The organism is Lysobacter helvus, from assembly GCF_018406645.1.
Classification (GTDB): Bacteria; Pseudomonadota; Gammaproteobacteria; order Xanthomonadales; family Xanthomonadaceae; genus Noviluteimonas; species Noviluteimonas caseinilytica.
This window is the reverse complement of sequence record NZ_AP024546.1, coordinates 447,034-500,693: the sequence shown is the minus strand read 5'-3', so window position 1 is coordinate 500,693 and position 53,660 is coordinate 447,034. Positions and strand designations below refer to the sequence as shown.

Here is a 53,660-nt window from a genome sequence, read left to right as displayed (position 1 = left end):
CCGTCCGCGTGGTCCGCGTCGTGATCGCGAGGCGAGGGAATAATCATGCTGCAACCCAAGCGAACCAAATACCGCAAGATGCACAAGGGCCGTAACGACGGCCTGAGCTGGAGCGGCAACGCCGTCTCGTTCGGCGAGTACGGCCTGAAGTCCACAGCGTTCGGCCAGCTGACCGCGCGCCAGATCGAAGCGGCCCGCCGCTCGATCAGCCGCTACGTCAAGCGCGGCGGCAAGATGTGGATCCGCGTGTTCCCCGACAAGCCGATCACCAAGAAGCCCATCGAAGTGCGAATGGGCTCGGGCAAGGGCAACGTCGAGTACTGGGTCGCGCAGATCCAGCCGGGCCGCATGATCTATGAGATCGAGGGCGTCAGCGAAGACGTCGCACGCGAGGCGTTCCGCCTGGCCGCGGCCAAGCTCTCGGTCACCACCACCTTTGTGACCCGGACGGTGCGCTGATGGAACTCAAGCAAATGCGTCAGAAGTCCGCCGACGAACTGAAGGCCCACCTGGTGGACCTGCAGAAGGAGCAGTTCGCGCTCCGCATGCAGAAAGCCACCGGCCAGCTGGCCAAGACCCACGATGCCCGCCGTGTCCGCCGCGAAATCGCGCGCGTGAACATGCTGCTGGGTGCCGCGGGCAACAAGAAGTAAGGGACGGCGACGATGAACGAAACAACCAAGAAGCTGCACACGGTCGAAGGCCGCGTTGTCAGCAACAAGATGGACAAGACCATCACCGTGCTCGTCGAGCGCCAGGTCAAGCACGCGCTGTACGGCAAGTACATGCGCCGCTCGACCAAGCTGCACGCGCATGACGCCGACAACGCCTGCAAGGAAGGCGATGTCGTGCGCATCGCCGAATGCGCGCCGATGTCCAAGACCAAGAACTGGCGGGTGGTTGAAATCCTCGCCCGTGCGGCCGAGTAAGGAGAGACAGCCATGATCCAGATGCAGAGCTATCTCGACGCCGCCGACAATTCGGGCGCCAAGGAACTGATGTGCATCAAGGTGCTCGGTGGTTCGAAGCGCCGCTATGCCCACATCGGCGACATCATCAAGGTGACCGTCAAGGACGCGATCCCGCGCGGCAAGGTCAAGAAGGGCGACGTCTACGACGCCGTCGTGGTCCGTACCCGCAAGGGTGTGCGCCGCGCCGACGGTTCGCTGATCCGCTTCGACGGCAACGCCGCGGTGTTGCTCAACAACAAGCATGAGCCGATCGGCACGCGCATCTTCGGGCCTGTGACCCGCGAGCTGCGTTCCGAGAAGTTCATGAAGATCGTCTCGCTCGCGCCCGAAGTGCTCTGAGGCGGAAGGAACTGACATGAACCGTATCCGCAAGGGCGACCAGGTGGTCGTCATCTCCGGCAAGGACAAGGGCAAGCGTGGCGACGTCGTGCGCATGGCGGGCGACAAGCTCGTCGTGGCCAACGTCAACGTCGTCAAGCGCCACACCAAGCCGAACCCGCAGGCCGGCCAGCCCGGCGGCGTGATCGAGCGCGAAGCGCCGATCCACATTTCGAACGTGATGCTCTTCAACCCGGCGACGGGCAAGGGCGAGCGCGTCGGTTTCAAGGTCCTGGAGGATGGACGCAAATTGCGTGTGTTCCGCTCCAGTGGTGAAGCAATCGACGGCTGATGCAGTCGTCCGAGGAAAAGTCATGACGCGTCTTGAAAAGATTTACAAGGAAGAAGTGGTGCCGAAGCTGATGCAACAGTTCGGCTACACCAATCCGATGCAGGTGCCGAAGCTGGTCAAGGTCACGCTCAACATGGGCGTGGGCGAGGCCGCGGCGAACAAGAAGATCCTCGAGAACGCGGTGGCCGACATGGCCAAGATCTCCGGCCAGAAGCCGTTGGTCACCAAGTCGCGCATCTCGGTGGCGTCGTTCAAGATCCGCGACGGCTGGCCGATCGGCTGCAAGGTCACCTTGCGCCGTGCCCGCATGTTCGAATTCCTGGACCGCCTGATCAACATTTCGCTGCCGCGCGTGCGCGACTTCCGCGGCGTGTCGGGTCGTTCGTTCGACGGCCGCGGCAACTACAACATGGGCGTCAAGGAACAGATCATCTTCCCGGAGATCGATTTCGACCAGGTCGACGCCATGCGCGGCATGGACATCGCGATCACCACCACGGCGAAGACCGACGCAGAGGCCAAGGCCCTGCTCGAGGCCTTCCGCTTCCCGTTCCGCAACTGAGGCTGACACCACATGGCCAAGACCTCGATGGTCAACCGCGACATCAAGCGCGCCAAGCTGGCGAAGCAGCATGGTGCGAAGCGTGAGGCGCTGAAGAAGATCATCTCCAGCCAGTCCGCGTCGTACGAAGAAAAGATGGAAGCCGTGGTCAAGCTGCAGAAGCTGCCGCGCGACTCCTCGGAAAGCCGCCAGCGCAACCGTTGCGCGATCACCGGCCGTCCGCGTGGCGTCTACGCAAAGTTCGGCCTGGCGCGCAACAAGCTGCGCGAAGCCACGATGCGCGGCGACGTCCCGGGCCTCCGCAAGGCGTCCTGGTAAAGCAATCGCAACACCGTTCCACTTACTAGCTATTCGCAATTTCGCGGATATCGGTGCACTCAAAGGTAGTAATCAATGAGCATGACTGATCCCATCGCCGACATGCTGGTCCGCATTCGCAATGCGGCCGCGGTTGGCAAGCCGGCGGTTTCGATGCCGTCGTCGAACATCAAGGTCGCGATCGCCAAGGTCCTCGCGGACGAGGGCTACATCGCGTCGTCGCGCGTGACCAAGGACGGCGCCAAGTCGGTCCTGGAAATCGCGCTGAAGTATTACGAGGGCAAGCCGGTCATCGAACGCCTGCAGCGCGTTTCGAAGTCCAGCCTGCGCCAGTACCGCGGCAAGGACGCGCTGCCCAAGGTCCTCGGTGGCCTGGGTGTCGCGATCATCTCCACCTCGAAGGGCATCATGACCGACACGCAGGCACGCCAGCAGGGCGTCGGCGGCGAAGTCCTGTGCTTCGTGGCTTAAGGGAGTACAGATAATGTCCCGTGTCGCCAAGAAGCCGATCGCCCTCGCGAAGGGCATCGAACTGAACGTCCAGCCGGAAAGCGTGAGCGTCAAGGGCCCGAAGGGCACCTTGTCGATCGCCAAGCCGGCCGGCATCGACATCAAGGTCGAGAACGATACCGCGCAGGTTTCGGCGAACGATCCGTCGCTCGTCCCGCTGGCCGGTACGCTCCGCGCCATCGTCGCCAACATGGTCCAGGGCGTCACGTCCGGCTTCGAGCGCAAGCTCGAGCTGGTGGGCGTCGGCTACCGTGCCGCGATGCAGGGCAAGGACCTCAACCTCTCGCTGGGCTTCTCGCATCCGGTGCTGTTCACCGCCCCGGAAGGCATCACGATCGCGACGCCGACGCAGACGGAAATCGTCGTGTCGGGTGCCGACAAGCAGCGCGTCGGTGAAGTCGCGGCCAAGATCCGCGGTTTCCGCCCGCCGGAACCGTACAAGGGCAAGGGCGTGAAGTACGCCGGCGAGAACATCATCCGCAAGGAAGCCAAGAAGGCCTAATCGGCTTTCAGCTTTCGGAGAACAAAAGCATGAACAAGAATCCCGCCCGCCTGCGCCGCGCCAAGTCGACGCGCGCCCACATCCGCGAACTCGGCGTGCCGCGCCTGTCGGTGCTGCGCACCGGCCAGCACTTGTACGCGCAGGTCTTCACGTCCGACGGCTCCAAGGTCCTGGCTTCGGCCTCGACCGTGCAGTCCGACGTCAAGGAAGGCCTGAAGAACGGCAAGAACAGCGACGCCGCCGCCAAGGTCGGTCGCCTGATCGCCGAGAAGGCGAAGGCTGCCGGCGTCGAGAAGGTCGCGTTCGACCGCTCGGGCTACCGCTACCACGGTCGCATCAAGGCGCTCGCCGATGCGGCCCGCGAAGGCGGCCTGCAGTTCTGATGCATTGAAAGTGCGGGGCGCAAGCCCCACACGTGTTCGTCCCGCCTGCATGGGTCGATGCAGGACGCGGCGAGGAGTTCTCCTCGCCACGCAGCACCCGCTCCACACCACAACCATAAGCGGCCAAGCCGCAAATCCTTTCCAAACTACGAGATACGAACATGGCAGAACAGCAACGGGAATCGCGCGGCCGCGATCGTCGCGACCGCGAAGAAGTCGATGACGGCATGATCGAGAAGCTGATCGCGGTCAACCGCGTCAGCAAGACGGTCAAGGGCGGTCGCCAGTTCACCTTCACCGCTTTGACGGTGGTGGGCGACGGCAACGGCAAGGTCGGTTTCGGTTACGGCAAGGCGCGCGAAGTGCCGGTCGCGATCCAGAAGTCGATGGAATACGCGCGCAAGAGCTTCATGCAGGTCGACCTCAACAACGGCACCTTGTGGCACGCCGTGAAGTCGGGCCACGGCGCCGCGCGCGTCTTCATGCAGCCCGCCTCCGAAGGTACCGGCGTGATCGCCGGCGGCGCGATGCGCGCCGTGCTCGAAGCGGCCGGCGTCAAGAACGTGCTTGCGAAGGCCGTCGGCTCGCGCAACCCGATCAACCTGGTGCGCGCCACGCTGCGCGGCCTGAGCGAAACGAGCTCGCCCGCCAAGATCGCGGCGAAGCGCGGCAAGAAGGTGGAGGAGTTGAACCATGGCTAAGACCCCGGCGAACACCGGCGGCACCGTCAAGGTGCGCCTCGTCAAGGGCCTGCGTGGCTGCCAGGCGCGTCATCGCCTGTCGGTCAAGGCGCTCGGCCTCAACAAGCTCAACAGCGTGCGCGAGCTGAAGGACAGCCCGCAGGTGCGTGGCCTGATCACGCAGCTGCACTACCTCGTCCGCGTGGAGGACTGATCCAATGCGTATGAATACCCTCAAGCCCGCAGACGGCGCCCGCCAGGAACGCACCCGCGTCGGTCGCGGCATCGGTTCGGGCCTCGGCAAGACCGCGGGTCGCGGCCACAAGGGCTCCTTCGCACGTAGCGGCAAGGGCAAGATCAAGGCCGGCTTCGAAGGCGGCCAGATGCCCATGCAGCGTCGCCTGCCGAAGATCGGCTTCCGTTCGAAGCTGCTCAAGGACACGGCCGAAGTGCTGCTGTACCAGCTGGACAAGCTGGACGCCGGCACGATCGACATCGCCGCGCTGCGCGCCGCCAAGCTCATCCCGAACGCGGCCAAGCAGGTCAAGATCGTGAAGAAGGGCGAAGTCACCAAGAAGTTCGTCCTGCAGGGCGTGCTCGCCACGGCCGGCGCCAAGGCCGCGATCGAAGCGGCCGGCGGCAAGGTCGGGGAGTAACTGACGCATGGCGCGAGGCGCAGCGGCCAACGTGGGAAGCGGGCTCGGTAAATTCACCGAGCTCCGCCAGCGACTGCTTTTCGTCGTCGGCGCCCTGATCGTCTACCGCATCGGTTGCTACATCCCGGTGCCGGGTGTGAACCCGCAGGCGATGCTCCAGCTGATGGAGTCGCAGAAGGGCACCATCGTGGACATGTTCAACATGTTCTCCGGTGGCGCGCTGCAGCGCTTCAGCCTGTTCGCGCTCAACGTCGTGCCGTACATCTCGGCATCGATCGTCGTCCAGCTCATGACGCAGATCCTGCCGAGCTGGAAGGCGATGTCGAAGGAAGGCGAGTCCGGCCGCCGCAAGATCACCCAGTACTCGCGCATGGGCGCGGTGGGACTGGCGGTCTTCCAGGCCGCCGGCATCGCGCTGGGCCTGCAGCACATGAGTTCGCCCGACGGTTCGCCCGTCGTGTACGCGCCGGGCCCGGGCTTCGTCATGACCGCGGTCGTCGCGCTCACGGCAGGCACGATGTTCCTGATGTGGCTGGGCGAGCAGGTCACCGAGCGCGGCATCGGCAACGGCGTGTCGCTGATCATCTTCGCGGGCATCGTGGCCGGCTTGCCGGGCGCCGTGCTCAACACGCTGGAACAGGCGCGCAACGGCGACATGAGCGTGCCCCAGGTGGCGCTGATCGTGCTGGTGGTGCTGTCCTTCACGTTCTTCGTGGTGTTCGTCGAGCGTGGGCAGCGACGGGTCACGGTCAATTACGCGCGCCGCCAGGGCGGTCGCAACGCGTACATGAACCAGACTTCGTTCCTGCCGCTGAAGCTCAACATGTCGGGCGTGATCCCGCCGATCTTCGCGTCCAGCCTGATCATGTTCCCGGCCACCGCCTCGCAGTGGTTCGGCCAGTCGGGCCAGGCCACGTGGCTCCAGCGCATCGCGCAGGCGCTGTCGCCGGGCGAGCCGCTGCACATGATCCTGTTCGCCACGCTGATCATCGGCTTCGCGTTCTTCTACACGGCGCTGGTGTTCAACTCGCAGGAAACGGCCGACAACCTGAAGAAGTCGGGCGCGCTGATCCCGGGCATCCGTCCCGGCAAGGCGACGGCGGACTACATCGACGGCGTGCTGACCCGCCTGACGGGCGCCGGCGCGATCTACCTGGTCCTGGTCTGCCTGTTGCCGGAGATCATGCGCACGAAGATCGGGGCATCGTTCTATTTCGGCGGCACGTCGCTGCTGATCGTGGTGGTGGTGGTGATGGACTTCATGGCGCAGATCCAGGCGCACCTCACGTCCCACCAGTACGAGAGCTTGTTGAAGAAGGCGAACCTGAAGGGTTCGCGGGCCGGTCTGACCGGCCGTTGAGGATGACCGCGGGGTCGGCCCGTCCGGGAACGGACAGCCGCCCTCGCACCCGGTCCCGGGTTTCGCCCGGGACCGAACAGGGCGACTCGCGCGGCGGTCTCGTGCGCGGGTGGGTCCGGACCAGTCCGTGCGCCTGAGGAGCGCGCGGGGCCGGGGCAGGGCGGGGTTCGCCGCGCTTTCCTGGCAGTCCGGATTCCGTCGCCGGAGCATGGGCACACTCCCCATGCCGGAGCCAACGGGCGCCTTTCGGGGTCCGGGGCTTCCCTATGCCACGAGACCCAGCTAAAATTTCGTGTTCCCTTCGCCGGATCGACACCTTCCGGCCAGCCACCAAGTTTGGAGATCGCGTCATGGCGCGTATTGCGGGCGTCAACCTGCCTGCCCAGAAGCATGTCTGGGTCGGGTTGCAAAGCATCTACGGCATCGGCCGTACTCGTTCGAAGAAGGTCTGCGACGCTGCTGGCGTCCAGTCCAACACCAAGATCCGCGACCTGTCCGAGCCTGACGTCGAGCGCCTGCGCGCCGAAGTCGGCAAGTACGTGGTCGAGGGCGACCTCCGTCGCGAAATCGGCATGGCCATCAAGCGCCTCATGGACCTGGCCTGCTACCGCGGCCTGCGTCACCGCCGCGGTCTTCCGCTGCGCGGCCAGCGCACCCGGACCAATGCACGCACCCGCAAGGGTCCGCGCAAGGCCATCAAGAAGTAAGGAACCCACACCATGGCCAAGCCGGCAGCTGCCGCGAAAACGAAGAAGAAGATCAAGCGCGTCGTCACCGACGGCGTCGCCCACGTCCACGCTTCCTTCAACAACACGATCGTCACGATCACCGACCGCCAGGGCAACGCGCTGTCGTGGGCAACTTCGGGTGGCGCGGGTTTCCGCGGCTCGCGCAAGTCGACCCCGTTCGCTGCGCAGGTCGCCGCCGAAAAAGCCGGGCGCGCTGCGCTCGACTACGGCGTCAAGTCGCTCGAAGTCCGCATCAAGGGCCCGGGTCCCGGTCGCGAATCCGCCGTTCGTTCGTTGAACAACGTCGGTTACAAGATCACCAACATCATCGACGTGACGCCCATCCCGCACAACGGGTGCCGTCCGCCGAAAAAGCGTCGCGTCTGAGGAGCTGAAGAAAAATGGCTCGTTATATCGGTCCCACCTGCAAGCTCGCCCGTCGCGAAGGCGCCGACCTCGGCCTCAAGTCGCCGGCCCGCGCGCTCGATTCGAAGTGCAAGCTGGAGCAGAAGCCCGGCCAGCACGGCGCAACCGCCCGCAAGGGCAAGCTGTCCGACTACGCCACCCAGCTTCGCGAGAAGCAGAAGGTCAAGCGCATCTACGGCTTGCTCGAGCGCCAGTTCCGCAACTACTACAAGAAGGCGTCCACCAAGAAGGGCAACACGGGTGAAAACCTGCTGCAGCTCCTCGAGACGCGCCTGGACAACGTCGTGTACCGCATGGGCTTCGCCGTCACCCGCCCGGCCGCGCGCCAGCTGGTGTCGCATCGCGGCGTCACGGTGAACGGCAAGCCGGTCAACCTGCCGTCGTACGCCGTCAAGGCGGGCGATGCCATCGCGCTCTCCGAGCGCGCGCAGAAGCAGCTCCGCGTGCAGGAGTCGGTCACCGTCTCGCAGCAGATGGATCTGTCGCCGGCGTGGGTCGAAGTCGACGCGAAGAAGTTCGCCGGCGTGTTCAAGGCCGTGCCGGATCGCGCCGAGCTGCCGGCCGACATCAACGAAGCGTTGATCGTCGAGCTCTACTCGAAGTAACCGACTGCCGTATGCAACAACCATCGCCCGACGGGGCGATGGTCACTGGAGACACCGAAACATGACGGTTACCGCCAACCAAGTCCTGCGCCCCCGTGGTCCGCAGATCGAGCGCATCGCCGAAAACCGCGCGAAAGTCGTGATCGAACCGCTGGAGCGCGGTTACGGCCACACGCTCGGCAACGCGCTGCGTCGCGTGCTGCTGTCTTCGATCCCCGGCTTCGCCATCACGGAAGTCGAGATCGACGGCGTGCTGCACGAGTACACGACGGTCGAAGGCCTGCAGGAAGACGTGCTCGAGGTGTTGCTCAACCTCAAGGACGTCGCGATCCGCATGCACACCGGCGACTCGGCGACGCTGAGCCTGGCCAAGCAGGGCCCGGGCGTCGTCACCGCCGGCGACATCAAGGTCGACCACAACGTCGAGATCCTCAACACGGCGCACGTGATCGCTCACCTCACCAAGGACACGGCGCTCAACATGCGCCTGAAGATCGAGCGTGGGTTCGGCTACCAGCCGGCCGCCGCCCGTCGTCGTCCGGATGAAGAGACCCGCGCGATCGGTCGCCTGATGCTCGACGCTTCGTTCTCGCCGGTGCGCCGCGTGGCGTATGCGGTGGAAGCGGCGCGCGTCGAACAGCGCACCGACCTCGACAAGCTCGTCCTCGACATCGAAACCAACGGCACGATCGACGCCGAAGAAGCCGTCCGCACCGCGGCCGACATCCTCAGCGACCAGCTGTCGGTGTTCGGCGACTTCACGCACCGCGATCGCGGCGCGGCGAAGCCGCAGGCCAGCGGCGTGGATCCGGTGCTGCTGCGCCCGATCGACGACCTCGAGCTCACCGTGCGTTCGGCCAACTGCCTCAAGGCCGAGAGCATCTACTACATCGGCGATCTCATCCAGAAGACCGAAGTGGAACTGCTCAAGACGCCGAACCTCGGCAAGAAGTCCCTCACCGAGATCAAGGAAGTCCTCGCGCAGCGCGGCCTTTCGCTCGGCATGAAGCTCGAGAACTGGCCGCCGGCCGGCATCGCTTCGCACGGGATGATGGGTTAAACACCGCCGGGCCCTTCGGGGCCCGTCGTTGATGCAACACAACGCCGACGCGGCAGAAGCCGCGCGGCACCGCCGCCCACGGAGGGTCGGTCCGGACCAGCGCAGTCCAAGCAACAACGCCAGGATGGCGACAGCGAACTCCAACGATCCAAGATTCCCAAAGGAAACCAACCCATGCGCCACCAGAAATCCGGACGCAAGTTCAGCCGCACCAGTGCCCATCGCGATGCGATGTTCAGCAACATGGCGGCCTCGCTGTTCAAGCACGAATTGATCCGCACCACGCTCCCGAAGGCCAAGGAACTGCGCCGCGTCGCAGAACCGCTGATCACGCTGGCGAAGGTCGACGGCGTGGCCAATCGCCGCCTCGCCTTCTCGCGCCTGCGCGACAAGGAAGCCGTGGGCAACCTGTTCACCATCCTCGGTCCGCGTTACGTCTCCCGTCCTGGCGGCTACCTGCGGATCCTCAAGTGCGGCTTCCGCGCCGGCGACAACGCCCCGATGGCGTACGTCGAGCTCGTCGACCGCCCCGAGGCTGCCACCGACGCCGAGTAATCGGTTTCGCTGCAGCGATGCGAACAACCCCGGCCACGTGCCGGGGTTTTTCGTTCCAGGACCCGACGCACTTCACAAGCGCCGCCGCTTCCCGCACGCTTGCGCGATGCATACCAGCACGCACGTCCTCGTCTCCGCCTTCCGCAAGCGCTGGCTCCTGGGCTTCGTCGCCTGCGCCGCGCTCTTCGGATTCGCCCTGTATTCGCAGTCGGCCTGGGGGCTCAAGCCCTGTCCGCTGTGCATCTTCCAGCGCATTGCCTTCATCGCGCTTGGCCTGGTGTTCCTGCTCGGCGGGTTGTTTGCGCCGCGCAGTGCAGGCGGGCGTCGCGCGTGGGGCATCGTGGCCCTCATCCCCGCGCTGGCGGGCATCGGCATCGCGAGCCGCCACGTGTGGCTCACGCACCTGCCGCCGGACCAGGTGCCCTCGTGCGGTCCGCCGCTCGAGTTCATGATGGAATCCAACCCGCTCACCGACGTGATCAAGATGGTGCTCACCGGCTCGGGCGAATGCGCGAAGGTCGACTGGCATTTCCTCGGCCTGTCGATGCCGGAGTGGAGCCTGGCCTGGTTCCTCGTGCTCACGGGCTGGGCGTTGCACGCCGCGTTCCGTCGCCGCTGAGGTCGCACCGGCGCTTGGCTTGCGAGCGCCCGGCGACGGGACCATGATGCGGTGACGCACCGCAACAACGTCAACGCCGCCATGCCCCAGTCCGACCGCACCCTGCATCCCGTGTCCCTGCCCGAAGGCTGGGCGCCCGACAGCTGGCGCGCGCGCCCCGCGCTGCAGATGCCCGTGTATCCGGACGCCGCCGCGTTGCAGGACACCCTCGAGGAACTGCGCGGCCTGCCGCCGCTGGTGACGTCGTGGGAAATCATCGCGCTCAAGCAACACCTGGCCGATGCGCAGGAAGGCAAGCGCTTCCTGCTGCAGGGCGGCGACTGCGCGGAAAGCTTCGCCGAGTGCAACTCCAACCTGATTTCGAATCGCCTCAAGGTGCTGCTGCAGATGAGCCTCGTGCTCGTGCACGGCCTGCGCCTGCCGGTGGTGCGCGTCGGTCGGTTCGCGGGCCAGTACGCGAAGCCGCGTTCCACCGATGACGAAACGCGCAACGGCGTGACGTTGCCGAGTTATCGCGGCGACATCGTCAACGCCCCGGGCTTCACCGCCGCCGAGCGCGTGCCGGATCCGCGCCGCATGATCAAGGCGCACGCGCGTTCGGCGATGACGATGAACTTCGTGCGCGCGCTGATCGATGGCGGCTTCGCCGACCTGCACCATCCCGAATACTGGGACCTCGGCTGGGTCGGCCATTCACCGCTCGCCGACGAATACCACCACATGGTCGCGAGCATCGGCGACGCTGTGCGCTTCATGGAAACGCTGTCCGGCAGCCAGGTGCACAACCTCAACCGCGTGGACTTCTACACCTCGCACGAAGCGCTGCTGCTGCCGTACGAGGAAGCGCAGACGCGCCAGGTGCCGCGCCAGTGGGGCTGGTTCAACCTCAGCACGCACTTCCCGTGGATCGGCATGCGCACGGCCGCGCTCGACGGCGCGCACGTCGAATACTTCCGCGGCATCCGCAATCCGATCGCGGTGAAGGTGGGCCCGTCGGTGGCGCCGGACCAGTTGCTGCGCATGATCGACGTGCTGAATCCCGAAGACGAACCCGGCCGCCTCACCTTCATCCATCGCATGGGCGCGGCGCACATCGGATCCAAACTCTCGCCGCTGCTCGATGCCGTGCGTCGCGAAGGCCGCCGCGTGCTGTGGGTGTGCGACCCGATGCATGGCAACACCGAGAGCACCGCGAACGGCTTCAAGACGCGTCGCTTCTCCAACATCCGCAGCGAAGTGGAGCAGTCGTTCGAACTGCACGCCGCCGCGGGCACGCGCCTCGGCGGCGTGCACCTGGAGCTCACCGGTGAAGACGTCACCGAATGCCTCGGCGGCGCCCGCGAACTCACCGAAACGGATCTCGAGCGCGCGTATCGCTCCACGGTCGATCCGCGCCTCAACTACGAACAAGCCCTGGAGATCGCGATGCTGATCGTGCGCAAGCAGGTGCAGTTGATGGCGCCGGTGCAGGCGTGAGGCGCGCAACGGTTGGACTCGCGCTGTCGTTGGTGATGGCCGCGGCGTCGGCGTCGAACCCGCCGGTGCGTGTCGAAGCGCAGGACAGCGGGGTCACCGTGCGCCTGCGCGGCATCTCCGCGGTCGACGCGAACATCGCGTGGGCCAGCGGTCGCGAAGGCACGGTGCTGCGCACGCTCGATGGCGGCAAGCACTGGACGAAGGTTTCCGTACCCGACGCGAAGGACCTCGACTTCCGCGACATCGAAGCCTTCGATGCGAAGACGGCGGTCGTGTTGTCGATCGGTCCGGGTGCGGCCTCGCGCGTGTATCGCACCGAAGATGGTGGCAAGCACTGGACGCTGGCGCTGAAGAATGACGACGAGCGCGCGTTCTTCGATTGCATGGCGTTCGATGGCAAGCAGGGCTGGATGTGGGGCGACCCGGTGGACGGCGCCTTCCAGGTGCGCACGACGCTCGATGGCGGCCGCACGTGGACGTTCGACAAGAAGCTTGGCTCGGGCATGTGGAAGGATGAAGCCGCATTCGCCGCGAGCGGCACGTGCATCGCACATACCAGGCACGGTGCGGTGGCCGTCTCCGGCGGGGGTGCGTCGCGATTGCACGACCTGGGAAGCGGCATCGTTGCGTTCGTCGACATGCCGCACCGCGTGCCAGGCGGCGGCATCTTTTCCGTGGCGCCGCGCGGCGACGGGCTGCTGCTGGTGGGCGGCGATTTCGAACACGATGCGCAAGGCAGCGCGGCGTTGGCCACGTTCGACACCCTGCACGGGTGGAGCACCGATCCGCTTCCGGATCCGCGGGGTTATCGCTCCGGCGCCGCGTGTTTCGGCGAGGCGCTGTGCCTCGCCGTCGGGCCGACGGGCGTCGACGCGCTCCGCGGCAAGCAATGGACCGCCGTCAGCGACACCGGTTACGACGCGGTCGATATCGCCGGCAAGGTCGGCTGGATGAGCGGCGACAAAGGCCGCATCGCCCGCATCACTTTGTCGTTGCTGCCGCCGCAGGCGTCGTCGTCGAAGTCTCCGCAGGCATCGCCGCCGTCGAAGCCGTAGCGAGATCCGCCGACGTCCACACCGGCTTGGTGTTGGCGCCCGCTTCCGGCAACGCCGTCTTCCCCAGCTTCACCGTCGGCAGGAATTGCGGCGCGCGCCGCGCCTTGCTGCGCTGTTCGTACGCGTAGCCGATCGAGAGCAGCTTCGCTTCGCTCCACGCCGGCCCGACGAACACGATCCCGATCGGCAACCCATGGCTTTCGCCCATCGGCACCGTCAGGCTCGGATAGCCCGCCACCGCGGCCGCGCCGTAACCGGCGCCGACGAAGTGATCGCCCAGCACCTGGTCGGTCGGCCACGCCGGCGACATCGCGGGCGCGATCAGCACGTCGACATGTTGCGAGGCCAGCGCGACATCGATGCCTTCCGGCCCCGCGAGGCGCTTCGCGTTCGCGCGCGCGTCCAGGTACGCGGCATCGCCGAGCGACCCCTTCGCATTCGCCTTCTCGAAGATCTCCTGCGCGAAGTAGGGCATCTCTTCGGCGACGTGCGCGTTGTTGAACGCGATCAGCTGCGGCAGCGTCTTGACCTGCGCATCGTGCGTCTGCAGGTAGTGCTCCACGCCCGCCTTGAACTCGTACAGCAGCACGTCGAATTCCGCATCGTCCCACTTGCCCTTCGTCGGGATCTCGACGTCCACGACTTCCGCGCCCGCCGACTTCAGCGTCGCGATCGCGTTCTCCATCGCCGCGTCCACGTCGGGATGGAAGCCCATGTCCTTGCGCAGCACGCCGATGCGCGCGCCCTTCAGCGAATTCGCATCCAGCCGCGACGCGTAATCGAACACCGCCTTGCCCACGCTGTTGGCGGTGGCGACATCGTTGTCGTCGCGCCCCACCATCGCCGACAACATCGTCGCCGCATCCATCACGGTGCGCGTCATCGGGCCGGCCGTGTCCTGCGAGCTGGAGATCGGAATGATGCCGTCGCGGCTCACCAGGCCCACGGTGGGCTTCAAACCGACGAGGCCCGCGACCGAGGCGGGACAGATCACGCTGCCATCGGTTTCCGTGCCCACGCCCACCGCGGCGAGGCTCGCCGCGATCGCGGTGCCCGTGCCGGAACTCGAACCGCACGGATTGCGATCGAGCGCGTAAGGATTCTTCGTCTGCCCGCCGCGTCCGCTCCAGCCCGATGTCGAACGCGTCGAACGGAAGTTCGCCCACTCGCTGAGGTTGGTCTTGCCGAGGATCACCGCGCCCGCCGCGCGCAGGCGCTGCACGAGGAACGCATCGCGCTTGGGCCGGTTGTCGGCGAGCGCGAGCGAACCACCGGAGTTCACCATCGGTGTTGCGTCGATGTTGTCCTTCAGCAGCACCGGGATGCCGTGCATCGGGCCGCGCACCTTGCCGGCCTTGCGTTCGGCGTCGAGCGCGTCGGCTTCCTTGATCGCATCGGGATTGAGTTCGATCACCGAGTTGAGCGCGGGGCCCGCCTTGTCGATCGCGGCGATGCGATCGAGGTACGCCTGCGTCAGGCGATGGCTGTCGAGTTCGCCCTTCGCCATGCGCGCTTGCAGCGTGGCGACATCCACTTCGTCGTACGCGAACGCAGGCACGTTCGCGGTCGGTGCGTTGGCGGTGGAAGCAGGCGCTGCGGTGGATGCGGGCTGCGCGCCTTCGCGCGGCTGGCAGGCAACGGTGGCGAGCACGGCGAGCGAAAGCAGGGCAAGGCGCATGGCAGGGTCCCCGGGGCGATGTGCCGGCGGAGCATGGGGCGCAGCGGCCGGACCTGCAACAGGGTGGGGCGGGTCAGGTGCGCCGCTTGAGCAGGTCGCGTGCGAGAACCCAGACGATCAGCACATTGATGGCCAGCACGGCCACCGAGACCCAGCCGGGGTGCCGGAAGAGGGCGTAGAGATCGAAGGGCAGGTAGATGGCCGCGGCGATGCAGCCGAGCAGCGAGGCCCAGGCCTTGTCGCGCCACAGGCCCCAGGCTTCGATCAGGTGCAGCACGGCATACGCGCCCACGGCCGCGGCGGCGAAATGCACCGAGCCGGGATTGATGGCGTTGGCCAGCCACGCCATCGCACCGTGCTGCGTATCGAGCTGGAAATAATCGATGAGCGCGTGCGCCCATCGCTTGAGCGGGACGGGCCCGATGATCTCGAGCCCGCTGGCGGCCGACAACGCAAGCAATCCCTTGAGCGCTTCGATCAGCGCGATGGCCCGCAGGCCGGGGTGGGCCCGCGGGTTGGGGTTGTAGTGCGGGGCCGGCCCCTGGGTCACGCCGCGCGGGAGGCGCGCTTGCGATCGGTTTCGCTGCGGTGCTTCTTCCGCAGACGGATCGCCTTCGGCGTGATCTCGACGAGTTCGTCGTCGTCGATGAATTCCAGCGCCTGTTCGAGCGAGAACTTGATCGGCGGGATCAGGCCTTCATCGTCGTCCTTGCCGGACGCGCGGAAGTTGGTGAGCTGCTTGCCGCGCAGGGCATTGACCGTGAGGTCGTTGTCCTTGCTGTTGATGCCGACGATCTGGCCTTCGTAGATTTCTTCGCCCGGCTCGATGAAGAGGCGGCCGCGTTCCTGCATCGCGATCTGCGCGTACGCCGGCGAGGGGCCCGTGCCGTTGGAGATCAGCACGCCGTTCTGGCGCTGGCCGATCTGGCCTTCCGCCTTCGGACCGTAGTGGTCGAACACGTGGAAGAGCAGGCCGGTGCCGGCCGTGAGCGTGCGGAACTCGGTCTGGAAACCGATGAGGCCACGCGCGGGGATCATGTAATCCAGGCGCACGCGTCCCTTGCCGTCCGGTTCCATGTTCTGCAGCAGCGCCTTGCGCTCGCCGAGGCGGCCCATCACGCCGCCCTGGAACTGTTCTTCCATGTCGCACACCAGCGATTCCACCGGTTCGTGCGTCACGCCGTCGACCTGCTTGAGGATCACTTCCGGACGCGACACCGCGAGCTCGTAGCCTTCGCGACGCATGTTCTCGATGAGGATCGACAGGTGCAGTTCGCCGCGGCCGCTGACCTTGAACTTGTCGGCGTCGGCCGTGTCCTCGACCTTCAGCGCGACGTTGTGCTGCGTCTCGCGCATCAGGCGGTCGCGCAGCTGGCGCGAGGTGAGGAACTTGCCGCCGCTGCGATCCTTGACGCCGGCGAACGGCGAGTCGTTGACCTGGAAGGTCATCGAGATCGTGGGTTCGTCGACGGTGAGCACGGGGAGCTGTTCGACCGCGCCCGGTTCGCACAGCGTGTCGGAAATGCCGAGGCCTTCAACGCCGGAGACGGCGATGATGTCGCCGGCCATCGCTTCGGGCACTTCCACGCGCTCCAGGCCCATGAAGCCGAGCACCTGCAGCACCTTGCCGTTGCGTGTCTTGCCTTCGCGGTCGATGACCGTGATCTGCTGGTTGGTCTTGATCTTGCCGCGCTGGATGCGGCCCACGCCGATGATGCCGACGTAGTTGTTGTAGTCGAGCGAGGTCACGCGCATCTGGAACGGGCCGTCCGGGTCGACCGGCGGCGCGGGCACGTGGTTGCAGATCGCTTCGAACAACGGCGTCATGTCGCCGTCGCGCACGCTCTCGTCCATGCCGGCGTAGCCCTGCAGGCCCGAGGCGTAGACGGTGGTGAAGTCGAGCTGGTCGTCGGTGGCGCCGAGGCGGTCGAACAGGTCGAACGTCTGGTCGAGCACCCAGCTGGCGCGCGCGCCGGGGCGGTCGACCTTGTTGACGACGACGATCGGCTTGAAGCCCATCGCGAACGCCTTCTGCGTCACGAAGCGCGTCTGCGGCATCGGGCCGTCCATCGCGTCGACGAGGATGAGCACCGAGTCGACCATCGACAGCACGCGTTCCACTTCGCCGCCGAAGTCGGCGTGCCCGGGCGTGTCGACGATGTTGATGCGCCACACCTCGCCCGTCTTCGGGTTGGTCCAGCGGATCGCGGTGTTCTTGGAAAGGATCGTGATGCCGCGTTCCTTTTCCAGGTCGTTGCTGTCCATCACCCGGTCGGGGACGACGGCGCGTTCGTTCAACGTGCCGGACTGCTTGAGCAGCTGGTCGACGAGGGTGGTCTTGCCATGGTCGACGTGCGCGACGATGGCGATATTGCGGAGGCGTTCGACGGAAGCGGTTGCGGACATACTGAATGCGCGCCGGCGACGGCGCGTAGGGCCTGGAAAGAGAGCCGGCGAGTATACCCGTGCTCGGGCCCCCAACACTGACTGGAGTATCCTCGGGCGCTTTCCCCACGGAGGTGCATCCATGAGCTTGTTCGCCGTATTCGATACCGCCCGCGGCCCGGTCCGCATCGAACTGGCCCCGGACAAGGCCCCGCTCACGGTGGCCAACTTCGTGAACCTGGCCCAGCGCGGTTTCTACGATGGCCTCAATTTCCACCGCGTCATCGACGATTTCATGGTCCAGGGTGGCTGTCCGGAAGGCTCCGGCCGCGGCGGCCCGGGCTACCGCTTCGAGGACGAGACCAACAACGGCCTGCGCCACGAGCGCGGCGTGCTGTCGATGGCCAATGCCGGCCCGAACACCAACGGCAGCCAGTTCTTCATCACCCACGTGCCCACCGGCTGGCTGGACGGCAAGCACACCGTCTTCGGCAAGGTGGTCGAGGGCATGGACGTGGTCGACGCCGTGAAGCAGGGCGACAAGATCAACAGCGTGAAGATCGAAGGCGACGCCGCCGCCGTGCTGGCCGCCAAGGCCGACCGCGTGAAGGAATGGAACCAGATCCTCGCGGCGTGATCCCCGGACGGCGGCGGTGTCAGCCGCCGCTGTTCCAGCGCAGGGTGTCGAGCATCCTCGACACCTTCGCTGCATCCCGCGGGAAGTAGTACTCGCTCGGCGCGATCCAGATCGCCAGCGCCAGGCCCTTCTCGTGTTCGAAGGCCGCCACGTAGCCCTGGTAGGCCAGGCCTTCGCTGTTCACCATGGTCAGGTCGAAGCGCAGGCCCTCGTGCGAACCGAAGTTCACCGGTCGCAGGTTGCTGGCCTCGATGCCGACCAGCCCGGCCTGCAGCAGGCCGTCGGAGATGAGGTCGCGCAGCTCGTCCTGCCGCATGCCGCGGTGGTAGTAGGGGCCGTCGGGGCGTCGCTTCCCCTGGCGCTGGCCCAGGAAGATGTATTCGCCTTCCTTCACGTACGGGATCAGATAGAGCAGGTTCAGCAGCTCGCCGTCGATCGTCCAGACCTGGTAGCGGCTGTCCGCGCCGCGCGTCCATTCCATCTCGCTGTTGATCGTGAGCTTCTGGCCCGCCGGGTTGGGGCCGGGCTCGACGAGCCGGCTGCCCGTCGTCGCGCACGCCGACAGCAGCATCGCGGCCGCCAACCCCAGCCACCAGCCGCGCATCGATCGCATCAGGGCGTTCCTCCGAGCTTGTCGAGTTCGCGTTGCACGAAGGCGCGATCGTCTGCCTGCGGCGCACGCGCCAGGTATTGCTGGAACGCATCGCGTGCCTGCGCACGCTGGCCGGCCTGCGCGAGGGCGAAGCCGTGTTCGCGCCACGCACCCGCGGGCGCGCCCGGCATCGCGATCGCCTGCGCGTACAGCGCCGCCGCTTTTTCGCGATCGCCGGGGCCATCCTCGCGCCGATGCGCTTCGGCGAGATAGAACGTGAGCACGCCGCGGTCTTCGCCGGGCGATTCGTCCAGCAGTTCCTGGATGACGAGCAGCGAGCTCTGGTAACGACGTTGCGAGAGTTCGCCGTCGAGCCAGTTTTCGAGGAAGGGCCGGGTCGCCGCGCGGTAGGGCGCGACGCCGAGCTCGTGCGGTGGATCGGAAATCGCGGCCGCTGCCGCGCGCACGTCGGCGAGGCGTTCTTCCGTCGCGGGATGCGAGGCGAAGACGCGGCTGCGCGGAAGGTATTTCAGCGTGTTTTCTTCGCGCAGCATGCGGCTCCACAGGTCCGCGCCGGCCTTCGGGTCGTACCCGTTCTTCACCACTTCGGCGAAACCGAGGTGATCGGCTTCGCGCTCCATGTCGCGGCTGAACTTGAAGACCGTGGCGTACGCGGCGAGCGAACCGAGCATCGCGGTGTTCGGTGCGCCGAAGCCGTAGGCGAGCACGGAGAACGCACTCAGCAACGCGCTGGTGTCCTTCATGCGCCGCCATTGCCGGATCGAATGCTGCGCGCGGTAGTGGCCGGCTTCGTGGCCGAGCACGAACGCGAGTTCGGCTTCGTCGCGCATGCGCAGCAACGCGCCCGTCCACACCAGCAGCATTCCGTTGGGCGCCATGCTCGCGTTGAACTGCGGCACGTTCATGACGTAGACGCGCATGTCCTGGCAATGGCCCGCGCTCACCTTGCACGCCACTTGCTTCACGTACGCATTGAGCGCGGGATCGCGCACGCGCATCGGCGAACGTTGCAGTTCTTCTTCCGCGCGCTGCATTGCGTACCAGAGTTCGCCTTCGTCGGTGCCGGAGGCCGGCCGCGTGCCGGGTGCGTTGTCGCGCAAGGGTTGCTGCGACGCGCACGCACCGAGCGCCACGAACGCCGCGATGGACAGCGAGAGCAGGCGCGGGCTCATCGCCGGATGCCCCGGAGCAGGTCGCCGGCGGTTTCGTGCGCGCCCTTCGGGTCCCGCAGGTCGCCGGTCTGGTCCAGCAGCAGGTTGTGCCAGACCACCTGGCCGGTGCGCAGGTCCACCAGCGAGGCCAGCCCGATCTGCATGCCGCCGCCCACGTCGCCGCCGAGCAGCAGGAAGCCGATGATCCGCATCGCCGCGCGCCCGCCGGAGGTGTAGCTGTCGCGGATGTAGGTGAACAGCGCGTAGTCCGCGCCGGTGGCCTCGCGCAGGGCCGCGACCCCGGGGCCGAGCGTCCAGTCGAACTTGCCGTGCTTGTTGCGCAGGGCGTCGCCGCGCGCGTAGCTCAGGATGCTGATCGACACCGCCTGGTTCAGCAGCGTGAGCTGGCGCAGCTTGTTTTCCGGGCCGGCGTCCTTGGGCAGCATGAAGTCGCCCTTCAGCGGCACGCCCTGGGCCTGGAGGATGTCGCGGGCGGCGATCGGGAATTCGCGCCGGGCCGTCAGCGTCCACGCTTCCCGCGGCTCCTGCATGCCGCCGGCACCGACCGCATACAGCTCGATGTCCGGTTCCACCAGCACCACGGTGCCCACGATGTGCTCGGGCTTGCCGCTCGCATCGGTGGCGGTGCGGACCTGGGTGGACGTGCACCCGGACAAGGCCAGGCCGGCCAGCAACGACAGGGCCAGCCAGGCGCCCCGGAAAGCCGTGCGCGGCAAGGGATTCGGCCCGATGGCACACGTCCGCTGTGATAGCATTCCGCGCTTCCTTCCGGCCCGTTCGCGGCCGTCCCCGAAGAGGTTTTCTGCGATGCCTGAGCTCGCCCGGCGCATTGGTCGCGCCAAGCCTAGCGCAATCATGCTGGTCGCCGAAAAGGCCAAGCGACTCAAGTCCGAAGGCCGCGACATCATCAGCTTCTCGATCGGCGTGCCCAACTTTTTGCCGGGCGACCACGTCTATGCCGCCGCCCGTGAAGCGTTGGCGAAGGACAGCGGCCAGTACGGCAGCAACCGCGGCGCCGACGCATTGCTCGATGCGTTCATCGCGCACATGGAACAGGTCGGCATGACCGGCTACACCCGCGCCAACGTGGCGACGGGCATCGGCGCCAAGCACGTCATCTACAACCTGGCCGAGGCGCTGCTGGACGAAGGCGACGCCATCTGCTTCGCCGTGCCGTACTGGACCAGCTACGTCGACATCGCCGAGATCGTGAACGCGAAGATCGACCTGCTGCCGTGCCCGGCCACGCAGGACTACAAGATGACGCCCGCGCAGCTCGACGCCGCGCTGGCGAAGAAGCCCAAGGTGTTCCTGTTCAACAACCCGTCCAACCCGACGGGCATGGTGTACACGAAGGCCGAGATCTCGGCGCTCGCCGACGTGCTGGTGAAGTACCCGGACACGTGGGTCATCACCGACGACATCTACAACCGCATGGTGTTCGACGGCATCGGCTACCACAACTTCGTGCAGGCGCGTCCCGAACTGCGCGAGCGCGTGATCTTCATCGACTCGCTGTCCAAGACCTACGGCATGCCGGGGTGGCGCGTGGGCTTCATGGCGGGCCCGGCGTCGGTGGCGCAGGCCGTGGCCACGATGAACTCGAACCACATCACCAACATCCCGGAAATCATCACCGCCGCCGCGGTCGCCGCACTGTCGGGTCCGCAGGATGTCCCCACGGCGAAGAACGCCGAGTTCCAGGCCAAGCGCGACCAGGTGCTGGCCGCGCTCGCCGCGATCCCGGGCATCGTGTGCCCGCGTCCGCAGGGTGCGTTCTACGTCTTCCCGGACATCAGCTGCGCGTTCGGCAAGACGCATGGCCCCACCGGCACGAAGATCACCAACGACGTCGATCTGTGCAGCGCGCTGCTCGAATCGCACGGCGTCGCGTGCGTCCCCGGTTCGGCGTTCGGCGAACCGCGCGCGATGCGCATCAGCTACACGTGCCCCACGCCGCAGCTCGCGCCCGGCCTGTCGCGCATCCAGCAGTTCTTCTCGGAACTGCAGTAACCCCCCTCCCGCCCCCGCATACGTTCTTCGGAGTTCGAAATGAAGCAACCCGTCCGAGTCGCCGTCACCGGCGCTGCCGGCCAGATCGGCTACGCCCTGCTGTTCCGCATCGCTTCGGGCGAAATGCTCGGCAAGGACCAGCCGGTGATCCTGCAGATGCTGGAGCTGCCGCTCGAGAAGGCGCAGGCCGCGCTCAAGGGCGTGATGATGGAGCTCGAGGACTGCGCGTTCCCGCTGCTCGCCGGCATGGTCGGCACGGATGATCCGCGCGTGGCGTTCAAGGACGCCGACATCGCCCTGCTGGTCGGCGCGCGTCCGCGCGGCCCGGGCATGGAGCGCAAGGACCTGCTGCTCGAAAACGCGAAGATCTTCACCGAGCAGGGCAAGGCGCTCAACGACGTCGCTTCGCGCAACGTCAAGGTGCTCGTGGTCGGCAACCCGGCCAACACCAATGCGTACATCGCGATGAAGTCGGCGCCCTCCCTGCCGGCGAAGAACTTCACCGCCATGCTGCGCCTGGACCACAACCGCGCGCTGTCGCAACTGGCCACCAGGGCCGGCGTGGCCGTGGCCGACATCGACAAGCTCGTCGTGTGGGGCAACCACTCGCCGACGATGTATCCCGACTACCGCTTCGCCACCGCGGGCGGCGCGTCGCTGAAGGACAAGATCAACGACGCCGACTGGAACGCCAACGACTTCATCCCGAAGGTCGGCAAGCGCGGCGCTGCGATCATCGAAGCGCGCGGCCTGTCGTCGGCCGCGTCGGCCGCCAATGCGGCGATCGACCACGTGCGTGACTGGGTGCTCGGCTCGAACGGCAAGTGGGTGACGATGGGCGTGCCGTCCGACGGCAGCTACGGCATCCCCGAAGGCGTGATCTACGGCGTGCCGGTGACCACCGCCAACGGCGAATACACGCGCATCGAAAACCTGCCGGTCGACGATTTCAGCCGCGAGCGCATGGACAAGACGCTGGCCGAGCTCGAAGAAGAGCGCGCCGGCGTGGCGCACTTGCTCTGATGCAACCCACGAAGGCGGCCACGGCCGCCTTCGTCGTTACGAGGTGACCATGTCCAACAACACCGCAGGCGCACGCTTCCGCGCCGCGCTTTCCGAAGAAACCCCGCTGCAGGTCATGGGCGCGATCACCGCGTACGCCGGCCTGATGGCCAAGCGCACCGGCTACCGCGCGCTGTACCTGTCCGGCGGCGGCGTCGCCGCCAATTCGCTCGGCATGCCCGACCTCGGCATCAGCACGATGGAAGACGTGCTGGTCGATGCACGGCGCATCGTGGACGCGACGCAAATGCCGCTGCTCGTCGACATCGATACCGGCTGGGGCGGCGCGTTCAACATCGCGCGCACCATCCGCAACTTCATCAACGTCGGCGTCGCCGCCGTGCACATGGAAGACCAGGTCGGGCAGAAGCGCTGCGGCCATCGCCCGGGCAAGGAAGTCGTGCCGAAGGACGAGATGGTCGATCGCGTGAAAGCCGCCGTGGATGCGCGCACCGATGCCTCGTTCGTGATCATGGCGCGCACCGACGCGGCCGCGGTCGAAGGCCTCGATGCCGCGATCGACCGCGCGTGCGCGTACGTCGAAGCCGGCGCCGACATGATCTTCCCGGAAGCGATGCAGACGCTCGACGACTACCGGCGCTTCAAGGCCGCGGTGAAGGTGCCGATCCTGGCCAACCTCACCGAGTTCGGTTCGACGCCGTTCTTCACCACCGATGAGCTGCGCGGGGCCAACGTCGACATCGCGCTGTACTGCTGCGGTGCGTATCGCGCGATGAACAAGGCGGCGCTGGGCTTCTACGAGACGGTACGCCGCGAAGGCACGCAGAAGAACACGATCCCGACGCTGCAGACACGCGCCGAGTTGTACGACTACCTCGGCTACCACGCGTACGAGGACAAGCTCGACGCATTGTTCGCCAAGCCGGCCAGGTGAGCGACGCCGCGTCGCCGCCGCGCACCGACTGGGATCGCGTCACCGCGATCGCGGCGGTCCTGATCGGCCTGGTCGCGGTGGGCGTGGCGGCGTACACCGCCACGCTGCAGCGCCAGCAGATCCGCGCGCAGGTGTGGCCGCGCGTGTTGTTCTACAACGCGGGCATGGCGGGCGAGTTCCACATCGCGAACAAGGGCGTCGGCCCGGCGGTGGTGCGCTCGGTGCGCGTGACGGTGGACGGCAAGCCCGTGCGCAACTGGGGCCAGGCGCTGACGCGGCTGGGCCTGTCGGATCCCGCGCAGAAGTACAGCTCGCTCTCGGGCATGGTGCTGTCGCCGGGCGACGACATCGGCTACCTGCTGCCGGGCGACCATGCGCAGTTCGTGGCGCTGCGCCACCACGTCGGCGACCGACTGAAGCTGGACCTTTGCTACTGCTCGGCGCTGGACGAATGCTGGTCCACGCAGAATTACAGCGAGACGCTGGACGATGTCCAGCGACCGGTCGACCGGTGCCCCGCGGCGGGCCCTGGCGATTTCGAAAACTGATGCACGCACGTAAGGAGCACCCATGAGCGACAACACCGCTGCGTCCGGCCCTGGCACGCCAGGCTTCAAGCCCAAGAAATCCGTCGCGCTGAGCGGCACGGCCGCGGGCAACACCGCGCTGTGCACCGTGGGCCGCAGCGGCAACGACCTGCACTACCGCGGTTACGACATCCACGACCTGGCCACCAAGTCCACGTTCGAGGAAGTCGCGCACCTGCTCGTGCATGGCGTGCTGCCAAGCGCCTCGCAGCTGCGTGCGTACAAGACGAAGCTCAGCCGCCTGCGCGGCCTGCCGGCGATCGTGCAGGAAGCGCTGGAACTGGTGCCCGCCAACGCGCACCCGATGGACGTGATGCGCACGGGCTGTTCGGTGCTGGGCACCGTGCTGCCGGAACGCGAAGGCCATCCGGCGTCCGAAGCACGCGACCTGGCCGACCGCCTGATCGCCAGCTTCGGTTCGATGTTGCTGTACTGGTGGCACTTCACGCGCAACGGCCGCCGCATCGATTGCGAGACCGACGACGACAGCGTCGCGGCGCATTTCCTGCATTTGCTGCATGGCGAAGAGCCGAGCGACCTGCATGCCAACGCGCTGGACAAGTCGCTGATCCTGTACGCCGAGCATGAGTTCAATGCGTCCACCTTCACCGCGCGCGTGATCGCCGGCACCGGGTCGGACATGCATTCGTGCATCACCGGCGCGATCGGCGCGCTGCGCGGCCCGAAGCACGGCGGCGCGAACGAAGTGGCAATGGACATCATCAGCCGCTACGCGTCGGCCGACGAAGCGGAAGCCGACATCCGTGCGCGCGTGGAGCGGAAGGAAATCGTGATCGGCTTCGGTCACCCGGTCTACACCGTGAGCGACCCGCGCAATCCGATCATCAAGGAGATCTCGCGCACGCTGTGCGCCGACGGCGGCAACCAGGTGCTGTTCGACGTGAGCGAGCGCATCGAGACGCTGATGTGGGACACCAAGAAGATGTTCCCCAACCTGGATTGGTACAGCGCGTCGGCCTACCACATGATGGGCATCCCGACGCCGATGTTCACGCCGCTGTTCGTCATCGCGCGCACCACCGGCTGGGCCGCGCACGTGATCGAACAGCGCGAGGACGGCAAGATCATCCGTCCGAGCGCGAACTACATCGGGCCGGAAGATCGCGCGTACGTGCCGATCGACAAGCGCTGATACTTTCGAGGCACAAAAAAAGGCCGCGCATTGCGCGGCCTTTTTCGTTGGGGGCGACGCTTACGCCAGCCCTTCTTCCTCGAGCGCCTTCTGCACGCCCGGATCCTTGCGCATGTGTTCGAAGAACGCGTGCAGGTGGTCCAGGCCCGACAGGTCCACCTTCACCGCGCGCGCCCAGCGCAGCACGACGAACAGGTAGGGATCGGCGATCGAACGCGTGCCCGCGATCCACTGCTTGCCGGCCAGTTGCTTGTCGGCGCGCTCGAACAGCGTGCGCAGCGACTGGCGCGCGTTGTCCTGCGCCTTCTCGATGAGCTTCGGGTCTTCCAGGAAATTGGCGCTGCCGAAGAACACCTTGAAGAGCGGGTGCACGTCGGAGTTGGCGAACGACAGCCAGCGATTCACTTCGGCGCGTCCCTTCGGCGTGCCGTCGCCGCCGAGCTGCGCGTCGGGATGGGTGTCGGCGAGGTAATTGAGGATCGCCACGTTCTGCGTGAGGATCCAGCCGTCCACGTCGAGCGCGGGGACGGCGCCGGCGGGATTGATGGCGAGGTATTCCGGCGTCTGCCGGTCTTCCTTCGACAGGCGCGTGGCCTGGAACGGCTTGCCGATCCATTCCAGCGCGATGTGGTCGGCGAGGGCGCACGTGCCCGGCGAGTAGTACAACTTCATCGGCGACTCCGTTTCGATGCGAGGCGCGCATCATGCGCAGTCGCGCGTGCAGCGTCGATCACGCGCGGCGCAACGCTGCATGCCGCAGGGCGCGCCTTGTGCCGATATTTCAACCGCGCGGCGGCAGCGACTGGACGCGATAGAAGGTGTGGTCGCCGATCGTCGCCACCTGGTGGGCGTTGCGCCACGCGGGGCTCGCGATCGCGGTGGCGGCGAAGTGGCTCGCGCCCGGCACGAGTTCCTTGCGCTCGCCGTCGGGCAGGGCCCAGTTGCGTTCGGCTTCCAGCGCCACCGTGACGGCGCGGGCCCAGGCCTCGCCGCCGCGCAGCTGCGTGCTGGCCGGGACGATCGTGGGCGCGAACTGGTGGCGCGCGGTGACCACCGAACACAGGTTGTCTCCCCACAGGCCGCTGTCGCGGCGCCGCAGGGCGACTTCGGCCACGGCCTGCTGGCCCTGCGCGGACTGGTCGCGCGCTTCCAGGTAGACGGTGGTGCTGAGGCAAAGCGAATCGGCGGCCGGCTGTGGCAGGACCTGCGACAGCCAGAGGATCCAGGCGAGCTTCATTGCGTCGTGCTCCTTGCTCCGTTGCGCCGGCGGTCGCGTGGCGCGACCGGGACGGCATGGCGTACTGGGGAGGGCGGCGGCTCTGTGGCTGCCTTTGCCCGGGCGCGGTCCTTCGACGTGGACCGTGCGGGTGCCGGCCTGCGGAAGGCGGCCGGCGAGAAAGTGGGCGCACGGTAGCGGCGGTAGGCTCAACGCCGCGTGAACGCCTTCGCTAAGTATCGGATTTGCTTGTGTTTTCCAAATGAATGCGGTAGGGCAATCCCGCCTGCGTTCACATCTGGACGATGGGTTTGAAGCCGCCGAAGAACATCCGCTTGCCGTCGAAGGGCAGCGACTTGGGATCCATGAACTGCGCCAGCCGCGGATCCGCCATGACCTTCGCGTTGATGCGATCGCGCGCCGCGCGGGACTTGTAGAGGATCCAGGAGAAGACCACGACCTCGCCCGGCTTGAGCTTCACCGCCTGCGGGAACGAGGTGAGCTTGCCCGGCTTGACGTCGTCGGCGACGCATTCCATGTATTCGAGGGCGCCGTGTTCGCGCCAGATCTTGCCGCCCAGGCGGGCCATCTTGCGGTAGGCGGCCAGGTTCGCTTCGGGGACGGCCAGGACGAATCCATCGACGTACATGGGCAACCTCCTGCGACGGGTGGTCGCCGGAGGCTACGCCCGCGGGCGTTACAAATTCGCAGCGACGCGGGTGCCCTGGGCGATGGCGCGCTTGGCGTCCAGCTCTGCCGCCACGTCGGCGCCGCCGATGACGTGGACTTCGCGGTCGGGGAGGGCGTCGAGCAGGTCGCGGCGCGGCTCCTGGCCGGCGCACACCACCACCTGGTCGACGGGCAACACCTGTTCGGCGCCTTCGATGCGGATGTGCAGGCCGTGGTCGTCGATGCCGAGGTATTCGACGCCGCCCAGCATGCGCACGCCCTTCGCTTTCAACGTGGCGCGATGGATCCATCCGGTGGTCTTGCCCAGGCGCGCGCCGGGTTTGCCGGGCGTGCGTTGCAGCAGCCACAGCTTCCGCGCCGGTGGTTCGGGCCAGGCGGGCGCGAGGCCGCCGCGCGTTTCGAACGCAGGATCGATGCCCCATTCGTGCATCCAGCGCGTTGCGTCGAGCGCGGGCGAAGGGCCGTCGTGCACGAGGAATTCGGCGACGTCGAAACCGATGCCGCCCGCGCCGATGATGGCCACGCGTTCGCCGCAGGTGACGCGGCCTTCGAGCACGTCGAGATAGCCGACCACTTTGGGATGCGTGATGCCGGGGATGTCCACCGCGCGCGGCAACACGCCGGTGGCGAGCACGATCGCGTCGAAGCCGGCGAGCATTTCTGCATCTGCGCGTGCACCCAGGCGCACGTCGACGCCCGTCTCTTCGAGCCGATGCCGGAAGTACCGCAACGTCTCGTGGAATTCTTCCTTGCCCGGGATGCGCTTGGCGAGGTTGAACTGCCCGCCGATTTCCGCCGCGGCATCGAACAGCACGACGCGGTGCCCGCGCGCCGCGGCTTCCGTCGCGCACGCAAGGCCCGCGGGGCCCGCGCCCACGACGGCGATGCGGCGCGGCGTGCTGGCGGGCGTGATGACGAGTTCGGTTTCGGCGCAGGCACGCGGATTCACCAGGCAGCTCGCGCGCTTGTTCTCGAACACGTGGTCGAGGCACGCCTGGTTGCAGGCAATGCAGGTGTTGATCGCGTGCGCGCGGCCGGCGCGGGCCTTGTTCGGCCATTGCGGATCGGCGAGCAGCGGGCGCGCCATCGACACGAGGTCCGCGCCGCCGTCGGCGAGCACGCGTTCGGCGACGTCGGGCATGTTGATGCGGTTGGTGGCGACCAGCGGCACGCGCACGTGCGGGCGCAGTTTCGCGGTGACGCCGGCGAACGCGGCGCGCGGCACCGACGTCGCGATCGTGGGGATGCGCGCTTCGTGCCAGCCGATGCCGGTGTTGATGATCGTCGCGCCTGCGGCCTCGACCGCCTGCGCCTGCAGCACGATGTCGTTCCAGTCCGAGCCGCCTTCGACCAGGTCCAGCATCGACAGGCGATACACGACGATGAAGTCCGGCCCGCAGGCTTCGCGCACGCGGCGCACGATCTCCACGGCGAAGCGCATGCGTTGCGCGACGTCGCCGCCCCACGCGTCGGTGCGCTTGTTCGTGCGCGCGACGGTGAACTGGTTGATGAGATAGCCCTCGGAGCCCATCAGCTCCACGCCGTCGTAGCCGGCTTCGCGCGCGAACGTGGCGGCCCGCGCATACGCGTCGATCTGGCGATCGACCCCGCGCGCCGACAACGCGCGCGGCGTGAACGGATTGATCGGCGCCTTGAGCTTCGACGGTGCAACCGACAACGGGTGGTAGGCGTAGCGCCCCGCGTGCAGCAGTTGCAGGCACACGTGCGCGCCGTGCGCGTGGACGGCCTGCGTGACCTTGCGGTGCGGACGCGTCTCGTGGCGCCACGACAACTTGCCGGCGAAGGGCTTCAGCCAGCCGACGATGTTGGGCGCGAAGCCGCCGGTGACGATCAGGCCCGCGCCGCCTTCGGCGCGTTCGGCGAAATACGCGGCGAGCTTGTCGAAATCGCGCGCCCGGTCTTCCAGGCCCGTGTGCATCGAGCCCATCAGGATGCGGTTGCGCAGCGTCGCGAAGCCCAGGTCCAGCGGGCGGAACAGGTGCGGGTAGGGCATTCGCATACGCCGGCGTACGGGAGCGCGCACGATGCCCGCCCGCGCCGCCGCACGCAAGGGTTCGGTCGAACGCGGCCTCAGTCGAACGCGAACGCGTCCAGCGCGAGGGTGCCCAGTTCGTGCGAACGATGCAGGGTGCGCACCGCGGGCGTGGCACCGCCGGCACCGAGTGCGACGAACAACGGCATCAGGTGCTCGACGGTGGGATGGGCGCGGTTCGCGTGCGGGGCCTGCGCCTGCCAGTCGAGGAGGGCGGGCAGGTCGTGGGCCTGGAGGCGTTCGCGCATCCAGTCGGCGAAACCGGCGGCCCAGGGCGCGAGGGCGGCGTCCTGGGTTTTCCAGTCGAGGTCGCCGAGGTTGTGCACGAAGCCGCCGGATCCGATGACCAGGACGTTTTCTTCGCGCAGCCCGGCGAGGGCGCGGCCGAGGGCGACGTGCGCCGCGGCATCGCCGCGCGGGTCCACGGACACGGGCACCACCGGGATGTCGGCGTCCGGATACATGCGGCGCAGCGGCACCCACACGCCGTGGTCGAGGCCGTGTTCCGGGGCTGCGGTCGCGGTCGCGCCCGCCGCTTCGAGGCGATGCAGGATCGCCCTGGCGAGCTCGGGATCGCCGGGCGCCGGGTAGCGCAGGTCGTACAGCTGCGGCGGGAAGCCACCGAAGTCGTGGACCGTGCGCGGTTGCGCCGCCGTGCCGACATGCGTCGGCGCGGCCGTGAAATGCGCGGAGGCCACGACGATGGCGCGCGGCCTGGGCATCGACGCGCCGAGGCCATCGAGGAACCGGCCGGCGGGCGAATCCTGCACGGCGAGCATGGGCGAGCCGTGCGAGAGGAAGAGGGCGGGGAGTGTCTGCATGCGGTGCAACATGCGCGCTCATCGGGCCGCATCCAAGCTCGACAGGTGCGTAGGTGCGTTGCGCGCACGCAACGCCGCGCAGCGCAAAACCGATGGTCGGGGACGTCGCGGGCGGCGACGTCTGGCAAAATGCGCGGCTCCCCTCCGCCACCGATGCCCGCATGAGCCATTCCGACGTCCGCTCCGCCGTCCGCCCGAACCCCGACCAGCCGATGGTCGACATCGCCGATTACGTCCTCGACTACAAGATCGAGTCGCAGGAAGCCTTCGACACCGCGCGCCACATGCTGCTCGACTCGCTGGCCTGCGCGATGCTGGCGATGAAGTTCGAGGGCTGCGTGAAGCACCTCGGTCCGATCGTGCCGGGCGCCACGCTGCCGGGCGGCGCGCTGGTGCCGGGCACCTCGTTCGAACTGGATCCGGTGCAGGCCGCCTTCAACATCGGCACGCTGGTGCGCTGGCTCGACTTCAACGACACCTGGCTCGCCGCCGAGTGGGGCCATCCGTCCGACAACCTCGGCGCGATCCTCGCCGTGGCCGACTGGATGAACCGCGAAGCGCTGCGCGGCGACGGCAACAAGATCACCGTGCGCGACGTGCTGGGCTGGGCGATCAAGGCGCACGAGATCCAGGGCGTGTACGCGCTGCAGAACTCGTTCAACCGGGTCGGCCTGGACCACGTGATCCTGGTCCGCCTGGCGTCCACCGCCGTGGCCACCGCCATGCTGGGCGGCACGAAGGACGAAATCATCACCGCCGTCTCGCACTCCTGGATCGACAACGGCGTGCTGCGCACCTACCGCCACGCGCCCAACACGGGCCCGCGCAAGAGCTGGGCCGCGGGCGACGCCTGCCGCCGCGCCGTCACGCACGCGCTCAACGCCGTGCAGAAGAAGGTGGTGGGCTATCCGAGCGCGCTGAGCGCGAAGACCTGGGGGTTCTACGACGTTGCGTTCAAGGGCAAGGAATTCCAGTTCGAGCGCCCGTTCGGCAGCTACGTGATGGAAAACGTCCTGTTCAAGATCAGCTTCCCCGCCGAATTCCATGCGCAGACGGCCGTGGAGTGCGCGATGCAGCTGCATCCGCAGGTGAAGGCGCGCATCGCCGACATCGAACGCATCGAGCTGCAGACCCAGGAAGCCGGCGTCCGCATCATCGACAAGACCGGCCCGCTGGCCAACTACGCCGACCGCGACCACTGCCTGCAGTACATGGTGGCCGTGCCGCTGATCTTCGGCCGCCTCACCGCCGACGACTACAACGACGACATCGCCGCCGACCCGCGCATCGACGCCCTGCGTGAAAAGATGGTCGTGAAGGAGAACCCGCAGTTCACGAAGGACTACTTCGACCCCGACAAGCGCTACATCGGCAACTCGGTGCAGGTGTTCTTCAAGGACGGCACCAGCACGGACCTGGTGTCCATCGACTATCCGATCGGCCACCGCAAGCGCCGGGCCGAAGGCATCCCGGTGCTGATGGCGAAGTTCCAGGCCGCCAACCGGGCCCACCTGCCGGCCGCCCAGGCCGACCGCCTGATGGCCCTCGCCGCCAAGCCGGCCGAGCTCGAAGCCATGTCCATCTCGGATTTCCTGAATCTTTACCGGGTATAGAATTCCGCATGCAGCAGGGGTTGGCACCCGGTCAACTGTTATGCTAGCGTTAACAAGGCCTTCATGCGGCCCGTCATAAGTTTGAATCCAAGCCGTGCGGACATGCGGCCGTCTGAACGAAAAAACGATGTTTCTTTACCCTGATCAAGGAGCTGAACATGAACAAGAAACTCCTCTGCGCCGCGCTGCTGGGTGGTCTTGGCGTCGCCCAGGCCGCTTCTGCGCAGGACTTCGACGACCGCTGGTATGTCTCCGGTTCGACCGGCGTCAATTTCCAGGACACGGACCGTGATACCGAAGATTCCATTTTCGCCACCCTCGGCTTCGGCAAGTTCCTGAACCCGAACTGGTCGGTCGAAGCAGAACTGAACTACCAGAACCCGGACAAGTCCTCCAACCCGAACCTGTGGTGGAGCCAGTACGGCGTGTCGGCCGATGCCCGTTACCACTTCCGCAGCGTCGACTCCAAGTGGTGGCCGTACATCCGCATGGGCCTGGGCTGGCAGCGTCACGAAGAAGAGTTCGTGCGCGACCCGGCGTTCGGCACCCCGAGCGATGGGTTCCCGGCGCAGCATGAAGACAACAACGTCGCCGTCAACCTCGGCGCCGGTCTCCAGTTCGACTTCGGCCGCGTTGACCTCCGTACGGAAGTCGGCACGCGCATCGATTTCGACGACGTCCAGGCCCGTTCGGCCCAGACGCAGGAAGACTACTTCACGGACCTGCTGGCTTCGGTCGGCCTGACCGTGGCCCTCGGACCGGAGCCGTCGGCCCCGGTTGCCCCGGCCCCGGCCGCCCCGTCGTGCGCCGATGCGGACGATGACGGCGACGGCGTCAACAACTGCGACGACAAGTGCCCCGGTTCGCAGGCTGGCCAGACCATCGGTCCGGACGGCTGCCCGGTGCCGGTCTCCATCGACCTGAAGGGTGTGAACTTCGACTTCGACAAGTCGACGCTCCGTCCGGACGCGGTGGCGATCCTCGGCGAAGCCGTCGAAATCCTGAAGCGCTACCCCGACCTGAAGGTTGAAGTCGCCGGTCACACCGACTCCGTCGGCACCGATGCCTACAACCAGTCGCTGTCGGAGCGTCGCGCCAAGGCCGTGTACGACTACCTGACCAGCAACGGCGTCGACGCCGCGCGCCTGGTGGGCCCGAACGGTTACGGCGAGAGCCGCCCGATCGCGCCGAACACGAACGAAGACGGTTCGGACAATCCGGAAGGCCGTGCGCGCAACCGCCGCACCGAGCTGAACGTCCAGAACTAAGCGTTCGAAGCTCCAAGCAACAAAAGGAAGCCCGGCCTCGTGCCGGGCTTCTTCTTTTTGCGGTTCTTTTTTCGCGAACGTCGCGTGCAAGCGCGCAAGCTGTGATCGCTGCGGTTGTTCGATGCGATCCCCGCACCTACACTCGCGTCGCCTTCGAGGAGAAACATCATGTCGCGTGCATTGATCGCGGTTGCCCTGTTCAGTCTCGCGGGCCTTGCCCACGCACAGTCCGACAATTGCGCGATCACCGCGCGCGCACTGCCGGTGCAGCCCACCGTGCTGCCCGCCGTCGCGCCCGAATTCACCGCGCCCAGCCACCAGCTCGGCGCGCCCACCGGCGTTCTCGCGCAGGCCTTCGACGAAGCGCAGTCGGTCGACAACGTCCTGCTGCGCCTGCGCCTGGAAGGCTGCCGCAACGTCGCCAACGCCATGCCCGCCGCATCGCCCGGCACGCCGGCGGCGAACGGCGTGATCGATCCGGCCACGTACAAGCCGAAGACGCAGTTCGACAACACGCCGTGGCGGTTCGACATGAACCAGAACGGCAAGCGCATGACGGCCGAAGAGTTCGACCAGTGGATGAAGGCACGTGGCGTGCGCGTGGCGAAGGGCGGGGGTGCTGCAACCGCACCCGCGGCGCCGACGCCCACGGACGCCGCACCGGGCACGACGCCCACGGCCGCGCCGTCGACCACGACGACGCCCGCCACGCCGAAGCCGCCCACCAAGCCGGACGGCGCGAAGTAACCCACTCTGCATCCGCCGTGCCCGGCGCCACGCCCCGCCACGGCCTTGCACGCGCGCTGTCCAAGCGCGGCGTGTGTTCGCGCACGCAGGCCGCCGAATGGATCCGCGCGGGCCGTGTGCGCGTCGACGGGCGCATCGTGCGTGATCCCGAATTCCCAACGATCGCCGGCCGCCACCGGATCACGGTGGACGAGCAACCGCTCGACGCCGCCGCGCCGCTCTACCTCGTGCTCAACAAGCCGCGCGGCCTGGTGACCACCGCGCGCGACGAGCACGACCGCGACACCGTCTATACCTGTTTCGAATCCGCCGGCCTGCCTTGGATCGCCCCCGTGGGCCGCCTCGACAAGGCCAGCGAAGGCCTGCTGCTGTTCTCCAACGATCCCGCGTGGGCCGCGCGCATCACCGATCCCGCGACCGGTCCCGACAAGCGCTACCACGTGCAGGTCGATCGCCGCCCGGACGACGACACGCTCGACGCGCTCGCCGACGGCATCCTCGCCGACGGCGAACCGTTGCACGCCAAGTCCATCGCGCTGCTGCGCGCAGGCGATCGCACCGCGTGGCTCGACATCGTTTTGGACGAAGGCCGCAACCGGCAGATCCGACGTCTATTGGCCGCGTTCGATTTCGACGTGTTGCGCCTGGTGCGCGTCGCGATCGGCCCGCTGGAACTCGGCGATCTCGCGAAGGGCGCATGGCGCCCGCTGACCGAAACGGAAGTCGCCGCATTGCGCGGCGACTGAAACCCGTCAGGCCTTGATGACGCCCAGTTCGCGTCCGATGCGCACGAACGCATCGATCGCGCGGTCCAGGTGTTCGCGCGTGTGCGCTGCGCTGATCTGCGTGCGGATGCGCGCCTGGCCCTTGGGCACGACCGGAAAGAAGAACCCGATCGCGTAGATCCCTTCCTCCAGCAACCGCTGCGCGAACTTCTGCGCCAGCGGCGCGTCGTACAGCATCACCGGCGAAATCGGATGCACGCCCGGCTTGATGTCGAAGCCCGCCGCCGTCATGCGCTCGCGGAAGTATTTCGTGTTTTCCGCCAGCGTGTCGCGCAATTCACCGGCGGATGCCAGCATCTCGAACGCCTTGATCCCCGCGGCCACCACGTGCGGCGGCAGCGAGTTGGAGAACAGGTACGGCCGCGACCGCTGCCGCAGCAGCTCGATCACTTCGCGCTTGGCCGTCGTGAACCCGCCGAGCGCACCGCCCATCGCCTTGCCGAGCGTGCCGGTGAAGATGTCGATCTTCTCCATCACGCCTTTCACTTCCGCCGAGCCGCGGCCCGTCTTCCCGAGGAAGCCGGTGGCGTGGCATTCGTCGATGTGCACCAGCGCGCCGTACTGCTGCGCCAGCCTCGTGATCTCGTCGAGCGGCGCGATGAACCCGTCCATCGAGAACACGCCATCGGACGTGATCATGATCGTGCGCGCGCCGTCGGCCTTCGCCTGCTTGAGCTGCGCCTCGAGGTCGGCCATGTCGCAGTTGGCGTAGCGGTAGCGCTTCGCCTTGCACAGCCGCACGCCGTCGATGATCGAGGCGTGGTTGAGCGCGTCGGAGATGATCGCGTCGTTCTCGTCCAGCAACGGCTCGAACAAACCGCCGTTCGCATCGAAGCACGCCGCGTACAGGATCGTGTCTTCGGTGCCGAAGAACGCCGAGATCGTGCGTTCCAGTGCCTTGTGCAGGTCCTGCGTGCCGCAGATGAAGCGCACGCTCGCCATGCCGAAGCCGTGCGTGTCCAGCGCTTCCTTCGCCGCGTGGATCACGTCCGGATGGTCGGCGAGGCCCAGGTAGTTGTTGGCGCAGAAGTTCAGCACCGTGCGCCCGTCTTCCAGCGTGATCTCCGCCGACTGCGGGCTGGTGATGATGCGTTCGGACTTGAACAGCCCGGCCTCGCGGATTTCGTCGAGCGTGGCGGCGTAGCGGGAGGTCAGCGTCATGGTCGTCAGTTCCAGCTCAGCACGACCTTGCCGGCCTTGCCCGATTCCATCAGGTCGAAGCCCTTCTGGAATTCGTCGATCGGCAACTGGTGCGTGAGCACCTTGCCGAGCGGGAAGCCCCCGAGCACCAGCTGCGTCATCTTGTACCAGGTCTCGTACATGCGCCGGCCGTAGATGCCCTGCAGCGTGAGGCCCTTGAAGATCACCTTGTCCCAGTCGGCGCCCGCGCCCTTCGGCATGATGCCGAGCATCGCGATCTTGCCGCCGTGGTACATGCAATCGAGCATGTCGTTGAACGCGCGCGGATTGCCGCTCATCTCCAGGCCCACGTCGAAGCCTTCCATGTGCAGGTCGGCCATCACGTCCTTCAGCGACGTGTTGGTGACGTTGACCACGCGCGTGGCGCCCATGTCGGCGGCGAGCTTGAGGCGGAAGTCGTTGACGTCGGTGACCACCACGTTGCGCGCACCGATGTGCTTGCAGATACCCGCGGCGATGATGCCGATCGGGCCGGCGCCGGTGATCAGCACGTCTTCGCCGACCACGTCGAATTCCAGCGCGCAATGCGCCGCGTTGCCATAGGGATCGAAGAACGCGGCCAGCTCGCTCGGGATCTGGTCCGGGATGGGCCACAGGTTGCTGGCCGGCATCACGATGTATTCGGCGAACGCGCCGTTGCGGTTCACGCCGATGCCCACGGTGTTGGGGCACAGGTGCTGGCGACCGGCGCGGCAGTTGCGGCAATGGCCGCAGACGATGTGGCCTTCGGCCGACACGCGCTGGCCCACCGAATAGCCCGACACGCCCGGCCCGAGGTCGACGATTCGGCCCACGAACTCGTGCCCGATCACCAGGCCCGGCTTGATCGTGCGCTGGCTCCACTCGTCCCACAGGTAGATGTGCAGGTCGGTGCCGCAGATCGCGGTCTTTTCCAGCTTGATCAGGACTTCGTTCGGGCCCGGCGCCGGCACGGGCACGTCTTCCATCCAGATGCCCTTGCCGGCTTCGCGCTTGACCAGCGCTTTCATCATCGTCATCGGTGCGGCCGCGGAGTGCGAAAGAGGGGCGGGATTATACGGCGCGGGCCCGGGCCGGCCGGTGACGCGCGGACCGTGACCGACGTCCTTTGCAACGGCCGCCACGGAGCCCGTATCGTCCCGGGTTCACGCGCGAACCCCGCTCCCATCTTCATTCCTCCAACCGGACCCGCCATGCGCCGACCGCTCCTTGCGTCCCTGCTGCTCCTTTCCGCCTCGGCCCAGGCCGACGAAGGCATGTGGATGCCCTCGCAACTGCCCGACATCGCGGCGCAACTGCGCGCCGCCGGGTTCAAGGGCAACCCGGCGGACCTCGCCGACCTGACGAAGCCGCCGATGAGCGCCGTCGTGAAGGTGGGCGGCGCGACCGGCGCGTTCGTCTCGCAGGACGGCCTGGTGCTGACCAACCACCACGTCGCGTTCGGCGTCATCCAGTACAACAGCAAGCCCGACCGCGACCTCATCGCGAACGGCTTCATCGCCGCCGACCGCGCCGGCGAACTCCCGGCCAGCCCGGACTACCGCGTGCTCGTCACCACGGGCTTCGACCGCATCACCGACACCATCCTCGCCAACGCGCGCGGGAAGCAGGGCCGGGCGTACTACGACGCCATCGACGCCGCCACCAAGCAGGCCGTCGCCAAGTGCGAAAGCGACGCGGGCTACCGCTGCAGCGTTGCGAACATGGATTACGGCACCGACTTCTACCTCATCCGCCAGCTCGAACTGCGCGACATCCGCCTGGTGTACGCACCGCCGCAGGCGATAGGCAACTACGGCGACGAAATCGACAACTTCGTGTGGCCGCGCCACACCGGCGACTTCACGCTGCTGCGCGCCTACGTCGGCAAGGACGGCAAGCCCGCCGACTATTCGCCCGACAACGTGCCGTACGCACCGCCCGCCCACCTGCAGGTGTCCACGCGCAATGTGAAGGACGGCGACTTCGCGATGCTCGCCGGCTATCCGGGCGTGACGTTCCGCCACCGCATGGCGTCGGAATTCGCGAACCAGATCGAATGGCAGCTGCCCTCGCGCGTCGCGCTGTACGACGGCCTCATCGGCACCATCGACGCCGCCGCCAAGCCCGACGCGAACGCGAAGGTCGCCTACGCCTCGCAGGTGCAGAGCCTGAAGAACAACCTCAAGCGCGCGCAGGGCGAACTCGACGGCCTGCGCCGCAGCGACGCGATCCACGTGCGCCAGCAGGACGAATCCGCGATGCTCGCCTGGCTCGGCAAGCAACCCGACGCCGCCGCCACGCGCCGCGACATCGACGCCGCGCAAGCGCAGCTGAAAAATGCGATGGCGATGCGCGACCGCGACCAGCTGGTCGGCGCCATCCGCGCGATGACGCAAGTGCTGCGTGCCGCACTCACCGTGCAGCGCCTGGCGATCGAACGCACCAAGCCCGACGCCGAACGCGAATCCGGCTACCAGCTGCGCGACGAAACGCTGATCGCCGGCACGCTCAAGCAGGTGCAGCGTCGTTACAGCCCGACCGTGGAGAAGGCGATCCTCGCCGACCTGCTGCGCCAGTACCTCGCCTTGCCGGCCGCGCAGCACCTGCCGGAATTCGACCAGGTGTTCGGCACCACGCAGGCGCAGGTGACCGCGAAGCTCGACGCGCTCTACGCCGGCACGAAGCTCGGCGACGAAGCCGTGCGCACCTCGCTGATGCAGCGCGAATCCAATGTCGCCACCGACCCGGATCCGATGCTCGTCGCCGCGAAGGCGCTGCTGCCCGCGTACATGCGCATCGAAGAAGAGAGCAAGCAGCGCGAAGGCGAACTGCTGCGCCTGCGCCCGGCGTACATGCGCGCGCTCATCGCGTACCGCAAGTCGCAGGGCCGCGCCGTGTACCCCGATGCCAACTCCACGCTGCGCGTGAGCTACGGCCGCATCAGCCCGATGTCGCCGCGCGACGGCATCGACTACCGCCCGCTCACCACCGTGCAGGGCATCGTCGAGAAGCACACCGGCAAGGCGCCGTTCGACGCACCGAAGCCCTTGCTCGACGCGATCGCGAAGGGCGACTTCGGCACCACCGCCGATCCTGTCCTCAAGACACAGACCGTCGACCTGATGACCAACCTCGACACCACCGGCGGCAATTCCGGTTCGCCCGTGCTCGACGCCGACGGCAAGCTGATCGGCCTGAACTTCGACAGCAACTGGGAAGCGGTGAGCGCCAGCTGGATGTTCGATCCGCGCTACAAGCGCGCGATCCACGTCGACATGCGCTACCTGCGCTGGCTGCTCGCGAAGGTCTATCCCGCGCCGCACCTGCTGAAGGAAATGAACCTGCCGTCCGAATGACGGAGCGATCGCGTTCGCGCCGGGACGCGTGCTGCATGACGCACGCGCAGTCCCGGCGCTAGCCTCGCGCACCGGCCTGCAACGGGCCATGCGAGGGGTCGTCGATGTTGATCACCGTGATGCGCGCCGGCGTCGTTGTCGTCGCGCTTGTTTTGCTGCCAGGCTGCACCAGGCCCGCTTCGCAGCCGCAGGCCGCCAACACCTGCGCCCCCATCGACGACGCCGGCGTGGCCGCATTGTTCGATCGCTGGGAAGAAGCGCTGGAACACAAGCCGGCCACGGAGGTCGTCGCGCTGTACGCCGACGACTCGGTGCTGCTGCCCACGCTCTCCGACGTGCCACGCTACACGCGCGAGCAGAAGCTCGATTACTTCAAGCATTTCCAGGCCAAGCATCCGTCGGGCCACATCGACGAACGCCGCGTCTTCCTCGGCTGCAATTCGGCGGTCGACGCCGGCCTGTACACCTTCACCTTCGGCGACGGCTCGCAGACGCACGCGCGCTACACCTACACGTACGCCTTCGAAGACGGCGCGTGGCGCATCACCAGCCACCATTCCTCGGCCATGCCCGAAGCGAGCAACGCTCAGGCGTCGCGGAAGCCGTAATCGAACGTGTAGAAGTGCTGGCCGTCGGTGATGTCGATGGCCATCGTGCCGTGCAATCCCGCCAGTGCGTCGGTGCCGGAATCCGGCACCACGCTCAACGCCAGCGTTGCCTTGCCGCGGTCCATCACGCCGCTGTGCTGGAAGAAGAACGTGCCGCTGCGTCCGTCCAGCGTCCCCTTCACGCGTTCCACCGCCACGTAACCGGCCGATCCCGCCTGCGGCGACCCCACCGCCAGCATGTGCACCACGCTGGTCGCCTCCAGTGGCCCGGCGAACGTCTTGTCGAAGCGGAAATGCCCGGCTTCCACGCCGTCGCCCAGGTCGCAGCCCGGTTCCATACTGCGCTTCACTTCGAACGTGCCCTTCGCCTGCTGGTCCATGGAGATGCTCCTTTGCGGGGATGCCATGTTAGGCTCCGGGCGTCGCGGATTCCCATGCCAGCCGGCCCCGTTTTCTCGACACGCCGTTGGTTCCACCGTTCCATCGCGTCGCGCCCGCGACGCCCCGTTCCGATCCGGCTGGCCATGCGTTTCCGCGCGCCCCCTCATCCAAGGAGCGTGCGAATGAAAGTGCTGGCCTGCGATGGCATCCATGAAGACGGTCTCCAGTTGTTCCGCCTCGCGGGCTGGGACGTCGCCGTCTCCGATCCGATCAAGGACCCCGCCGAACTCGCCGTCGCGCTCGCCGACGTCGATGCCGTGCTCGTGCGTTCCGCCACCGCCGTGCCCGCGTCCGCGCTGGAACAGGCGAAGCACCTGCGCGTGATCGGCCGCGCCGGCGCCGGCGTGGACACCATCGATGTCGAAGCCGCCACCGCGCGCGGCATCGCGGTGATGAACGCGCCCGACGGCAACACGCTCGCCGCCGCCGAACATGCGCTGTCGCTGCTGTTCGCGCTCGCGCGCCACGTGCCGCGCGCCGACGCCGGCATGAAGGCCGGGCAATGGCCGAAGGCCGGCCTCACCGGTTTCGAACTGGAAGGCAAGAAACTCGGCGTCATCGGCCTGGGCCGCATCGGCGGCACCGTCGCGCGCAAGGCGCAGGGCATCGGCATGGACGTGGCCGCGTACGACCCGTTCCTGCCGCCGTCGGCGGCCGGGAAGGGCAGCGTGCCGCTGAAGACGCTGGACGACCTGCTGGCGTGGGCCGACGTCGTGACGCTGCACATCCCGCGCACGAAGGAAACGACCAACCTGCTGTCCGAAGCGCGCCTGCGCGCGATGCGTCCGGGCGCCTACCTCATCAACGCCGCGCGCGGCGGGCTCGTCGACGAAGCCGCGTTGCTCAAGCTGCTGGAAGAAGGCCACCTCGCCGGCGCTGCGCTCGATACCTTCGTGACCGAACCGCTGCCCGCCGATTCGCCGCTGCGCGCGCAATCCAAGCTCATCCTCACGCCGCACCTCGGCGCCTCGACGAGCGAAGCGCAACAGGCCGTCAGCACGATCCTCGCGCGCCAGGTCATCGACTTCGTCACCACCGGCGCGGTCGCCGGCTGCGTCAACCTGCCGCCGCTCACCGCCGAAGCCGCGCGCGAAGTGGGGCCGTGGATGCCGCTGATGTCGTCGCTCGGCCGGCTCGCCGCGCGCCTCGTGCACGCGCCGACGAAGCTCACCGTCACCTACGCCGGCCGCACGGACCAACTGGACACGCGCCCGCTCACGCGCCTGCTCGTCGCCGCCTTGCTCGGCGCGCATTCGGGTCGCGTCACGCCGGTGAACGCGTTGCAGGAAGCCGCGCTGCGCGGCCTGGTCGTGGCCGAAACGATCGGCGGCGATGGCGACGGCTTCGATCGCCTCCTGCGCATCCGCGTCGAAAGCGAAGGCCGCACGCGCGAAATCGAAGCCACCCTGCATCGCGGCCCGCGCGTCGTGCGCCTGGATGGCGTGGAGATCGAATTCGACCCGCAGGCCCACGTGCTCCTGCTGCGCAACGAAGACCGGCCGGGCATGATCGGCACCGTCGGCTCGCAACTCGGCGCGGCCGGCATCAACATCGTGAACTTCGCGCTCGGCGCGGCCGGCGACGGCCAGGCGCGCGCCGCCATCACCGTCGACCAGCCGCTCGACGACTCGCAACTCGCCGCCCTGCGCACCACGCCGGGCGTCCTCTCGATCCAGCAGGTGTGACCGCATGAAGATCTTGCTCGCCCGCCACGGCGAAACCGCGTGGAATGCCGAAGGCCGCTACCAGGGCCAGGAAGACATTCCCTTGTCGCCCGTCGGCGAAGCGCAGGCGCGTGCCCTCGGTGAACGCCTGCAACACGTGCACATCGATCGCGCGGTCGCCTCGCCGTTGAAGCGCGCGCTGCGCACGGCGGAACTTGCGCTGGGCGACGACCGCCTCGCGCGCCTCACGACGGACGCCGGCCTGATGGAAATCGCGCACGGCACGTGGGAGGGCTTGCTTGCCGCCGAGATTCGCGAACGCGATCCCGATCGCCTGCACGCGTGGCGCCACGCGCCGCACGAAGTGCTGATGCCCGAAGGCGAATCGCTGCAGCACGTGTTCGATCGCGCGTGGCCCGCGTTGGCGCGTGCCGCCGACGGCCTCGGCGAACACGACACGCTGCTCGTCGTTGCGCACGACGCGGTGAATCGCGTGCTGCTGTGCCACGTGCTGGGGATTCCGCTGTCGAAGCTGTGGACCTTCCGCCAGGCACCGACCACGCTCAACCTGCTGGAAGGCCCAGACGTCGAGCACCTCGACGTCGTGCGCATGAACGACGCCACGCACCACACGGCGTTGTTCGGCGAAGCGGTGCATCGGGCACTGTGATGGCACGTTCGCTCGACGACTGGCTGGCGTACATCGAGCGCCAGCATCCGCAGTCCATCGCGATGGGGCTGGAACGCGTGGCCGACGTAGCCGAGCGCATGGGCCTCACGCGCCCCGCGCGCCACGTGATCACCGTGGCCGGCACGAACGGCAAGGGCTCGACGGTCGCGTTCATCGAAGCGATCGCGCGCGCCGCCGGCTGGCGCACGGGCGCCTACACCTCGCCGCATTTGCTGCGCTACAACGAACGCGTGCGCATCGACGGCCACGACGCGGACGATCTCGCGCTCGTGCACGCCTTCGACGCGGTGGAAGCTGCACGCGGCGACACCCAACTGACGTACTTCGAATACGGCACGCTCGCCGCATTGTGGTTGTTCGCGCAGGACGAACTGGACCTGGCGATCCTAGAAGTCGGCCTCGGCGGCCGGCTCGACGCGGTGAACCTCGTCGATCCCGACGTGGCCGTGATCACCACCGTCGACCTCGACCACCAGGATTGGCTCGGCAACGATCGCGAAGTGATCGGCGCGGAGAAGGCCGGCATCGCGCGCGCGTGGAAACCGCTGGTGCTGGGCGACGACGATCCGCCGTCGAGCGTGCTCGGCCGCGCGTATCGCATCGGCGCCTCGGCGATCCGCGCGAACTGCGATTTCTTCTTCGAACCGATCGATGCCGAAACGTGGCGCTGGCGCGAAGTGAATTTCGCGCTGGACCTGCCGACGCCCGCGCTGGCCGCGCCCGTGCAGATGCGCAACGCCGCCACCGCGATCGCCGCGTTGCGCGCGCTCGACGTCGCGATCCCGCGCGAAGCCTTCGCGCACGGCATCGCCGAAGCGGCGGTGGCGGGGCGCCTGCAGCGCATCGAACGCGATGGCATCGAGGTCGTCCTCGACGTCGGCCACAACCCGCAGGCCGCGCGCGCGCTGGCCGAATGGTTGGCGGCGACGCCGGCCCGCGGACGCACCTTCGCCGTGTACGCCGCGCTCGGGGACAAGGACGCCCGGGGCGTCGTCGAAGCCCTCGCGCCACGCATCGATCGCTGGTTCCTCGCCGGCCTCGAAGGCGCAGGCCCGCGCGGCCAGCCCGTCGACGCCTTCGCCGAACGCCTGCAGGGCACGCCCGCCGCCGCGGGCGCGCGCCATGCCGAGGTCGCCACCGCGCTCGCCGCGGCGCGCAAGGACGCCGTCGCGGGCGATCGCCTGCTCGTCTTCGGCTCCTTCCATACCGTCGGCGAAGCAATTGCGGCCCTGGGTTCAGAAGCGAAGGAGGGGCGGGGTCTATAATTCCGCCCCGGCAACGTCGCCCGGTCCCCCGAGCACCGATGGAACCTGCACTGAAACAGCGCCTCGTCGGCGCAGCCGTGCTGATCGCGCTGGCCGTGATCTTCCTTCCCATGCTGATCCAGGGCCCGGCGCCGGAGAGTGGCGTCGCCGACGTCCCGCTCGATGCACCGCGCGCACCGGTCGGCGACCTGGAAACCCGCGACCTGCCGCTCGTGGCGCCCGATGCCACGCCCGCCGATGGCGCGCTTGGCATGGATGCAACGCCGCCCGCGCCGTCCGCGAGCACCGCGACCGTCGCCGCGCTCCCCGACACGCCGCCTGCGTCTGCCGCGACGATCGCCGCCGCGCCGCTGCGCGACGCCTCGGCCGCCCAGGTCCAGGCGCTGCCCGACGCCTCGGCCGCCGCCACCGCGCCGGCGCCGACCACGCCGCCGCCGTCCGCGCCCGGCGTGATGTACCCCGCGCCCACCGCGGGCGGGAACTACGCCGTCAACTACGGCAGCTTCTCCACCGCGGCTGCCGCCGATTCGGTCACCGCCTCGCTGCGCGCCGCGCACCTGCCGGGCTATCGCGAATCCGCGACGGTCTCCGGCAAGACGCTCCAGCGCGTGCGCATCGGTCCGTTCGCCACCCGCGCGCAGGCCGAGGACGCGCGCCTGAAGGCCGCCGGCGTGCGCAGCGACGTCAGCGCAAAGGTCGTGGCCCTGGACGCCGAGCGCGAAGCGCCGAAGGCCGCCACGCCGCCGAAGCCCACCACCACCGTTGCCGCAGCGACGACCCCGGCCACCAAGCCCGCAGCGACCGCGCCCGCCACGCCCGCCGCGTCCGGCACCGGCTTCGCCGTCCAGCTGGCCGCCTTCAGCAAGGCCGCCGACGCCAACGCCCTGCGCGACAAGCTGCGCAACGCCGGCTTCAGCGCGTTCACCGAAAGCATCACCACCGACAAGGGCACCCTCACCCGCGTCCGCGTGGGCCCGGTGTTGAATCGCGCCGAAGCGGACCAACTCAAGGCGCAGGTCAAGTCGAAACTCGGGATGGACGGCATCGTCCGCCCGCATCCCTGATCCAACCAGCCAGAACACGCAGGAATCCCCCATCCCATGTGCGGCATCGTCGGTATCGTCGGAACCTCGGAAGTCGCAGCGCAGCTCTACGACGGCCTAACCGTGCTCCAGCACCGCGGCCAGGACGCGGCGGGCATCGCCACCGCCGACCGCGGCAAGCTGCGCGTGCACAAGGGCAACGGCCTCGTGCGCGACGTGTTCGACGAAGCCTCGATGCTGTTGCTCGAAGGGCGCGTGGGCATCGCGCACTGCCGCTATCCCACGGCCGGTTCGGAAGGCTCGGACGAAGCGCAGCCCTTCTACGTCAACTCGCCCTACGGCATCGCGCTGGCGCACAACGGCAACCTCATCAACACCGACGCGCTGCGGCGCGAGGTGTTCGAACAGGACCGCCGCAACGTCAACACCGAATCGGATTCGGAAGTGCTGCTCAACGTGTTCGCGCACGAACTGGACACGCAGAAGGCGCTCACGCCCGACGCCGTGTTCCGCGCCGTGGAAGGCGTGAACCGCCGCGCGAAGGGCGGCTACGCCGTCGTCCTCGCGCTGCTCGGCCTCGGCCTGGTGGCGTTCCGCGATCCGCACGGCATCCGTCCGCTGGTGCTCGGCAAGCGCACCACGCCGGGCGGCGACGAATGGATGGTTGCGTCCGAATCCGTCGCGCTCGACGTGCTCGGCTTCGAACGCGTGCGCGACGTCGCGCCGGGCGAAGCGCTGGTGATCACCGCGCGCGGCGAACTGTTCGCCAGGCAATGCGCCGCACCGGAAGGCGCGACGCCCTGCATCTTCGAATACGTGTACTTCGCGCGCCCGGACTCGATGATCGACGACATCTCCGTGCACAAGGCGCGCATGCGCATGGGCGTGACGCTGGGCGAGAAGATCCTGCGCCTGCGCCCGGACCACGACATCGACGTCGTCATCCCGATCCCCGACACCTCGCGCGATTCCGCGCTGGAAATCGCCAGCACGCTCGGCGTGAAGTACCGCGAAGGCTTCATCAAGAACCGCTACGTCGGCCGCACCTTCATCATGCCGGGGCAGGGCGAGCGCGTGAAATCGGTGAAGCGCAAGCTCAACCCGATCCCGCTGGAATTCCGCGGCCGCAACGTGCTGCTGGTGGACGACTCCATCGTGCGCGGCACCACCTCGCGCCAGATCGTGCAGATGGCGCGCGACGCCGGCGCCAAGAAGGTGTACCTGGCGTCCGCCGCGCCGCCGGTGCGCTTCCCGAACATCTACGGCATCGACATGCCGTCGCCCGACGAACTCATCGCGCACAACCGCACCGAAGCGGAAATCGAACAGCTGCTCGGCTGCGACTGGCTGATCTACCAGGACCTGGCGGATCTCGAAACCGCCGTTGCCGGCCCGAAGCATCCGGGCAAGCGCTTCGACAGCTCGTGCTTCAGCGGCGAATACGTGACGGGCATCGATCCGGATTACTTCGAGCGCATCAGCAAGCTGCGTTCCGACGACGCCAAAAAGAAACGCCGCGTCGCGTCCTGACGCCATGGCTTCGCTGTTCGATGCGGCGAAGGCGTGCCTGGATGCGGCGACGCCGGAAGACAAGCTCGCGCGCACCGCGCAGGCCGCCGCCGATTTCGCCGACGGCAAGTTCGCCACGCTCGAAGACGAGCGCGAACCCGATCCGATCCGCATGCCGGGCCGTCCCGAACGCCCGCGCCTGGTGCCGCCGCGCGACCTGCCGCGCCGCGGCTTCGGCAGCGACGAAGGCCGCGCCGCCTTCATCCACGCGGTGGCGCACATCGAGTTCAACGCGATCGACCTGGCGTGGGACGCGGTGTATCGCTTCCGCACGTTTCCCGCGGCGTATTACGCCGACTGGATCGGCGTGGCGGCGGACGAAGCGCGGCACTTCGCGATGCTGCGCGCGCGCCTGCGCGAGTTCGGCCACGACTACGGCGACTTCGACGCGCACAACGGCTTGTGGGAAATGGCGGAAAAAACCGCGCACGACGCGCTCGCGCGCATGGCGCTGGTGCCGCGCGTGCTGGAAGCGCGCGGCCTGGATGTCACACCCGGCATGATCGTGAAGCTGCGTTCGCTCGGCGACGATGCGACCGCCGACATCCTCGAGGTCATCCTGCGCGAGGAAGTGGGGCACGTGGCCGCGGGCTCGCGCTGGTTCCGCTGGTGCTGCGAACTGCACGGCCGCGAGCCGCGCGCGACGTTCGCGCACCTGCTCGCGCAATACGCGCGTCCCGTGCTCTATGGCCCGTTCAACCTGGAAGCGCGGGCCGAAGCGGGTTTCGATCCGGAAGAACTGGCAGCACTGCTCGCGCTGGACGCCGAAGCGCGCGAACGCAAACCCTAGGCGGCGAGCGACGACAACTGCGCGCCGTCGCGATCCACGCGCAACACCGAGCCTTGTTCGTACCAGTCGCCCAGCACGATGCGCGTGCCATTGGGCTCGTCGTGCACCGCGGGACGATGCGTGTGCCCGTGGATGAGCTTGCCGATGCCGAAGCGCGCGAGCGTGGCGTCGACGGTGGCCGGCGCAACATCGGTGATCGCTTCCATCAAGCCTTGCTGCTGCAACCCGCCCTGGTGCGCCTTGCTCGCCGCGCGCGCCTGTTGCGCGAACGCGAGCCGCGCCGCCAGCGGCTGCGCGAGGAACTGCGCCTGCCAGTGCGGATCGCGCGTCTGCGCGCGGAAGGCCTGGTACTTCACGTCGTCGGTGCACAGCAGGTCGCCGTGCATCAGCAGCGTGGGCGTGCCCTCGAGCAGCACGACCGCCGGATCCGGGAGGATGTGCATGCGCGCGCGGCGCGCGAAGCGGTCGCCGACGAGGAAATCGCGGTTGCCGCGCAGGAAGAACACGGGCGTCCCCGCGCGCGTCAGCGTGGCCAGGCGGTCGGCGACGAACGCGCCGACGTCGGAGGGATCGTCGTCCCCCACCCAGGCTTCGAACAGGTCGCCGAGGATGTACAGCGCATCGGCGCCACGCGCCTCATCGGCCAGGAAGCGGCCGAACAGGTCGGTGATGGCGGGACGCTCCGCATCGAGGTGGAGGTCGGAAATGAACAACGCAGGCATACGGCCATTCTAGTGGGGCGCCCGGCGGAGGTGGGCGCGCTCGCGTAAAATCGCCGGCCATTCCCGTTCGAACTCGCGCGCCCATGGCCGTCCGCACCCGTTTCGCCCCCAGTCCCACCGGTTACCTGCACATCGGCGGCGCGCGCACCGCGCTGTACTGCTGGCTGGAAGCGCGGCGCCACGGCGGCGATTTCATCCTGCGCGTCGAAGACACCGACCGCGAGCGCAGCACGCAGGCCGCCATCGACGCGATCCTGGAAGCGATGGACTGGCTGGGTCTGGATTACAACGAAGGCCCGGTCTACCAGACCGCGCGCCTGGACCGCTATCGCGAAGTCGCCGAGCAGATGGTCGCCGACGGGACCGCGTACTACGCGTACGAGACGAAGGCGGAACTGGAAGCCATGCGCGAAGCCGCGATGGCCGCCAACGACAAGCCGCGCTACAACGGCGCGTATCGCGAACAGAACGTGGGCTTTCGCGACGATCCCAACCGCGTCATCCGTTTCAAGAATCCGCTCGACGGCGTCGTGGCGTGGGACGACAAGGTCAAGGGCCGCATCGAATTCGCCAACGGCGAACTCGACGACCTGGTGATCTTCCGCTCCGACGGCTATCCGACGTACAACTTCGCCGTCGTCGTCGACGACATCGACATGGACATCAGCGACGTCGTGCGCGGCGACGACCACGTCAACAACACGCCGCGACAGATAAACATCTATCGCGCGCTGGGCAAGCCCGTGCCGCATTTCGCGCACCTGCCGATGATCCTGGACGAGCAGGGCGCCAAGCTGTCCAAGCGCACGGGCGCGGCGGATGTCATGCAGTACCGCGATGCCGGGTATCTGCCGCACGCGCTGCTCAATTACCTCGTGCGGCTGGGGTGGTCGCACGGCGACCAGGAGATCTTCTCGATCCCGGAAATGACGCAGCTGTTCGACCTGCGCGACGTCAACGCGAAGGCCTCGCGCCTGGATGCCGCCAAGCTCGGCTGGCTCAACCAGCAGTACCTGAAGTCGGACGATCCGGTCGAAGTGGGCAAGCACCTGGAATGGCACCTGCGCGCGCAGGGCTACGACCTCGCCGCGGGTCCGTCGCCGGCCGACCTCGTCGTGGCGTTGCGCGATCGCGTGCAGACGCTGAAGGACATGGCGGAACGCGCGGCGGTGTGGTTCGGTCCGCTCACGCAATACGACGATGCGGCGGTCGCCAAGCATCTCAACGCCGCCGCGCGCGCACCGCTGGCGGAAGCGCGCACGCGCCTGGAAGCGCTGGACACGTGGTCCGCGGAAAACGTGGGCGTTGCGCTGCATGCCGCCGCCGATGCGCTCGGCATCGGCATGGGGAAGGTTGCGCAGCCGCTGCGCGTGGCCATCACCGGCACGCAGGTGAGCCCCGATATCTCGCACACCGTGTACCTCGCAGGCCGCGACGAGGCCCTGCGCCGCATCGATGCCGCCCTTGCAAAAGTGCCGGCCGGGGACTAGATCGAACCCATGGGCCACCACGCTCCCTGCACCGATCCGCACCACCACGTCCACGACGCCGATGCGTTCGTGCACGAGGTGGAGCGCGCGTGCGAAGCGCGTGGCCTGCGCCTGACGCCGATCCGCGCCAACGCGCTGCGCCTGATCGCCGATGCGGGCCGCCCGGTGAAGGCCTACGAACTGCTCGACCGGATGAAGGCCACGCACGACGCGACCGCGCCGCCCACGGTGTATCGCGCCCTCGACTTCCTCCTCGAGCACGGCTTCATCCACAAACTCTCGTCGATCAACGCCTACGTGGGCTGCCACCATCCCGGCGGCGAAGCGCACGCCGTGCCGTTCCTGATCTGCGATGCGTGCCATTCGGCGACGGAGCTGGAGGACGACAGCATCGTGTCCGCGCTGGACGCCTCCGCCCGGGCGCTGGGCTTCGCCCCCCAGGCGCAGACCCTGGAAGTCCATGGGGTCTGCCAGGCCTGCCGGGCCCTCGAATCCAGCTGAACGGGGTCGTGACGGGATTTCGACGCGGAATGTTATAAAGTTCCACTTCCGCCGCCGCCCGCCCCCCGATGTCCCCTGCCGCCCGCTCCCATCGCCTGCTCGATCGCTTCGGCGCCGCCGGTTCGCTGGCGTGCGCGGTGCATTGCGCGTTGCTGCCGCTGGCCATCGCGCTGCTGCCGGCGTTGGGCATCGGCAACTGGCTGGGCGAAGGGTTCGAGCGCGGCTTCGTGGCATTCGCTACGTTGCTGGGCTTTGCGAGCGTCTACTGGGGCTATCGCAAGCACGGCGCCGTGCGCGCACTCGGCCTGCTGGCTGCGGGCCTCACGATCCTGTGGAGCGCCATCCTCTACCCGCCGCTGCACGAGCACCTGGTCGCGCATGCGCTGGTGATGACCTGCGGCGGCACGCTCGTGGGGCTGGCGCACCTGGCCAACCTGCGGCTGGTGCACATCCACGACGCCAGCTGCGCGCACTGATCCGCCTGCGCACCGCGTCGATCTGCTAGGCTTTGCGCCCTCGCGCGCGGCCAGCGCGCAGATATCCATCACGAATACAGCACCAGGAGCAACGCACATGGGCAAGGGCGACCGCAAGACCGCCAAGGGCAAGCGCTACAACGCCAGCTACGGCAACGCGCGTTCGCACGTCGCGGCCAAGGCTGCCGGCACGACGACGGCGCCGGTGGTGAAGAAGACCGCCACCAAGACCACCGTGGCCAAGGCCCCGGCGAAGAAGGTCGTGGCGAAGAAGGCCGGCGCGAAGGAGTAATCCCTTCCGCGACGTTCGAAAAAAAAGCCCCGCATCGCGGGGCTTTTTTGTTGCACCGGGGAAATCAGGGCTTGCCGGCCGCCTCCACCGCGGCCCACACACGCAGCAGGTTCCCGCCGAGGATCTTGCGGATGTCCGCGTCCTTGTAGCCGCGCTTCTGCAGCCCGGCGACGATCACGGGATAGTCCGCCACCGACTTCAGTTCTTCCGGCAGCTCGCCATCCACGCCGTCGAAATCCGACCCGATGCCCACGTGGTCGATGCCGACCAGCTTCACCGCGTAATCGATGATGTCGAGCACGCGGTCCACGTGCACCACGGGCGTGGGGTTCTCGACGCCCCATTGCTTGGCGTACGCATCGATCTCCGCCTGCGATTTGCCGGCCAGCTTCATCTGCGACACGTGGCGGCGGCGTTCCATGGTGGCCGCGCCCAGCTTGGCGTCGAGGAACACCGTACCGAACGTCAGCTGCACCACGCCGCCTTCCTTCGCGATGGCCTTTGCGAGGTCGTCGGACAAATTGCGCTCGAACGCCGGCGTGAAGTGGCGCAGGCCCGAATGCGACGCGATCACCGGCACGTCGGTCAGCGCGAGCACGTCGCGCACCGTATCGTCGGAGACGTGCGAGACGTCGACCATGATGCCGAGGCGGTTCATTTCCTTGACCACCTGTTCGCCGAAGGGGCTCAGGCCGTGCCACTTCGCCGTGTCGACGTACGAGGAGTCGGCGATGCGGTTGTCCTCGCCGTGCGCGAGCGTGATGTAGCGGACGCCGCGCGCCTGGAATTCCGCCAGCTTCTTCAGGTCGTCGCCGATCGGCGCGCCGTTCTCCATGCCCAGCGCGAGCAGCACGTGGCCGCCCTGGCGCAGGCGTTCGACGTCCTTGGGCGACGTCACGATCGCGAACTTGTCCGGATGCCGCTGCACCATCGCCTCGACGTGGTCGATCTGCGTGTTCGCGACCTGCCACGCCGTGCCCGCGACGTCTTCCTCCGGCGAGGTGTAGATCGACATGAAGGCGACATCCAGGCCGCCGGCCCGCGCGCGCGGATAGTCGAACTCCTTCGTCGGCGCCGACAGGCCCAGGTCGTCCCAGTGCGAGACGAGGCGTTCGGGGGCGTCGATGTGCGTGTCGACGATGATCGCGTCGTCCGCGAGCTTGTGCGCGGCGTCCTGCGCGTGCACGACGCCGGCGACGAGCAGCGGGAGGAGGGCGAGGGCGGAACGACGCATGCTTGGGCTCCTTGGGATCAGGGAATCCGGCGGCCGGCGACATGCACGGCCTCCGCGAGGTGTCCGCCGAGCCAATAGCACAGCTCGGCGGGATGTTGGACGCGCCAGCGCACGAAGTCGGCGCGCGCACCGACGCGCAGCACGCCGCGATCGGGCAGGCCGAGCGCACGTGCCGCATGCACGGTGGCGCCGCGCAGGGCTTCTTCCGGCGTGAGGCGGAAATGCGTGCAGGCCAGCTGCATCGCCTGGCGCAGCGACAACAACGGCGAGGTGCCGGGATTGCAATCGGTCGCCACGGCCATCGGCACGCCGTGCGCGCGGAAGGCCTCGATCGGCGGCAGCCTGGTATCGCGCAGCACGTGGAAGGCGCCCGGCAGCAACACCGCGACCGTGCCGTGCGCGGCCATCGCGCGCACGCCGGCGTCGTTCGTGTGTTCGACGTGGTCCGCGGACAGGCCGCCGAATTCCGCCGCGAGCGCCGCGCCGCCCAGGTCGCTCAGCTGATCGGCGTGCAGTTTCACCGGCACGCCGAGCGCGCGCGCCGCCTCGAACACGCGCCGCACCTGCGCGGGCGAAAACCCGATGCCTTCGCAGAACGCATCGACCGCGTCGACCAGGGCTTCCGCATGCAGTCGTGGCATCCATTCGACCAACGCATCGACGTAACCGTCCGCGTCGTCCTTGAATTCCGGCGGCAACGCATGCGCGGCGAGATACGTGGTGCGCACCGTGATGCCGAGCGTTTCACCGATGCGTCGCGCCACGCGCAACATCCGGCGCTCGGTCTCGAAGTCGAGCCCGTAGCCCGACTTGATTTCCACCGTCGCCACGCCATCGCGCAGCAAGGCCTGCGCGCGCGGCAGCGAGGCCGCGAACAACGCATCGTCATCCGCCGCCCGCGTCGCACGCACCGTGGACAGGATGCCGCCACCAGCCCGCGCGATCTCCTCGTACGTGGCGCCCTGCAACCGCAGTTCGAACTCGCGCGCACGATCGCCCGCGAACACCAGGTGCGTATGGCAATCGACGAGCGCCGGCGTGACCCACCCATCGGCTTCGATCACCTCGCGCGCGCTGCCCACGGCATCCGCCGGCAACGCACTGCGCGGACCGACGAACGCAATGCGCCCATCACGCCAGGCCAGCGCACCGTCTTCCACCGCGCCATACGCCTGCGCGCCGTCCAGCGTCGCCAGGTGCGCGCCGAGCAGCAGGCCATCGAAGGGAGCGTCGCGGAGGTCGGTCATCGTTCGCGATTGTAGGGCCCCAGCCGTCGTTCGCATTGCCCGTCGCGGCGGGGCAGAATGCCGGGCATGCAGACCCTCGACGCGGAACGCCTCTGGACCCCCGGCGGCTGGCGCACCGACGCCGGTTTCACCCATGCCGACGGCCGCATCGTCGAACGCATGGCGGCCCAGCCCAGCGAAAGCGCGGGGATCGTCCTGCCCGGCATCGCCAACCTGCACTCGCACGCCTTCCAGCGCGCGATGGCCGGCATGGCCGAGCGCCGCACCAACCCGGAAGACTCGTTCTGGACCTGGCGCGACACGATGTACCGCTTCGCCGCGCGCTTCGACCCCGACACGCTGCATGCCGTGGCCTCGCAGCTCTACGTCGAGATGCTCGAGTCCGGCTACACCACCGTCTGCGAATTCCACTACCTGCACCACGCGCCTGACGGCCGCCCGTACGCCGATCCCGCCGCGATGTCGCGCGCGCTGGTCCGCGCCGCGCGCGACACCGGCATCCGGCTCACGCTGCTGCCCGTGCTCTACATGACCGGCGGTTTCGACGGCCGGGCGCTCGCCGAGCGCCAGCGGCGCTTCGGGCACG

62 protein-coding genes and 1 pseudogene (2 of these 63 only partly in view) are annotated in these 53,660 nt (G+C 67.8%); 46 read left to right on the top strand and 17 right to left on the bottom strand.

Annotated features, from left to right (window positions below; genetic code table 11):
* The 23 genes from rpsC to LYSHEL_RS02430 form a co-directional block, all read left to right on the top strand.
* On the top strand, nt 1–43 hold the 3' portion of the coding sequence (gene rpsC / locus LYSHEL_RS02540) for a 30S ribosomal protein S3 (RefSeq protein ID WP_213435469.1). The gene continues 701 nt to the left of window position 1, outside the view; 43 of the gene's 744 nt are visible here — the last part of the coding sequence; its start codon lies beyond the left edge, outside the window; the stop codon is at nt 41–43.
* A gap of 2 nt (nt 44–45) precedes the next feature.
* Nucleotides 46–459 carry a 50S ribosomal protein L16 gene (gene rplP / locus LYSHEL_RS02535; RefSeq protein WP_213435468.1) on the top strand — a complete coding sequence of 138 codons (414 nt, stop codon included), beginning with the start codon at nt 46–48 and terminating at the stop codon, nt 457–459.
* Nucleotides 459–653, top strand: coding sequence for a 50S ribosomal protein L29 (rpmC, locus tag LYSHEL_RS02530; protein WP_213435467.1), 195 nt, complete (start codon nt 459–461; stop codon nt 651–653). Before rplP ends, rpmC begins: the two co-directional genes overlap by 1 nt.
* A gap of 12 nt (nt 654–665) precedes the next feature.
* Entirely contained in the window at nt 666–929 is a 264-nt protein-coding gene (gene rpsQ, locus LYSHEL_RS02525; RefSeq protein ID WP_213435466.1) for a 30S ribosomal protein S17, read from the top strand.
* A 12-nt stretch (nt 930–941) separates the two neighbouring features.
* Nucleotides 942–1,310: a 50S ribosomal protein L14 gene (rplN, locus tag LYSHEL_RS02520; RefSeq protein WP_036167737.1), complete on the top strand. Its 369-nt coding sequence runs from the start codon at nt 942–944 to the stop codon at nt 1,308–1,310.
* Nucleotides 1,311–1,326: 16 nt separating this feature from the next.
* A complete protein-coding gene (rplX, locus tag LYSHEL_RS02515; RefSeq protein WP_213435465.1) occupies nt 1,327–1,641 on the top strand; it encodes a 50S ribosomal protein L24 in 315 nt (104 codons plus the stop codon).
* Nucleotides 1,642–1,663: 22 nt separating this feature from the next.
* Nucleotides 1,664–2,203, top strand: coding sequence for a 50S ribosomal protein L5 (gene rplE / locus LYSHEL_RS02510; protein ID WP_213435464.1), 540 nt, complete (start codon nt 1,664–1,666; stop codon nt 2,201–2,203).
* A 12-nt stretch (nt 2,204–2,215) separates the two neighbouring features.
* Nucleotides 2,216–2,521, top strand: coding sequence for a 30S ribosomal protein S14 (rpsN, locus tag LYSHEL_RS02505; protein ID WP_213435463.1), 306 nt, complete (start codon nt 2,216–2,218; stop codon nt 2,519–2,521).
* Nucleotides 2,522–2,596: 75 nt separating this feature from the next.
* Nucleotides 2,597–2,992, top strand: coding sequence for a 30S ribosomal protein S8 (gene rpsH / locus LYSHEL_RS02500; protein ID WP_213435462.1), 396 nt, complete (start codon nt 2,597–2,599; stop codon nt 2,990–2,992).
* 13 nt (nt 2,993–3,005) lie between these two features.
* Nucleotides 3,006–3,533, top strand: a complete 528-nt coding sequence (gene rplF / locus LYSHEL_RS02495) for a 50S ribosomal protein L6 (protein ID WP_213435461.1) — start codon at nt 3,006–3,008, stop codon at nt 3,531–3,533.
* A gap of 29 nt (nt 3,534–3,562) precedes the next feature.
* Nucleotides 3,563–3,916 carry a 50S ribosomal protein L18 gene (rplR, locus tag LYSHEL_RS02490; RefSeq protein ID WP_213435460.1) on the top strand — a complete coding sequence of 118 codons (354 nt, stop codon included), beginning with the start codon at nt 3,563–3,565 and terminating at the stop codon, nt 3,914–3,916.
* 161 nt (nt 3,917–4,077) lie between these two features.
* Entirely contained in the window at nt 4,078–4,617 is a 540-nt protein-coding gene (gene rpsE, locus LYSHEL_RS02485) for a 30S ribosomal protein S5 (RefSeq protein ID WP_213435459.1), read from the top strand.
* Nucleotides 4,610–4,810 (top strand): 50S ribosomal protein L30, encoded by a 201-nt coding sequence (gene rpmD / locus LYSHEL_RS02480; protein ID WP_213435458.1) that lies wholly within the window; start codon nt 4,610–4,612, stop codon nt 4,808–4,810. The genes rpsE and rpmD overlap by 8 nt, the downstream gene beginning before the upstream one ends.
* A gap of 4 nt (nt 4,811–4,814) precedes the next feature.
* Nucleotides 4,815–5,252 carry a 50S ribosomal protein L15 gene (rplO, locus tag LYSHEL_RS02475; RefSeq protein ID WP_213435457.1) on the top strand — a complete coding sequence of 146 codons (438 nt, stop codon included), beginning with the start codon at nt 4,815–4,817 and terminating at the stop codon, nt 5,250–5,252.
* Nucleotides 5,253–5,259: 7 nt separating this feature from the next.
* A complete protein-coding gene (gene secY, locus LYSHEL_RS02470; protein WP_213435456.1) occupies nt 5,260–6,612 on the top strand; it encodes a preprotein translocase subunit SecY in 1,353 nt (450 codons plus the stop codon).
* Nucleotides 6,613–6,962: 350 nt separating this feature from the next.
* Nucleotides 6,963–7,319 carry a 30S ribosomal protein S13 gene (gene rpsM, locus LYSHEL_RS02465; RefSeq protein ID WP_213435455.1) on the top strand — a complete coding sequence of 119 codons (357 nt, stop codon included), beginning with the start codon at nt 6,963–6,965 and terminating at the stop codon, nt 7,317–7,319.
* Nucleotides 7,320–7,331: 12 nt separating this feature from the next.
* On the top strand, nt 7,332–7,727 hold the full coding sequence (gene rpsK / locus LYSHEL_RS02460; protein WP_036167714.1) for a 30S ribosomal protein S11: 396 nt from the start codon (nt 7,332–7,334) through the stop codon (nt 7,725–7,727).
* 14 nt (nt 7,728–7,741) lie between these two features.
* Nucleotides 7,742–8,371: a 30S ribosomal protein S4 gene (gene rpsD / locus LYSHEL_RS02455; protein WP_213435454.1), complete on the top strand. Its 630-nt coding sequence runs from the start codon at nt 7,742–7,744 to the stop codon at nt 8,369–8,371.
* A 61-nt stretch (nt 8,372–8,432) separates the two neighbouring features.
* The gene (locus LYSHEL_RS02450) at nt 8,433–9,431 is read left to right on the top strand and encodes a DNA-directed RNA polymerase subunit alpha (RefSeq protein WP_213435453.1); all 999 of its coding nucleotides are present in this window, start codon (nt 8,433–8,435) and stop codon (nt 9,429–9,431) included.
* 174 nt (nt 9,432–9,605) lie between these two features.
* Complete coding sequence (rplQ, locus tag LYSHEL_RS02445) at nt 9,606–9,986, top strand: 50S ribosomal protein L17 (protein WP_213435452.1); 381 nt, start codon at nt 9,606–9,608, stop codon at nt 9,984–9,986.
* Between the two features lie 106 nt (nt 9,987–10,092).
* On the top strand, nt 10,093–10,605 hold the full coding sequence (locus LYSHEL_RS02440; RefSeq protein WP_213435451.1) for a disulfide bond formation protein B: 513 nt from the start codon (nt 10,093–10,095) through the stop codon (nt 10,603–10,605).
* A gap of 81 nt (nt 10,606–10,686) precedes the next feature.
* Nucleotides 10,687–12,081, top strand: a complete 1,395-nt coding sequence (locus tag LYSHEL_RS02435; protein WP_213437520.1) for a class II 3-deoxy-7-phosphoheptulonate synthase — start codon at nt 10,687–10,689, stop codon at nt 12,079–12,081.
* Nucleotides 12,078–13,136, top strand: coding sequence for a WD40/YVTN/BNR-like repeat-containing protein (locus tag LYSHEL_RS02430; protein ID WP_213435450.1), 1,059 nt, complete (start codon nt 12,078–12,080; stop codon nt 13,134–13,136). Before LYSHEL_RS02435 ends, LYSHEL_RS02430 begins: the two co-directional genes overlap by 4 nt.
* A 10-nt stretch (nt 13,137–13,146) precedes the next feature.
* On the opposite strand, the pseudogene LYSHEL_RS02425 reads toward LYSHEL_RS02430, so the two are convergent.
* From LYSHEL_RS02425 to typA, 3 genes and pseudogenes are all read right to left on the bottom strand, one after another.
* A pseudogene (locus tag LYSHEL_RS02425) lies at nt 13,147–14,814 on the bottom strand (amidase); the annotation flags it as partial.
* A 73-nt stretch (nt 14,815–14,887) separates the two neighbouring features.
* Nucleotides 14,888–15,364 (bottom strand): DUF2127 domain-containing protein, encoded by a 477-nt coding sequence (locus LYSHEL_RS02420; RefSeq protein ID WP_213435448.1) that lies wholly within the window; start codon nt 15,362–15,364, stop codon nt 14,888–14,890.
* Nucleotides 15,361–17,220, bottom strand: coding sequence for a translational GTPase TypA (gene typA, locus LYSHEL_RS02415; protein WP_213435447.1), 1,860 nt, complete (start codon nt 17,218–17,220; stop codon nt 15,361–15,363). The genes LYSHEL_RS02420 and typA overlap by 4 nt, the downstream gene beginning before the upstream one ends.
* Nucleotides 17,221–17,341: 121 nt before the next feature.
* Between typA and LYSHEL_RS02410 the strand changes: the two genes are divergently transcribed.
* A complete protein-coding gene (locus tag LYSHEL_RS02410; RefSeq protein WP_213435446.1) occupies nt 17,342–17,836 on the top strand; it encodes a peptidylprolyl isomerase in 495 nt (164 codons plus the stop codon).
* A gap of 19 nt (nt 17,837–17,855) precedes the next feature.
* On the opposite strand, the gene LYSHEL_RS02405 is transcribed toward LYSHEL_RS02410, so the two are convergent.
* From LYSHEL_RS02405 to LYSHEL_RS02395, 3 genes are read right to left on the bottom strand one after another with little or no spacing between them, the layout of a single operon-like run.
* A complete protein-coding gene (locus LYSHEL_RS02405) occupies nt 17,856–18,449 on the bottom strand; it encodes a hypothetical protein (RefSeq protein ID WP_213435445.1) in 594 nt (197 codons plus the stop codon).
* Complete coding sequence (locus tag LYSHEL_RS02400; protein ID WP_213435444.1) at nt 18,449–19,621, bottom strand: M48 family metallopeptidase; 1,173 nt, start codon at nt 19,619–19,621, stop codon at nt 18,449–18,451. The genes LYSHEL_RS02405 and LYSHEL_RS02400 overlap by 1 nt, the downstream gene beginning before the upstream one ends.
* Nucleotides 19,618–20,337: a hypothetical protein gene (locus LYSHEL_RS02395; protein ID WP_213435443.1), complete on the bottom strand. Its 720-nt coding sequence runs from the start codon at nt 20,335–20,337 to the stop codon at nt 19,618–19,620. The genes LYSHEL_RS02400 and LYSHEL_RS02395 overlap by 4 nt, the downstream gene beginning before the upstream one ends.
* Nucleotides 20,338–20,428: 91 nt before the next feature.
* Here LYSHEL_RS02395 and LYSHEL_RS02390 point away from each other — a divergent pair, with 91 nt between their 5' ends.
* Genes LYSHEL_RS02390 through prpC form a run of 5 tightly spaced genes read left to right on the top strand, consistent with a single transcriptional unit; the run spans nt 20,429 to nt 25,331 of the window.
* Nucleotides 20,429–21,634, top strand: coding sequence for an aminotransferase class I/II-fold pyridoxal phosphate-dependent enzyme (locus tag LYSHEL_RS02390; protein ID WP_213435442.1), 1,206 nt, complete (start codon nt 20,429–20,431; stop codon nt 21,632–21,634).
* A gap of 39 nt (nt 21,635–21,673) precedes the next feature.
* Nucleotides 21,674–22,657 carry a malate dehydrogenase gene (locus LYSHEL_RS02385; protein ID WP_213435441.1) on the top strand — a complete coding sequence of 328 codons (984 nt, stop codon included), beginning with the start codon at nt 21,674–21,676 and terminating at the stop codon, nt 22,655–22,657.
* A gap of 49 nt (nt 22,658–22,706) precedes the next feature.
* Nucleotides 22,707–23,591, top strand: coding sequence for a methylisocitrate lyase (prpB, locus tag LYSHEL_RS02380; RefSeq protein WP_213435440.1), 885 nt, complete (start codon nt 22,707–22,709; stop codon nt 23,589–23,591).
* The gene (locus LYSHEL_RS02375; RefSeq protein WP_213435439.1) at nt 23,588–24,139 is read left to right on the top strand and encodes a hypothetical protein; all 552 of its coding nucleotides are present in this window, start codon (nt 23,588–23,590) and stop codon (nt 24,137–24,139) included. The genes prpB and LYSHEL_RS02375 overlap by 4 nt, the downstream gene beginning before the upstream one ends.
* 22 nt (nt 24,140–24,161) lie before the next feature.
* Nucleotides 24,162–25,331 carry a bifunctional 2-methylcitrate synthase/citrate synthase gene (gene prpC, locus LYSHEL_RS02370; protein WP_213435438.1) on the top strand — a complete coding sequence of 390 codons (1,170 nt, stop codon included), beginning with the start codon at nt 24,162–24,164 and terminating at the stop codon, nt 25,329–25,331.
* 60 nt (nt 25,332–25,391) lie between these two features.
* Here the strand turns inward: prpC and LYSHEL_RS02365 are convergent, their stop codons facing one another.
* The 5 genes from LYSHEL_RS02365 to LYSHEL_RS02345 all read right to left on the bottom strand — a co-directional run bounded on the left by LYSHEL_RS02365 (nt 25,392) and on the right by LYSHEL_RS02345 (nt 30,111).
* On the bottom strand, nt 25,392–26,003 hold the full coding sequence (locus LYSHEL_RS02365) for a glutathione S-transferase family protein (protein WP_213435437.1): 612 nt from the start codon (nt 26,001–26,003) through the stop codon (nt 25,392–25,394).
* 109 nt (nt 26,004–26,112) lie between these two features.
* Complete coding sequence (locus LYSHEL_RS02360) at nt 26,113–26,568, bottom strand: cell wall hydrolase (RefSeq protein WP_213435436.1); 456 nt, start codon at nt 26,566–26,568, stop codon at nt 26,113–26,115.
* A gap of 271 nt (nt 26,569–26,839) precedes the next feature.
* Complete coding sequence (locus LYSHEL_RS02355; RefSeq protein ID WP_213435435.1) at nt 26,840–27,196, bottom strand: DUF1428 domain-containing protein; 357 nt, start codon at nt 27,194–27,196, stop codon at nt 26,840–26,842.
* Between the two features lie 48 nt (nt 27,197–27,244).
* Nucleotides 27,245–29,251, bottom strand: coding sequence for an NADPH-dependent 2,4-dienoyl-CoA reductase (locus LYSHEL_RS02350; protein WP_213435434.1), 2,007 nt, complete (start codon nt 29,249–29,251; stop codon nt 27,245–27,247).
* Between the two features lie 77 nt (nt 29,252–29,328).
* Nucleotides 29,329–30,111, bottom strand: a complete 783-nt coding sequence (locus LYSHEL_RS02345; RefSeq protein ID WP_213435433.1) for a dioxygenase family protein — start codon at nt 30,109–30,111, stop codon at nt 29,329–29,331.
* Between the two features lie 161 nt (nt 30,112–30,272).
* Here LYSHEL_RS02345 and LYSHEL_RS02340 point away from each other — a divergent pair, with 161 nt between their 5' ends.
* From LYSHEL_RS02340 to LYSHEL_RS02325, 4 genes are all read left to right on the top strand, one after another.
* Nucleotides 30,273–31,724: a bifunctional 2-methylcitrate dehydratase/aconitate hydratase gene (locus LYSHEL_RS02340; protein ID WP_213435432.1), complete on the top strand. Its 1,452-nt coding sequence runs from the start codon at nt 30,273–30,275 to the stop codon at nt 31,722–31,724.
* 158 nt (nt 31,725–31,882) lie between these two features.
* The gene (locus tag LYSHEL_RS02335; RefSeq protein WP_213435431.1) at nt 31,883–32,992 is read left to right on the top strand and encodes an OmpA family protein; all 1,110 of its coding nucleotides are present in this window, start codon (nt 31,883–31,885) and stop codon (nt 32,990–32,992) included.
* A 168-nt stretch (nt 32,993–33,160) separates the two neighbouring features.
* Nucleotides 33,161–33,739 carry a hypothetical protein gene (locus LYSHEL_RS02330; protein WP_244858636.1) on the top strand — a complete coding sequence of 193 codons (579 nt, stop codon included), beginning with the start codon at nt 33,161–33,163 and terminating at the stop codon, nt 33,737–33,739.
* Between the two features lie 17 nt (nt 33,740–33,756).
* Nucleotides 33,757–34,485, top strand: coding sequence for a pseudouridine synthase (locus LYSHEL_RS02325; RefSeq protein WP_213435430.1), 729 nt, complete (start codon nt 33,757–33,759; stop codon nt 34,483–34,485).
* Nucleotides 34,486–34,491: 6 nt separating this feature from the next.
* Here the strand turns inward: LYSHEL_RS02325 and kbl are convergent, their stop codons facing one another.
* Nucleotides 34,492–35,685 (bottom strand): glycine C-acetyltransferase, encoded by a 1,194-nt coding sequence (kbl, locus tag LYSHEL_RS02320; RefSeq protein WP_213435429.1) that lies wholly within the window; start codon nt 35,683–35,685, stop codon nt 34,492–34,494.
* A 5-nt stretch (nt 35,686–35,690) separates the two neighbouring features.
* A complete protein-coding gene (gene tdh / locus LYSHEL_RS02315) occupies nt 35,691–36,713 on the bottom strand; it encodes an L-threonine 3-dehydrogenase (protein WP_213437518.1) in 1,023 nt (340 codons plus the stop codon).
* 183 nt (nt 36,714–36,896) lie between these two features.
* On the opposite strand from tdh, the gene LYSHEL_RS02310 reads away from it, so the two are divergent.
* Both LYSHEL_RS02310 and LYSHEL_RS02305 read left to right on the top strand, forming a co-directional pair.
* Complete coding sequence (locus LYSHEL_RS02310; RefSeq protein ID WP_244858635.1) at nt 36,897–39,041, top strand: S46 family peptidase; 2,145 nt, start codon at nt 36,897–36,899, stop codon at nt 39,039–39,041.
* 104 nt (nt 39,042–39,145) lie between these two features.
* Nucleotides 39,146–39,649 carry an SgcJ/EcaC family oxidoreductase gene (locus LYSHEL_RS02305; RefSeq protein ID WP_244858633.1) on the top strand — a complete coding sequence of 168 codons (504 nt, stop codon included), beginning with the start codon at nt 39,146–39,148 and terminating at the stop codon, nt 39,647–39,649.
* On the opposite strand, the gene LYSHEL_RS02300 is transcribed toward LYSHEL_RS02305, so the two are convergent.
* Nucleotides 39,628–40,029: a DUF3224 domain-containing protein gene (locus LYSHEL_RS02300; RefSeq protein WP_213435428.1), complete on the bottom strand. Its 402-nt coding sequence runs from the start codon at nt 40,027–40,029 to the stop codon at nt 39,628–39,630. The genes LYSHEL_RS02305 and LYSHEL_RS02300 overlap by 22 nt on opposite strands.
* A 183-nt stretch (nt 40,030–40,212) precedes the next feature.
* Between LYSHEL_RS02300 and serA the strand changes: the two genes are divergently transcribed.
* Genes serA through LYSHEL_RS02270 form a run of 6 tightly spaced genes read left to right on the top strand, consistent with a single transcriptional unit; the run spans nt 40,213 to nt 47,112 of the window.
* Nucleotides 40,213–41,775: a phosphoglycerate dehydrogenase gene (gene serA, locus LYSHEL_RS02295; RefSeq protein WP_213435427.1), complete on the top strand. Its 1,563-nt coding sequence runs from the start codon at nt 40,213–40,215 to the stop codon at nt 41,773–41,775.
* A gap of 4 nt (nt 41,776–41,779) precedes the next feature.
* Entirely contained in the window at nt 41,780–42,424 is a 645-nt protein-coding gene (locus LYSHEL_RS02290) for a histidine phosphatase family protein (RefSeq protein ID WP_213435426.1), read from the top strand.
* A complete protein-coding gene (gene folC / locus LYSHEL_RS02285; protein WP_213435425.1) occupies nt 42,424–43,710 on the top strand; it encodes a bifunctional tetrahydrofolate synthase/dihydrofolate synthase in 1,287 nt (428 codons plus the stop codon). Before LYSHEL_RS02290 ends, folC begins: the two co-directional genes overlap by 1 nt.
* A 38-nt stretch (nt 43,711–43,748) precedes the next feature.
* Nucleotides 43,749–44,774 (top strand): SPOR domain-containing protein, encoded by a 1,026-nt coding sequence (locus tag LYSHEL_RS02280; protein WP_213435424.1) that lies wholly within the window; start codon nt 43,749–43,751, stop codon nt 44,772–44,774.
* A gap of 36 nt (nt 44,775–44,810) precedes the next feature.
* Entirely contained in the window at nt 44,811–46,283 is a 1,473-nt protein-coding gene (gene purF / locus LYSHEL_RS02275; protein ID WP_213435423.1) for an amidophosphoribosyltransferase, read from the top strand.
* Between the two features lie 4 nt (nt 46,284–46,287).
* On the top strand, nt 46,288–47,112 hold the full coding sequence (locus LYSHEL_RS02270) for a ferritin-like domain-containing protein (protein WP_213435422.1): 825 nt from the start codon (nt 46,288–46,290) through the stop codon (nt 47,110–47,112).
* On the opposite strand, the gene LYSHEL_RS02265 is transcribed toward LYSHEL_RS02270, so the two are convergent.
* Complete coding sequence (locus LYSHEL_RS02265) at nt 47,109–47,834, bottom strand: UDP-2,3-diacylglucosamine diphosphatase (protein ID WP_213435421.1); 726 nt, start codon at nt 47,832–47,834, stop codon at nt 47,109–47,111. The genes LYSHEL_RS02270 and LYSHEL_RS02265 overlap by 4 nt on opposite strands.
* Nucleotides 47,835–47,917: 83 nt before the next feature.
* Here LYSHEL_RS02265 and gltX point away from each other — a divergent pair, with 83 nt between their 5' ends.
* From gltX to LYSHEL_RS02245, 4 genes are all read left to right on the top strand, one after another.
* Nucleotides 47,918–49,324 (top strand): glutamate--tRNA ligase, encoded by a 1,407-nt coding sequence (gene gltX, locus LYSHEL_RS02260; RefSeq protein ID WP_213435420.1) that lies wholly within the window; start codon nt 47,918–47,920, stop codon nt 49,322–49,324.
* A gap of 9 nt (nt 49,325–49,333) precedes the next feature.
* Nucleotides 49,334–49,825: a transcriptional repressor gene (locus tag LYSHEL_RS02255; RefSeq protein ID WP_213435419.1), complete on the top strand. Its 492-nt coding sequence runs from the start codon at nt 49,334–49,336 to the stop codon at nt 49,823–49,825.
* A gap of 68 nt (nt 49,826–49,893) precedes the next feature.
* The gene (locus tag LYSHEL_RS02250; RefSeq protein WP_213435418.1) at nt 49,894–50,301 is read left to right on the top strand and encodes a MerC domain-containing protein; all 408 of its coding nucleotides are present in this window, start codon (nt 49,894–49,896) and stop codon (nt 50,299–50,301) included.
* Between the two features lie 97 nt (nt 50,302–50,398).
* Entirely contained in the window at nt 50,399–50,593 is a 195-nt protein-coding gene (locus tag LYSHEL_RS02245) for a 30S ribosomal protein THX (protein ID WP_213435417.1), read from the top strand.
* Nucleotides 50,594–50,657: 64 nt separating this feature from the next.
* On the opposite strand, the gene LYSHEL_RS02240 is transcribed toward LYSHEL_RS02245, so the two are convergent.
* Both LYSHEL_RS02240 and hutI read right to left on the bottom strand, forming a co-directional pair.
* Nucleotides 50,658–51,827: a dipeptidase gene (locus tag LYSHEL_RS02240; RefSeq protein WP_213435416.1), complete on the bottom strand. Its 1,170-nt coding sequence runs from the start codon at nt 51,825–51,827 to the stop codon at nt 50,658–50,660.
* Between the two features lie 17 nt (nt 51,828–51,844).
* Nucleotides 51,845–53,074, bottom strand: coding sequence for an imidazolonepropionase (gene hutI / locus LYSHEL_RS02235; protein WP_213435415.1), 1,230 nt, complete (start codon nt 53,072–53,074; stop codon nt 51,845–51,847).
* A 66-nt stretch (nt 53,075–53,140) separates the two neighbouring features.
* Here hutI and LYSHEL_RS02230 point away from each other — a divergent pair, with 66 nt between their 5' ends.
* Nucleotides 53,141–53,660 carry the 5' portion of a formimidoylglutamate deiminase gene (locus LYSHEL_RS02230; protein WP_213435414.1) on the top strand. The gene runs 824 nt beyond the window's last position, so the window shows 520 of its 1,344 coding nt (coding positions 1–520); its start codon is at nt 53,141–53,143; its stop codon lies off the right edge, out of view.

Coding starts and splice junctions, on each gene's coding strand:
- rplP (WP_213435468.1), top strand. CDS start 46: ATGCTGCAACCCAAGCGAACCAAATACCGCAAGATGCACAAGGGCCGT.
- rpmC (WP_213435467.1), top strand. CDS start 459: ATGGAACTCAAGCAAATGCGTCAGAAGTCCGCCGACGAACTGAAGGCC.
- rpsQ (WP_213435466.1), top strand. CDS start 666: ATGAACGAAACAACCAAGAAGCTGCACACGGTCGAAGGCCGCGTTGTC.
- rplN (WP_036167737.1), top strand. CDS start 942: ATGATCCAGATGCAGAGCTATCTCGACGCCGCCGACAATTCGGGCGCC.
- rplX (WP_213435465.1), top strand. CDS start 1,327: ATGAACCGTATCCGCAAGGGCGACCAGGTGGTCGTCATCTCCGGCAAG.
- rplE (WP_213435464.1), top strand. CDS start 1,664: ATGACGCGTCTTGAAAAGATTTACAAGGAAGAAGTGGTGCCGAAGCTG.
- rpsN (WP_213435463.1), top strand. CDS start 2,216: ATGGCCAAGACCTCGATGGTCAACCGCGACATCAAGCGCGCCAAGCTG.
- rpsH (WP_213435462.1), top strand. CDS start 2,597: ATGAGCATGACTGATCCCATCGCCGACATGCTGGTCCGCATTCGCAAT.
- rplF (WP_213435461.1), top strand. CDS start 3,006: ATGTCCCGTGTCGCCAAGAAGCCGATCGCCCTCGCGAAGGGCATCGAA.
- rplR (WP_213435460.1), top strand. CDS start 3,563: ATGAACAAGAATCCCGCCCGCCTGCGCCGCGCCAAGTCGACGCGCGCC.
- rpsE (WP_213435459.1), top strand. CDS start 4,078: ATGGCAGAACAGCAACGGGAATCGCGCGGCCGCGATCGTCGCGACCGC.
- rpmD (WP_213435458.1), top strand. CDS start 4,610: ATGGCTAAGACCCCGGCGAACACCGGCGGCACCGTCAAGGTGCGCCTC.
- rplO (WP_213435457.1), top strand. CDS start 4,815: ATGCGTATGAATACCCTCAAGCCCGCAGACGGCGCCCGCCAGGAACGC.
- secY (WP_213435456.1), top strand. CDS start 5,260: ATGGCGCGAGGCGCAGCGGCCAACGTGGGAAGCGGGCTCGGTAAATTC.
- rpsM (WP_213435455.1), top strand. CDS start 6,963: ATGGCGCGTATTGCGGGCGTCAACCTGCCTGCCCAGAAGCATGTCTGG.
- rpsK (WP_036167714.1), top strand. CDS start 7,332: ATGGCCAAGCCGGCAGCTGCCGCGAAAACGAAGAAGAAGATCAAGCGC.
- rpsD (WP_213435454.1), top strand. CDS start 7,742: ATGGCTCGTTATATCGGTCCCACCTGCAAGCTCGCCCGTCGCGAAGGC.
- LYSHEL_RS02450 (WP_213435453.1), top strand. CDS start 8,433: ATGACGGTTACCGCCAACCAAGTCCTGCGCCCCCGTGGTCCGCAGATC.
- rplQ (WP_213435452.1), top strand. CDS start 9,606: ATGCGCCACCAGAAATCCGGACGCAAGTTCAGCCGCACCAGTGCCCAT.
- LYSHEL_RS02440 (WP_213435451.1), top strand. CDS start 10,093: ATGCATACCAGCACGCACGTCCTCGTCTCCGCCTTCCGCAAGCGCTGG.
- LYSHEL_RS02435 (WP_213437520.1), top strand. CDS start 10,687: ATGCCCCAGTCCGACCGCACCCTGCATCCCGTGTCCCTGCCCGAAGGC.
- typA (WP_213435447.1), bottom strand. CDS start 17,220: ATGTCCGCAACCGCTTCCGTCGAACGCCTCCGCAATATCGCCATCGTC.
- LYSHEL_RS02410 (WP_213435446.1), top strand. CDS start 17,342: ATGAGCTTGTTCGCCGTATTCGATACCGCCCGCGGCCCGGTCCGCATC.
- LYSHEL_RS02405 (WP_213435445.1), bottom strand. CDS start 18,449: ATGCGATCGATGCGCGGCTGGTGGCTGGGGTTGGCGGCCGCGATGCTG.
- LYSHEL_RS02400 (WP_213435444.1), bottom strand. CDS start 19,621: ATGAGCCCGCGCCTGCTCTCGCTGTCCATCGCGGCGTTCGTGGCGCTC.
- LYSHEL_RS02390 (WP_213435442.1), top strand. CDS start 20,429: ATGCCTGAGCTCGCCCGGCGCATTGGTCGCGCCAAGCCTAGCGCAATC.
- LYSHEL_RS02385 (WP_213435441.1), top strand. CDS start 21,674: ATGAAGCAACCCGTCCGAGTCGCCGTCACCGGCGCTGCCGGCCAGATC.
- prpB (WP_213435440.1), top strand. CDS start 22,707: ATGTCCAACAACACCGCAGGCGCACGCTTCCGCGCCGCGCTTTCCGAA.
- prpC (WP_213435438.1), top strand. CDS start 24,162: ATGAGCGACAACACCGCTGCGTCCGGCCCTGGCACGCCAGGCTTCAAG.
- LYSHEL_RS02365 (WP_213435437.1), bottom strand. CDS start 26,003: ATGAAGTTGTACTACTCGCCGGGCACGTGCGCCCTCGCCGACCACATC.
- LYSHEL_RS02360 (WP_213435436.1), bottom strand. CDS start 26,568: ATGAAGCTCGCCTGGATCCTCTGGCTGTCGCAGGTCCTGCCACAGCCG.
- LYSHEL_RS02355 (WP_213435435.1), bottom strand. CDS start 27,196: ATGTACGTCGATGGATTCGTCCTGGCCGTCCCCGAAGCGAACCTGGCC.
- LYSHEL_RS02350 (WP_213435434.1), bottom strand. CDS start 29,251: ATGCCCTACCCGCACCTGTTCCGCCCGCTGGACCTGGGCTTCGCGACG.
- LYSHEL_RS02345 (WP_213435433.1), bottom strand. CDS start 30,111: ATGCAGACACTCCCCGCCCTCTTCCTCTCGCACGGCTCGCCCATGCTC.
- LYSHEL_RS02340 (WP_213435432.1), top strand. CDS start 30,273: ATGAGCCATTCCGACGTCCGCTCCGCCGTCCGCCCGAACCCCGACCAG.
- LYSHEL_RS02335 (WP_213435431.1), top strand. CDS start 31,883: ATGAACAAGAAACTCCTCTGCGCCGCGCTGCTGGGTGGTCTTGGCGTC.
- LYSHEL_RS02330 (WP_244858636.1), top strand. CDS start 33,161: ATGTCGCGTGCATTGATCGCGGTTGCCCTGTTCAGTCTCGCGGGCCTT.
- kbl (WP_213435429.1), bottom strand. CDS start 35,685: ATGACGCTGACCTCCCGCTACGCCGCCACGCTCGACGAAATCCGCGAG.
- tdh (WP_213437518.1), bottom strand. CDS start 36,713: ATGAAAGCGCTGGTCAAGCGCGAAGCCGGCAAGGGCATCTGGATGGAA.
- LYSHEL_RS02310 (WP_244858635.1), top strand. CDS start 36,897: ATGCGCCGACCGCTCCTTGCGTCCCTGCTGCTCCTTTCCGCCTCGGCC.
- LYSHEL_RS02305 (WP_244858633.1), top strand. CDS start 39,146: ATGTTGATCACCGTGATGCGCGCCGGCGTCGTTGTCGTCGCGCTTGTT.
- LYSHEL_RS02300 (WP_213435428.1), bottom strand. CDS start 40,029: ATGGACCAGCAGGCGAAGGGCACGTTCGAAGTGAAGCGCAGTATGGAA.
- serA (WP_213435427.1), top strand. CDS start 40,213: ATGAAAGTGCTGGCCTGCGATGGCATCCATGAAGACGGTCTCCAGTTG.
- LYSHEL_RS02290 (WP_213435426.1), top strand. CDS start 41,780: ATGAAGATCTTGCTCGCCCGCCACGGCGAAACCGCGTGGAATGCCGAA.
- folC (WP_213435425.1), top strand. CDS start 42,424: ATGGCACGTTCGCTCGACGACTGGCTGGCGTACATCGAGCGCCAGCAT.
- LYSHEL_RS02280 (WP_213435424.1), top strand. CDS start 43,749: ATGGAACCTGCACTGAAACAGCGCCTCGTCGGCGCAGCCGTGCTGATC.
- purF (WP_213435423.1), top strand. CDS start 44,811: ATGTGCGGCATCGTCGGTATCGTCGGAACCTCGGAAGTCGCAGCGCAG.
- LYSHEL_RS02270 (WP_213435422.1), top strand. CDS start 46,288: ATGGCTTCGCTGTTCGATGCGGCGAAGGCGTGCCTGGATGCGGCGACG.
- LYSHEL_RS02265 (WP_213435421.1), bottom strand. CDS start 47,834: ATGCCTGCGTTGTTCATTTCCGACCTCCACCTCGATGCGGAGCGTCCC.
- gltX (WP_213435420.1), top strand. CDS start 47,918: ATGGCCGTCCGCACCCGTTTCGCCCCCAGTCCCACCGGTTACCTGCAC.
- LYSHEL_RS02255 (WP_213435419.1), top strand. CDS start 49,334: ATGGGCCACCACGCTCCCTGCACCGATCCGCACCACCACGTCCACGAC.
- LYSHEL_RS02250 (WP_213435418.1), top strand. CDS start 49,894: ATGTCCCCTGCCGCCCGCTCCCATCGCCTGCTCGATCGCTTCGGCGCC.
- LYSHEL_RS02245 (WP_213435417.1), top strand. CDS start 50,399: ATGGGCAAGGGCGACCGCAAGACCGCCAAGGGCAAGCGCTACAACGCC.
- LYSHEL_RS02240 (WP_213435416.1), bottom strand. CDS start 51,827: ATGCGTCGTTCCGCCCTCGCCCTCCTCCCGCTGCTCGTCGCCGGCGTC.
- hutI (WP_213435415.1), bottom strand. CDS start 53,074: ATGACCGACCTCCGCGACGCTCCCTTCGATGGCCTGCTGCTCGGCGCG.